Origin of the sequence: Sphingobacterium chungjuense, from assembly GCF_011316935.1 — a bacterium.
Lineage (GTDB): Bacteria > Bacteroidota > Bacteroidia > Sphingobacteriales > Sphingobacteriaceae > Sphingobacterium > Sphingobacterium chungjuense.
The window spans coordinates 115,344-169,174 of record NZ_WLYS01000007.1; the positions used below are offsets into that span (position 1 = coordinate 115,344).

The window sequence follows — 53,831 nt, forward strand, 5'->3', positions numbered from 1 at the left end:
AGATTTGTTGCAGTATACCGAAGGGAATGACGTGCAGCGCAAACAGTTTTCACAAGATATTGGCAAAGCATTCAACGAAACTGGATTCGTAACTATAGCCAATCATGGGCTAAGTCAATCACTGATCGACGAGCTTTATAAAGTTGTCAAAGATTTTTTTGACTTACCCGAAGATGTCAAAAATGCATACCAATTTCCAGAGTTAGCCGGACAGCGCGGTTACACTTCTAAAGGCAAAGAGAAAGCCAAAGACGCGAACACGCCCGACCTAAAGGAATTCTGGCAACGCGGACAAACTATTGTTGGTGAAGAATATTCTAAGGCTGATTTTCCAGATAACATTATCGTATCGGAATTGCCACGCTTTAATGAGGTCACGGCAGAAGTGTACAAACGATTAGAAGATGCCGGCAGAAATATCCTTCAAGCTATTGCTGTCTACCTTAATCTGGACGAGGATTACTTTGAGTCTTTTGTGATTAATGGCAATTCTATTCTACGTGCAATCCATTACTTCCCGATTGAGAATCCAGATGCGATCTCGCCAGATGCGGTTCGTGCAGGAGCGCATGAAGACATCAACCTGATCACTTTGTTAATTGGTGCTAGTGCTGATGGCTTGGAAGTACTCACTAAAGACAATGAGTGGTTTCCGATCAAAGCAAAAGGGGAAGATATTGTGGTCAACGTAGGTGATATGTTGCAACGATTGACTAATAATAAATTGAAATCGACAACACACCGCGTCGTAAATCCACCGCGAGAGTTAATGAAAACTTCCCGCTATTCTGTGCCCTTTTTCTTACATCCTAAATCCAGCATGAGTTTGGCGAGTTTGGATGCGACGATTTCGGAAGAATATCCAAAATTGTATGAAGATTACACCGCAGGACAATATTTGGATGAACGCCTTCGCGAAATTGGCTTAAAAATGTAAGCTTTATAGATAGGCTGTATTATAAAAGAAATGGAGTAGGTGTTGGCCTACTCCATTTCTTTTATGTCATCTTGTTGTCTCTTCGGCAGTCCGTGAAAGACCAATTCATACGAATGATCGATCCACTCCTGCAATAAATGATCATTGGCTTCTCTATTCGCAAATACCGTATTCCAATGCTTCTTATTCATATGAAAACCCGGAAACACCGTGTGTGGATAGGATTCTCGTAATTCTGTCGCTTTTGTCGGATCACATTTCACATTAAAACTTAATACGTCAATCTGATCTAAACCGACCAAAAGAAAAATCTTTGATCCAACTTTGAACACGAGCGTATCAGGACCAAAAGGCAACTCTTCTGACACACCTTGCTTTTGCAAGCAATAAAGCCTCAGACTTTCTACATTCATATAGCGTTATTATTTGATCGTTGGTAGAAAAGAGGTCTATTATAAGAAGGTATTATGCGAATAAGGCCAACAACTCACGCTGAATAGCCACACCTTTATCCTCATTGTACCATTTTTGAAGCACTTCTTTTATTTCTTCAAATGGTTTATTATCCGCCTTCATCGCATCAAAGATTGCTTGCAAAGGCTCTGGACGCGGCCCCCAAACGGCTTTATCATGGCCAACATCATTGCGGATGATTAATTTAGGGATAGATTTACCACCATTAGTTAAATAATCATCGATCAAATGCGGTTCGCTATCGCGCAGCTGTATATCGAAGTCTATGTTTGGATTGTTCTTTACCATTTGGTAGATCTGCGGAACAGAATGCGCTGCATCACCACACCATGGCTCTGTAATCACGATCCAATGCTGCTCTTCGGTAATTCTATCTACATAGCGTTTCATTGTATCGCTCGGCTCAAAGCGTTTGGTCCAGCGGCTCATGCGTGTCCAATTCATCTTTGCATATTGCAAATATTCCTCATTGTCGTAAGGAGCGTGTTTTTCAGGTTGTGCAAGTATGTCACCAAAATGTACCAGATACTCGTCGAAAGTCATAAATCAATGTATTTGCCGCTAAATTACGGAATTTTATCCAGCAGTTGCCGAGCTCTTACTGTCATAATTTTGCCACGCTATCGCCATCAAACGTCGCGAAAATGACAGGATGTCACTCAAAATTGACATCAATAAGACATATTGTACCCAATTATGACGCGAGAAATGCTTTCTAAACATTGGCACAACGGTTGATATAGGATAGGAAATTAAGCACAAGAGAAATCAAAATAAGATATGTCAAAAATAATAGGTATAGATTTAGGAACCACGAACTCATGTGTTGCCGTAATGGAAGGTAACGAGCCGGTGGTTATTGCGAACAACGAAGGAAAGCGTACTACGCCATCTGTTGTTGCATTTGTAGAGGGTGGAGAGCGCAAGGTAGGTGATCCTGCAAAACGTCAGGCTATTACCAACCCGCACAAAACCATTTATTCCATTAAACGCTTTATGGGCTCTTCTTACGGCGAAGCCGAAAAAGAAGTATCTCAAGTACCATACAATGTGGTAAAAGGCGAAAACAACACACCACGTGTAGAGATCGACGATCGTAAATACACGCCGCAAGAAATTTCTGCAATGATCTTGCAGAAAATGAAAAAAACGGCAGAAGATTACTTAGGACAAGAAGTATCTCGCGCAGTAATTACTGTACCAGCTTACTTCAACGATGCACAACGCCAAGCTACGAAAGAAGCGGGTGAAGTTGCTGGTCTTAAAGTAGAGCGTATCATCAACGAGCCAACCGCTGCCGCATTAGCGTACGGTTTGGACAAAGCCAATAAAGACATGAAAATTGTCGTATTTGACTGTGGTGGTGGTACACATGACGTGTCCGTTTTAGAGTTAGGTGATGGTGTATTTGAAGTAAAATCTACTGATGGTGACACACACTTAGGTGGTGATGACTTTGATAACGTGATCATCAATTGGTTGGCTTCTGAGTTCGCGAATGAGAACAACGGATTTGACTTGAAGAAAGATGCGATGGCTTTACAGCGCTTGAAGGAAGCGGCTGAAAAAGCAAAAGTAGAATTATCATCCACCTCTTCTACAGAAATCAACTTGCCATATATCACGGCTGACGCAACTGGGCCTAAGCACTTGGTGCGCACTTTGTCTCGCGCAAAATTTGAAAGCTTGGCAGATGATTTGATCAAACGTACGATCGAGCCTTGTAAAACAGCGTTGAAAAATGCAGGCTACAGCACGTCGGATATCGACGAAATTATCTTAGTAGGTGGTTCTACTCGTATCCCTGCTATTCAAGAAGCGGTAAAAAGTTTCTTCGGAAAAGAACCTTCTAAAGGTGTAAACCCAGATGAAGTTGTAGCATTAGGTGCAGCAATCCAAGGTGGTGTATTGACTGGTGAGGTAAAAGACGTTTTATTGTTAGATGTAACGCCGCTTTCACTGGGTATCGAAACAATGGGCGGCGTATTGACAAAGTTAATCGAAGCGAATACGACGATTCCTACTAAGAAGTCAGAAGTATTCTCTACCGCAGCAGACAATCAGCCATCTGTAGAGATTCACGTATTGCAAGGTGAGCGCCCTATGGCGGCTCAGAACCGTACATTGGGTCGTTTCCAATTGACGGACATTCCTCCTGCTCCACGTGGAGTTCCTCAGATCGAAGTGGTATTTGATATTGATGCCAATGGTATCATCAAAGTTTCGGCAAAAGATAAAGCAACTGGTAAAGAACAAAATATCCGTATCGAAGCTTCTTCTGGCTTGAGCGATGAGGAAATCCAAAAAATGAAGCAAGAAGCAGAAGCTAATGCGGAAGCGGATCAAAAACTGAAAGAAGAAGTAGATAAAATCAATGCGGCTGATGCTTTAGTTTTCTCTACCGAAAAACAGTTGACAGAGTACGGTGACAAAATCCCAGCAGAGAAAAAATCAGTGATCGAAGCTGGCTTAGAAAAATTAAAAGCAGCACATGCTGCACGTGATTTTGCAGCAATCGACGCCGCTTCTGAAGAATTGCAAACTGCATGGAATGCTGCCTCGGAAGACATGTACAAAGCATCTCAAGATGGCTCAGCACAACAACCTCAGAGTGACGCAGGTCAAGCCGGCAATAATGGCGGTGGTGACGATGTTCAGGATGTAGATTTTGAAGAAGTAAAATAAGCATACCCCTCGCCCTTTGGGCGAATTTGAAAAGCTCCGACAGAGAAATCTGCCGGAGCTTTTTTATTTAGCAACATTATTGCATTTGAAATAATGATGTTTTATATTTGCCACATTGTTGCATTAAATACAATCAACTTTGGACATTTAATTCTAAACATCATACTTATGACTACAAACAAACAAAACAGATTTTTTAGCGCTATTCTTGCTTTCGGGCTCATCGCTTCTTTTACCTCATGTAGCAGCGAAGATCCAGTAGATATCGTGCAAGAAGGTATTCAAAAAGCCGAATTGACTTTCACAGAAGTTACCGGAGAGGGTGTGTACCCACATGGCGATCATTTTCATGGTTTGGCTGGTGCGACAGATGGAACGGCGCAGGTCGTCACTTTCAACGCACAAGGAGAAGCGACAGCTAATGGTCACCTGCACCTGAATGCGGAAACAGTGTATCGTATTGATTTAAAAGCTTGGGATCACACTGGACACGAAGTAACGGCTGATTTTATCGCAACAGAGGCCGCAGCCGCAAATTACAAAGCCTTTTTAATGGGCGGTGATTATATTTTAAACTCGAACACGACGGATGAAAGTGGTGCAATCTTCCAACCAAGAGAAACCGTTTATGGTGATGGCACAGCAGTAACGGGGTTAGGTGGCAGAGGTACTACCGGTTTGTTATCATACTTTGGTATTGGACACAGCAATGTAGCGAATTCGCGCGATGTGACATTTATTCTTCGTAAACTACAGGCTGGTGTAAAAGAAAACATTACCCGTTTAGATTGGAATAGATCTGATTATGCCAGTACATTTGCCGGTGAAAACATCCTCGAATTGAGATTCGAGATTCACGCCGAGCACAATCATTAAAACGCACCATAGCTCGTTAGTTTTTTGAAAGATTTTTTTAGAAGGTGGCCAATCGTAAAAGATTGGCCACTTTTCTATGAAGAAAATGGATGTACCAACCGCATTTTTTGTAATACAAAAGTCAACTTTACGGTCGAAGGAAAGGATTTCATTTAATTTGACCATTTTTGAATAAAAATCAAATAAATTGATTTTTTCTTTAGAAATAATCATTTCGGCAATTAAATTGCAGGAAGAGGTGATGTCACATAGGGACTGCCGCAAAGCTCCACACAGCAGCAGCTATTTCGAGATTTAAGGATATAAATGCAAGATGCTTAGGATTACTCTTTTATTAACGTTGTTCTTCTTTACTAGTTACGTACACGGCCAATTTGCACAAAAAATCCGCAATGGCTGGGTGGGAAGATACGTAAACTCTATCATCAATGACACCACGGCAGCCGACAAGGCCAATTTGACCATATACCCCACATTTGCAAGTGCTCCGGAAACTGGCGTTGAATTGGGTTTTTCAACGTTGAAATTGTATTATGCTAATGGCGATACATTAAATCGTTTAAGTGAAATGCAAGCTTTTACGTTTTTCACTTTTAAAGGTCAGTATGGCTTACAGTTAGAAAATGCGCTATATGGCGACCAAGATAAATGGTTTTTCTTGGGTGAAACAAAGATTCAGCGGTTTCCGCTCTCTTATTATGGTATCGGGCCAGGTACATCTAAGGAAAACCCCGCAACCGTAGATGCTTTTCAAATATCTGCCAAGCAACGGGTGTTGCGCAAATTGGCTGATAATTTCTTTGCCGGACCAGAGGTCGATTTTCAGTTACTTTCTGGTGTCAATTTCGAGCAGCCGGAAGAAGGTCAACCATTCGATATTCCTCGAGGAGGTGAGGGCGTCAGAAACATGGGACTGGGATTTGGATTTGTATACGACAACCGCCACAATGTATTGAATGTACGACAAGGTCTATTCGGTGAAATTGCTTACCTTAAAACAATTAGAGGTTTTGTAAGCGAGCACGACTTTGGCTCCTTCAATTTGGATGTTCGTTCATTCCATAAAGTCAAAGAAAACACTGTATTTGCCTGGCAGGCATCTGGACAATATGTACATGGAGAAGTGCCTTTCAATCAATTAGCACTATTGGGAGGAGAACGTTTGATGCGCGGTTATTACCTTGGTCGATATCGAGATCGAGCTATGCTAGCTGCACAAGCAGAATATCGCATTCTACCCTTTTCTTTCAGCAAGCGATTTGGCGCGGCCATATTTGGCTCCGTAGGAAATGTCGCTCCAGATCTAGGTTCTTTCCAAATGCGCAATACGCGTGTAGCAGGCGGTGTTGGTTTGCGATTCCTACTGTTTCCAAAGAAGGATATTTATTTACGCTTTGATCTAGCATTTACCAGAGAAGGCGCGAATATATATATCTTCAACGGGGAAGCCTTTTAATATATATCTAGTAGGAATAACGCATCGAAGATGTCGTCAATCTCCGATCAGATAGCCATAAGGCTTCAGCGTTTCTACTTGGTCGAAGATCACTTTGAAAATACCAAGCAAGGGAATGAATAAAACCATACCTGCTGTTCCCCAAACCATACCACCTAACAACAACACCATGATCGTAAAAAGTGGACCTAATTGTACTTGGCCACCGGTAATCTTTGGCGTCAGCACGTAACTATCTAATTGTTGAGTAACCGTGAAGAATACCGTCACAATAATAGGTATACTGAGTGTATCTCTAGTAATGAGCGTATAAAGGACAACAATACCTCCTCCAGCAACAGACCCGATATACGGAATAACATTGATAAGTGCAGCGATGATGGAGAAGAACAACGCATTTTCAATGCCGATAATGGTTAATCCGATAAAATAGATGACCGAAAGGATTAACACAACTAAAAATATACCAGCAACATATCGGCTGGATACACGAGTGATCTTATCGACGATTTCTTGGGTATGACCGACCTCATTATGACCGGCATATTTATCTACGATCTGTAGTACGAAGCTCTTAATTCTTCTACGGTATATCAACATCAAGATCGTGTACACTGTGATGATTAGTAGATTTCCTAAAATCGTGACTACCGAGAACAATACACCACCAAGCAATTTACCAGCAGAACTAGACCAAGTAGCCACCTGCTCTTGGAGATATTCTTTTTGTTTAGAGATCGACACGTCGAAATGCTCCGAGACTAAGCTATGGCCATGCGCAAACATGGTATTGAACTTCTCGCCTATAGATTCCATTTCAGCTCCCAAGCCGACGAGTTCGTTGACAAGCACATATAGGACACCCACAATGACTAATAAAGTAACCAGCACCGAAATGACGGCAGCAATACCGCGCCCCAGATTCCAACCTTCTAGCTTTCGACATACGGGCAAGAGCAACATACCCATAAGCCCGCTAATCACAATGGGTACTAGAAAAGCTTTAGCAAAATACATGATCAGGAAAAACAAAACGATGAAAGCTAACACTTGATTAAAGCTTCCTAATACGGTCATTTTCGTAGGATTCGTCTTCATATATCTAATTGATCTATTGCTTTTGCTACCTGACGGTCTTTATCTGTTATTGTATCTCCACTATCGTGGGTAGTCAGCCAGATTTCAACTTTATTATATGTGTTTTTCCAAGTGGGGTGATGATTTGCAGACTCCGCAATTAGCGCTACGCGCGTCATAAACGCAAACGCCTCAGAGAAATTTGCAAATATAAATTTACGATACAATTGATGATCGATTTCTTGCCACATAATAGTAAAATGTTTAACCGTGCTTGATAAACAGAATGTAGTACTGTATTGTTTGTGATCTACACCGCTTTATCGTTCTGTAGGCTCGATAAGGACATCCTGAAAACGCGAAAAGGTTTGATTTGCCATAGCTGCACTATCGGCAAATGTATCCGGGTCACTGCCTATTGTATTCAGTACATCCACAAAATTTTGCCACATACTAGCTGATTCATCACCATATCCGGAGAAAAAGCTAAAGCCCTGCGTAATCCTATATTTTTTCAGCATTTGAACAATATACGGACCGCCCATGATTGAACCTTCCAGTACATATAACGCGCTCATCGCCTCGCGCACGTTGTTGATTGATGGCACTATCGCCTTGGTGTTCGCAGCTACTTCCCCACCTAATGCTTCTATATCGGCACGGATATGCGTGGAATTACGACGCTCTGAATAATCGGGCAACGCATCTTCGATGTATGGTTTTATAGCCTGTTCTATCGAAGAGAAGTAGGTATAAAATTTTTTCAAAATACGTGCGTAATCCTCTTCACTTCGAATGGTCTTCAATTGCTTGACAACGATTACTTCTAATGCTTGGTGCGCTTCTTTTGTATGCTCTTTTATATATTGATTTAACATCATATGCATTACTATTAATTCCTGGAAACTATTGCCGCCAATATACTAGTTTTTTAAAAGTAAATCTCCACTAGTATGCCGGAACGTAACGTAGAATTGTCAGTTTGGCTTACTTTTTGCATACCTGTACCATCCGGCGGTTTTTAGACATCTGATTTTTTAAGCTGAAGCAGTAAAATACCCACTCGGTGACATGTACAACAAATAATAGATTTATGAACATCAAAAATTCTATCAGTAGACAACCAAAAGCGATTCGCGATATATTGGGCAATATATCTATGCTCGCTTTAATCATCCTACTACTTTTTGTATTGGAGTACACTAATTAGTAACGGCCTTAAATTATCCGTTATTGCGCAAAAAATATCCCCGTTGCGACAACTTTAGAAAGTCTTTGCAACGGGGATGTACATTTAAGATTATACTTTGCTTATCGAACCGGAATAGTAATTTCTGCTACCACCGGAAAATGATCTGAAGGTAGCCTTGCTTCATAATCTTTAAATGACAACTCACTCGGAAAGTCCCCTTTCTTAACCTCATTATCACCCGCAGCACTACGATAAGTGTCTAATAATACAGCATATTTTTTCACTGAAATAGCTTTACTCACAAAAATGTGATCAATGCGACTATCTGTCCAGAGGTTTGGATCAAAAGCATTGAAAGTACCATTATGTGCATAGCGTAATGAAGCCTGCTCATAAGCATCGGCGACATAGCCAGATCCTTGTATAATTTGATAAATAGAATTGCGTTGATCGACATTGAAATCACCGGTCCACAACACATCATCATCGCCTACTACATTACGAATACGTTGCAACACCAACTTGCAACTTTCTTCTCGGGCTTGCAGACCTACGTGATCCAAGTGCAGATTGAAAAACCACAATCGCTTGCCGCTGGCGTTGTCTTCTAAGCGTGCCCATGTGCAGATTCGAGGCAAAGCTGCATCCCAACCTTTAGATGGTCTGTGTGGTGTTTCTGAAAGCCACATCACCCCTGAATCTAACAAAGAAAAACGATCAGATTTAAAAACAATCGGAGCAAACTCTCCAGCTAACTTGCCATCATCACGACCTACCCCGATGAAGGTATATGCAGGCAACTGCTGCTTTAGATCATCAAATTGATGGGCTAATACTTCTTGACAACCAAATATATCAAAATCGTTGTATTTAATTAACGATGCGATAACTGGCAACCTGTTTTCCCAGGCATTACCTGCGTCGCGATCGCCCTTATTATCGTAACGTATATTGTAACTCGCTACCTTTAGAGCGATGGAATCTTGCGCTTGCGTAGCCAATCCGGCTATCATTAGGCATAGCCAAATACCTACTATCTTATAGTTTGAAAACCATTGTTTACTTTTCATCCTGTTCTTTTTATTTTTTAAGTTCATTCGTGAAAGAATAAGGGGCATCTTCTGATGCTGTACCGCGTTGTTCATTCGGCGTTGGCGCCATGTCAAAGCTTAACTTGGCTCCTTTTTGCAAGGTAGGAATATCCAGATAGTTCTTGGAATATTTCTTACCATTTACTTTCAAGCTATTGACATACACATTTTCTTTCTGTTGGTTGGCGGCCGTGATCACCACCTTCTTGCCATTTTCCAGATGCAACGTCACTTTTTTGAATTGCGGCGAGCCTAATGCGTATTGATTGGTTCCTGGCGCTACCGGATAGAATCCTAAAGATGAATAAACATACCATGCCGATGTCTGCCCATTGTCTTCATCTCCACAATAGCCATCTGGCGTAGGCAAATAGAGGCGATCCATGATTTCACGAACCCAATACTGCGTTTTCCAAGGTGCTGCACTGTAATTATACAAGTATGGCATATGCTGAATCGGCTGATTACCGTGAGCATACTGACCCATATTCATAATCTGCATTTCACGCATCTCGTGAATCATGCTACGACTATTCATCCCTTCATAGCTTGGAATGACAAATACAGTATCTAGCATAGCGGTAAACGCTTTGTTCCCGCCCATCAGCTCAATCAAACCTTGTGGATCATGGAATACACAGAAACTCCAATGCCATGCGTTGCCTTCTGTATAATCTCTAGACCATCCACTCGGATCAAATGGCGATCTAAAAGTACCATCGCTGCTACGCGCGCGCATCAATTTGGTGGATGGATCGTATAGCTTTTTGTAATTCATCGCTCGTTCTTTATATACCTGCAATTCATCAGCAGATTTGCCTAAAGCCTTACCAAATTGATAGATCGACCAGTCATTGAAGGCGTATTCTAATGTCCGAGCGACGTTTTGTGTGATCTTGCTATCTATTGGGATATATCCCAAATCGTTGTAAAATGTATAACCCGCTCTACCTGTTGATGAATTGGTGGGATGCACATTATTGGCACCGTGTTTCACGGCTTCCCACAACGTATTGTAGTCATAATCTCTCAGGCCAGTCATGAAGGCATCCGCCACGACAGAGGCAGAGTTGTTGCCAATCATAGACGCCCGATGCCCTGGACTTGCCCATTCTGGCAAAAAGCCACTTTCTTTATACGCATTCACTAAGCCTTCTTGCATCTGCGTATTCATCGAAGGATAAAGCAGATTCAACAATGGAAATAAGCTTCGAAAGGTATCCCAAAAACCCGTATCCGTGAATAATGGACCTGGCAAAACTTGCCCGTTGTAAGGACTGTAATGCCATTGTTTCCCTGCTGCATCCCATTCTGAGAAATCGCGAGGAAAAAGTGTGGACCGGTAAAGGCAGGAATAAAAAGTACGTAAAAGATCCTTACGGTCGTCTTCAATTTCGACTTTTCCTAAAACCTCGTTCCAGCGATCGCGACCAGCTTGGGAAACCGTTTCAAAATCATGATCTTTTACTTCTTTCAGATTGATTTCTGCTTGATCAAAACTAATAAAGGAAGATGCTACCTTGGCAATGACTTCTTCGCCGCGTTTAGTTTTAAATCCGATGATGGCACCAGCATGATCAGTAGTTGTCGCCTTTTTGTTCGCCACGAATTGACCATTTTCTACAATCTGCGAATAGGCAAAGGGCTTCTCGAATACGATAACAAAATAGTTTTTGAAATTTTCGGCAACACCACCGCTGTTTCGGGTAGTATATCCTTTTATCATACGCTGTTCGGGCAAGATCTCTACATGAGATCCTTTGTCGAACGCATCGATCACCACATAGGCACTATCTGTCTTTGGATAGGTGATTCGAAAAATAGCGGCACGTTCTGTTGGTGTCAATTCCGTCGTGACATCGTGATCGGCTAAATATACGCTGTAATAATATGGTTTGGCTACCTCTGTCTTATGAGAGAACCAACTCGCCCGCTCATCTTGATTAAACCGAGGTTGGCCGGTAATTGGCATCAAAGAGAATTGACCATAATCGTTGTTCCAAGGACTGGGTTGATGCGTTTGCTTAAATCCACGGATTTTATCGGCCGTATAGGTATAAGTCCAACCATTACCCATTTCACCAGTTTGCGGCGTCCAAAAGTTCATTCCCCATGGTCGGGCGATGGCAGGATACGTATTTCCATTGGACAATTCGTACTTAGACATGGTGCCGATGATGGGATCAGCAAAGTCAACAGGTTCGTACGATTTTGATTTCTTGCTTTGCGCAAATCCCATAAATACAGACAAGAACGCGAAGATGCATAGCATGCCATTTCTTATCAAGGAGTTACATTTCATCATAGTAGATTTTAGGCTGTCAACTCTAATTAGCTAACACGTTTTAGCAATAATACAGAATATTAGCTAATTCTGAGAGTTCTCACTAAATTATTGACGAAGATGTAATAGGGATTTTACAGTAGTACAGAGTGCATACAAATTCTGCATACCATAGTTTGGTTATGTCAAAACAGTATTTTACAAAAAAAACGAAGTAACAACATGATGCCATTTTGAAAAAAGCATCATAAGGAATAGTTGAAAAGACTAATGCACGCGTTCAATTCGCAGCATCAGATTATCCATAAGAAAAGGAATAACTTAAAAAGTTGATTTAGAAACGACGACTGATGTGTGCCATCTGAATTGCCGTTACCGCAGCTTCATCGCCCTTATTGCCGTGTTTACCACCTGCTCTATCAATAGCCTGCTGCTCATTATCAGTAGTTAGAACCCCAAAAATAGCAGGCTTATTGTATTTTAATCCGACATTGGCAATGCCATCGGCCACAGCACTGCAAATAAAATCAAAATGTCTTGTTTCGCCTTGTATCACACAACCAAGACAGATGACTGCATCAAAACCTTCGTTGCGCAATGCGATATCTGCACCAGATATCAGCTCAAAACTGCCCGGAACTTGGACTACTTCAATATCCTGTTCGGCTACGCCGTGTGCCAGCAATTTATCAACCGCTCCAGATAGCAAAGCGCCCGTTATACTCGCATTCCATTGCGCAACCAAAATGGCAAAACGAAAACCAGCTGCATTCTGAACGTTTAAATGAGAGAAATCCGATAAATTTTTAAGACTACTTGACATAGAACAAATATACGAAAAAGGGCTACTTTTTAGTAGCCCTCCTATCTTATTTATAACGTCGAAACGTTATTTTTTTGTTTGTACACGTGCGATGTGTCCTTCGATGCCAGAAGCTTCATTGCTTTCTGGGAAGTCCTCTTGAATCCTAACGTAAGCAGATTCTGCTCCCTTAAAATCATTTTGCACTTCGTACACCAATGCAAGTTTTTTCAAGAACAAGGGTGTTGTATAAGAGTTAGTAGACTTATCGGCCGCTTTTTTGTAAAATTTAGCCGCTTTATCATAAATTTTCTCTTCAGAGTAAGCATCGCCTAATAATCCGATAATCAATGGATCTAGCACTTCACTTCCTGTCTCATTGTATCTCTCTAGATGAGTAATAGCTTCTTTGAAGTTTCTTTGCTTCAAATACAAGCCGCCAAGATACGCATTAGCCATATTAGCAGAAGCGGTATTAGAATATTCATCGGCGATCTCTTTAAGGCCAATAAGAGAACCGTCACCTGTGATCGCTTTTTGTTGTAAAGAATCGATGGTTGCATATTGCTCCGCTTTAAACATCAAACTAGCCGCTTTTTCAGCTCTTGGTTTGAGATACAAAAATTGGTAGCCAATGTAAAGTACAATTAATGCTGCGATACCCGCAACGATAAATACGAGACTCTTGGAATTGTTTTGTATAAAAGATCCCTTGTTCAATGGGCTCTTCTCTGTATTCTTAATTTCATTCGTTGACATCAGTTCATACTATTTTGGAACGCAAAAATACACTTTTCAAAATTACATGCAACAAAATTGGCTATAATTTGCAAACTTATTTAGCCCAGCACGTTGTCTTGTTGCTCCTTATCGAGCTGCTCATATACAGAGTTTTGACTGATGAACTCCGGAACCATACGTTTCATCTGACGTACGACTTCGGTTTCATTCTGTGTATGCAATTTTTCAAAAAGGGTTTGGAAAGATTTTTCGACCATATCAATATCGTTTTCACGAACTTGAGCGATCATGATCTTGCCATGGTGTGTAGGAAGCGTGTTTTCTAGGTCATTTAATAATTCTTCGTAGAGTTTCTCCCCTGGCCGTAGTCCGGTAAATTTAATATCGATCTCTTTGTAAGGTACACGCCCTGAAAGCTTAATCATTTTTTCGGCAAGATTGACGATCTTAACGGACTTACCCATATCAAAAACGAAAATTTCGCCGCCGATCCCCATATTTCCGGCCTCAATAACGAGTTGACAAGCTTCAGGAATCGTCATGAAATACCGAGTAATATCAGGGTGTGTCACTGTAACTGGGCCGCCACGCTCAATTTGATCTCTAAAACGAGGAATAACAGAACCATTGGATCCTAGCACATTACCGAATCTCGTGGTAATAAAACGCGTCCGACGATCGTCTCTAGATTGCGCTAGTTTTTTGTCCAAAGTCTGCACATAGATCTCTGCAATTCTTTTTGTGGTTCCCATGACGTTAGTCGGGTTCACCGCTTTGTCGGTAGAAACTAATACGAATTTTTGCACATCATATTCTACAGACAAGTTGGCGATATTGTAGGTACCGATCACATTGGTGCGAACTCCCTCAATAGGATGGCTTTCGACGAGCGGCACGTGTTTATAAGCGGCCGCATGGTATACCACATGTGGTCTGAAAAGCTCAAATAGCGCGCGCATCCGACTTTGATCCCGCACATCACCAATGTAGGTGTGGTAAATCTGATCTTTATACACATCTTGCAAATCTAACTGCAAATTGTGTAACGGAGACTCGGCCTGATCGCAAAGCACAATCATCTGCGGCTCGAACTTGCCCAACTGTTTAGCAATCTCACTACCAATAGATCCTGCCGCGCCCGTTACCAAGACGCGCTTACCTTTTAACTGATGTAAGATATTCTCGTTCGAGATCTGTATAGGCTTGCGCTCTAACAAATCTTCGATTTTCACTTTCTGAATCTGTTTTGCCAACAGATCGCCATTCATAATACGATCGATTGGTGGCAATGTCAACACATTGACGCTATGTTCCAGACAAACATCTACCGTCGCTTGCTTCGTTTCGACACCAATTTTATGAGAAGCAAATATGAGTTCATCAATCTGATACTTGTTAATCATCTTGCTTAGTTCACTTGAACGGTAGATCTTGATGCCATCAATAGATTTCCCCACTTTTTTGTCATCGTCATCTATGTAGGCCACTATCAATTTGTCGCCACGAGCGTCATGATCAAAGGTTCTTTTTACAGCTAACCCTAAGTCACCAGCTCCATAAATCACTACATTGTTTACCTTTCGTTTGGCCAGCTTAGTATATTGGAAAAAGATCTTGATACAAGCGCGATAGATCGTAAGTCCGGTAAACAAAAATAAGCCATAAAGAATCACTAAGGTAATGGGCAATACAGCAAATCGCTCAAATGCTATCGCCCAAAGAAACTTAGCTACTAAAATGACAATCACACTAAATAGCACGGAGGAAAGTATGCGTATGGAATCGGTCGCACTTGTGTAGCGCACAATGCCAGAATACAATTTGAAATAGTAGAAGGAAACTGCAGTAGCTCCCATCATCAGAAATGCTTCCCAGAATACGATGACATGAATCATCTTATCTACTTGGAAAGCACTATACACCAGATAACTAAGCAGAAAGGCGATAACCGCCACCGCCATATCAAAAAGAAATATAATCCACCTAGGAACGATCCTAAAATGCTTAAACGGATTGAAACTTGGCATATACCCTACTTATCTTGTCTACGAATGATTGCCAAGTTACTTATTTATTCCTATTTTTAGTGTTATTAATGAGGGAAAAAAATGAGCAGTATGGCGAAGATAGCCCATGAAGCTATTTTTCAGACGAAGGAATCTACCGCTTTGTCGGGGAAACAGAAAAATTCTTTGAAAATAGGGATTCTGAAGGAGATCACTTTTCAGGAAAATAGGATAGCACTCACACCGCTATCGGTCGGGCTATTGGTAGAACATGGTCATGAAATAATTCTAGAATCAGGCGCAGGTAATGCTTCCAACTTCTTAGATCATCATTATAGTGAACAGGGGGCACAGATAACACACGATCCGCGTACGGTGTATGAGTCTGACATTTTAATCAAGATCTCTCCCCCGACGCTTGCCGAGGTAGAAATGATGAAACCACGTCAGGTGTTATTCTCTTCGCATCAGCCTTCTTTGATGGATCTCGACGTGTTAAAAAGCTTGATGCGCAAGCAGATTACTGCTTTATCTTTCGAGTATTTGCAAGATGAAGGCTGTCACCTCTCGGTCGTAAGAGCCATGAGTGAAATTGTGGGCGCAACTTCTGTATTGATTGCCGCGGAATACCTGAGCAATGTTTTTGATGGTAAAGGTCTGATGTTAGGGGGCGTTACCGGCGTTCCGCCGACCGAAATGGTGATCATTGGCGCCGGCACAGTTGGCGAATTTGCAGCACGCACAGCCATTGCCCTTGGCGCACAAGTAAAAGTATTTGATAGTTCTGTATTTCGACTTCGTCGATTACAAAATAATGTGGGTAGTCGTGTATTCACGTCTGTTATTCAACCTGTCGTATTAAACAAAGCGGTGCAATCCTGCGATGTGGTGATCGGCGCTATGCGCGCTAAGAATGGACGCGCGCCATGCCTCATCTCGGAAGAAACTGTATCGAGAATGAAGCCTAATTCGGTAGTTATTGATATAAGTATCGATCAAGGCGGTTGTTTTGAGACATCAGAAGTTACCTCACACGATCAGCCGACCTTTCGTAAGTACGACGTGATTCACTACTGCGTACCCAACATTGCATCTCGTGTTGCAAGAACGGCTACGTATGCGTTGACCAATATTTTCACGCCAATTCTATTAGAGATCGGAGAAAGCGGCGGCATGAACAATATGATTTGGGCTAATCCGGGCATTCGTAGTGCCATTTATCTTTATCATGGCAATCTGACGAATAAAGACATCGGCAGCAAATTTAATATGCCTTCTAAAGATCTTAACTTAATCGTGGTATCTAATCTGTAAAAAAACATGAGACATATCCTTATTATCAGCATTTTATTGATCAATGGTTGGTATGCCACCGCGCAAAACTGGCATACGAAGGTTGGCCAACAAGTACCCTACTTCGAGATAGAAACCAAAGACGGCACGAAAAAATCGACAGAAACGCTCGAAGGGAAAGTGGTCTTGATCAATTTTTTTGCGACTTGGTGCCCACCGTGTAGACAAGAGCTACCAGAAGTGCAAAAGCAAATATGGGATAAGCACAAGGATCGGGAGGATTTCGAAATTGTCGTACTGGCCAGAGAAGAAGGTTGGGACAAGCTCACTCCTTTCGTAGAGCAATTCGGCTACACCTTTCCATTTTATCCAGATTTGAATAGAAAAGTCTATAGTTTATTCGCTCCGGATACGATTCCAAGAAATGTGATTATTGATCGCAATGGTAAAATCATATACCAATCAATAGGATACGAACCGGAGGAATTTGCGCAAATGGCCGACCTTATTCAGCTCCATCTAGATCAACCTTACTAGCTTTTTCGAGTAGAATCTCGCACGATCAAAATTGGATCGAGTATGATTCTTGTATCAGACAATACGAGTGGATCCGCAGATTGCAACATCGTTAGAAATAACCGAGCCGATTCCTCACCCATCTTTTCTGCTTGTTGATCTATTGTCGTAAGCGAAGGATTGATGTACGCCGAGAATGTTTGGTTGGCAAAGCCTACTACACCAATTTCTCCTGCTTGCACCTGTCGTTCATGCAATACATTCAATATACCAAGCGCCGTAAAGTCATCTCCTCCGATAATAGCATCTGGCCTAGTGGGTAAATCCAACAATTGATTCGCAGCGCGAATTCCTGCCTCGATTGAAATCTCTTCACGAACGATAAGACGAGGATCGATAGCGAATCCATGCTCGGTCAGTGCGCGCGTATAGCCAGAGAAACGATCTTCAAAAATCTTAATCGTGCTGGCTGTAGATGCGAAAGCAATACGTTGGTATCCTGATTTGATTAGGTGCGACGTAGCTAGGTAACCGGCACCTTCATCATCAATAGCGACCTTCGGTGCATGAATGCGGTCATCTATTCGGTCAAAAACCAACAAAGCCTTGTGTTCCTCATGTACTTTTTGAAGATGGCTGAAATCCGTCGTTTCGAGAGATGGTGAAATAATGATACCATCTACCTGCGCCTCCAATAATGTTGCAATACCATTTTGCTCGGATTGCAAGGATTCATTGCTTTGATACAAAATGATAGAATATCCAGCACGCTTGAAATGCAGCTCCAAAGTGGAAATAAAAGCAGAGAAAAAATGAATTTGCGCATTAGGCACAATCACGCCTATGATATAGGTTTTACCCGAACTTAGGGAAGAAGCAACCTTATTAGGCCGATAATTCATTTCTTCGGCCATCTTGCGCACCGCATCTTTCGTAGCATCACTGATCAGGTCAGAATTATTCAATGCGCGAGAAACGGTAGATATGGTCGTGTTTAGCGCTTTGGCAATATCATAAATCGTGGTTCTTTTTTTCACGTTAGGTTTTTTACAAATAATTGTAAATATAAAATAATCTAACTAGATTTATGCAAGCGCTTGCACTTAAACCTAATTGATGACAATATGCTTTTACTTGGTATAGACCTTGGTACATCCTCCATCAAAATCTCCGTCGTAGATCACGAAAGTCAAAAAACATTGGCTACGGTGAGTTATCCGGAAGAAGAAAGTCCCATCCATTCCCCAGAAGCGGGCTGGGCAGAACAGGATCCGAATATGTGGTGGGAACATATTCAGATCGGCATTCGTAAAGCGCATGCTACGGGCTCGTACAATCCTGCAGATATTAAATTTATCGGTATTGCCTATCAAATGCATGGTTTGGTTTTATTGGATGCCGATGGCCATGCCCTACGTAATTCCATTATCTGGTGCGATAGCCGTGCGGTGCCGATCGGTCAACAAGCTTTTCGCGATTTGGGCGAGCAAGAGACACTGCGTACGCATTTAAATTCTCCGGGGAATTTCACGGCGTCTAAATTTAGATGGGTAAAAGAGCACGAACCCGAAATTTATAAAAAAACGAAGCATCTCTTACTGCCGGGCGATTTTGTATCGTACCAACTCACCGGAGAATATTGCACGACGAATAGCGCCTTGTCGGAAGGTGTATTATGGGATTTTTCTAAAAACAGCGTATCAAAGACCATATTGGATCACTACGAGTTGGACGCTGCTGTGATTCCCACTATTCATCCCGTTTTTGCAGATCACGGCCGCATCCTTCCTACTGTAGCGGATGAACTTGGGTTGGCGCACGATGTGCACGTCACCTACAAAGCTGGTGATCAGCCCAATAATGCGCTTTCGCTGAATGTGATGCAAGCCGGAGAAGTAGCTGCTACGGCTGGTACATCAGGGGTTATCTATGGTGTAAGCGATCAATTGGTTTACGACCAGCAATCTCGTGTAAACACGTTTGCCCATGTAAACCATGGCGAAGCGACGACGCGCACTGGCGTGTTGCTTTGCATCAACGGAACAGGAATTTTGTATAACTGGATCCGCAAAATCGCGGGGCATGGACTCTCCTACGACAAAATTAACGAGATCGCTGCCACCGCTCCAATCGGAGCTCAAGGTTTAAGCATATTCCCTTTCGGTAATGGTGCCGAACGCATGCTCAATGATCGTATGATACAAGCTTCGATTATGGATATCGACTTCAATCGGCACGATAGCGCTTCCCTTTTTCGCGCAGCGCAAGAAGGAATAGCATTTGCCTTTCGGTATGGCTTAGATATTATGCGAGAGAATGGTATGATGCCAAAGGTAATCCGTGCAGGGCACGCCAATTTATTCAAAAGTGACGTGTTTAGATCATCTTTTGTGGCCACGACCAATACGCCTTTAGAATTATATCAAAACGATGGCAGCGTAGGTGCAGCATTAGGAGCAGGCATTGGTGCTCACGTATATCGCGATGCGAGAGAAGCGCTTAAAGGTCTGCAAGTGATTGCCGACTTTGCTCCTGAAAAAGGTCTGACAGACCGGTACGAGGAATTGTACCAAAACTGGAAAAAACAATTAACTCAAAAATTAAATACAAATACCATATGAACGTGTTAACAGGCGAAAAAGAATTTTTTAAAGACATTAAGCAAATCCAATTTGAGGGTTTGGAGAGCGACAATCCCCTCGCTTTCCGCTGGTACAATCCAGATCAGATCGTTGCGGGAAAAACGATGGCTGAACATTTTAAGTTTGCCTGCGCTTACTGGCATTCTTTTAATGGCGATGGTGGAGATCCATTTGGTGGCGCCACGCATATCTTCCCTTGGGATAAGCAAAGCGATCCAGTAGCTCGCGCTAAAGACAAGATGGACGCCGCATTTGAATTCATCACCAAATTACAAATCCCCTACTATTGTTTTCATGATGTAGATTTAGTCGACTTCACCAACGATGTCGTAGAGAATGAAAATCGTTTGCAGCAAATCGTTGCATACGCCAAGCAGAAGCAGCAAGATAGCGGTGTAAAACTACTATGGGGTACAGCAAACTTGTTTAGCAATCCGCGTTACATGAATGGTGCTGCAACCAACCCAGACTTCCATGTATTGGCGCACGGTGCAGCGCAAGTAAAAGCAGCTCTAGACGCCACGATTGCTTTAGGCGGCGAAAACTATGTTTTCTGGGGCGGTAGAGAAGGCTACATGTCATTGCTTAATACGAATATGAAGCGTGAGCAGGAGCACTTGGCCAAATTCCTTCATTTATCCAAAGATTATGCGCGCAAAAACGGTTTCAAAGGGACTTTTTTCATCGAGCCAAAGCCATGTGAGCCTTCAAAACACCAATATGATTATGATGCAGCAACGGTGACAGGTTTCTTACGCCAATATGATCTGTTGGATGACTTCAAACTCAACTTGGAAGTGAATCATGCTACGCTAGCTGGACATACGTTTCAGCATGAGCTTCAAGTGGCTGTTGATGCCGGGTTGCTAGGATCTATGGATGCGAACCGCGGCGATTACCAAAATGGTTGGGATACGGATCAGTTTCCAAATGATATCAATGAATTGACAGAATGCATGTTAATTATTTTAGAAGCTGGTGGATTCCAAGGTGGGGGTGTCAACTTTGATGCTAAAATTCGTCGTAACTCTACAGATTTAGCAGACCTAGTACATGCACACGTAGGTGGTATAGATCTGTTTGCGAGAGCATTGGTAACGGCTGATCGTATTTTGACTAACTCAGATTATCAAAAGATTCGTAAAAATCGCTATAGTTCGTTCGACGATGGTGAAGGCGCCTCTTTCGAGAAAGGTGGCCATACGTTGGAAACGTTGCGCGACTTTGCGGCAGCAAATGGCGAACCACAAGTGAGAAGTGGCCAACAGGAATTCTTAGAAAACCTGATTAACCGCTACATTTAAAAATGTGCTATACAAAAAGATCGGCTTTCATCGAGATGAAGGCCGATCTTTTTGTATAATGAGAATTATTTACTTACGCTTAGTTAGCACTTGTATCACCAGCAGCTGGTGCAGCAGTAGGTGCAGGTGCTTCGTTTGTCGGAATATTCAATCCAGGATTATTTTGCATTGGTGCTTCCAATTGATCGTTCAATCTATCGGATGAACCTGTAGATCCGCTTGGGCCAACCATGTTAAGACCTAAACAAAAAACCATCAATGCAATAGCCAATGCCCAAGTTCCTTTTTCTAAGAAATCTCCGGTACGTTGCACGCCCATAAGGTTAGAACCGCCTGCGAAACCAGAAGATAAACCTCCACCTTTAGGATTTTGTATTAACACGATCAAACCAAGTAACACACTGGCTAATACAATTAAAATAATGATTAGGGTAACCATACTATATAAATATTAAAATTTTTGTTCTAATTCTTCAATTCGGCTCGCAAAGTACGCTTTTTTTTCTGGATTAATCGAAATTAATTTCCTAAAAACATCAGCAGCTTTGGGATACAATCCTTGTTCAATATAAATATTGGCCAATGTCTCCGTAACCAATGAGAAATGGTCTTCCGCGCTCTTTCTAGCTTTGTTTTCATTGTTGACCACATCGGGTGTTGGTGGCTGTATTTGAGGTTCTTCTCTAATAAAGCGTTCGATGACCGCATCGGTTTTCTTCGGCATGGATACTTCCACTGTTTTCTGGCGAATAGCCGCACTCAGCTTATCTTCCGGATCTTGCAAATGGAAGATATTTTCTCTGATCTGATGATCTAAAATCGTCTCATCAAATTTTGACGGGACAAACTGACCATCAGCACGTGCGGTAAGCGATTGTAAATTGACGAAAGGCTGATAGGTATCTGCGTGTTTGAGACGTGTTTTGTACAGCCACCAGCGAAAACTATAGGGCATTAGCTCATCGTCGTATACGCTTAGGTCTTCTTCACTATCGGCATCTTTTGCACTTGGTTCTACAGGAGCTACGGCAGCTATGTCGGTACTTGGATCGGCTACTTCCGTTGATTTCTCTAGCGCAAAATAGTCGGCAGATTGTGCTTGCTCGAAGATCAATTCCGCAAGTTCGTCGCCCGTATTTTCGGTTTCGACCTCCTCTTGCTCTGTCGTAGTTGCCACAATTTCCTCTTCGATCGCAGCTGGCTCAATCTCTTCCTCTTTTACCCAATTTTCATCCGCCATATTATCGGCACGTTGCTCAACCAAATCGTACAACCAATACCGATTATCGGTGTGAAGTAATGCCTTCTGTACGGTCGCTTGCACACTTGGATCGGCAGCAGTTGCCCGACGACATTGATAGGCAAATACAAGCGCCTGAGCGAAAGGATATTCGGAAAACAGCAATTGAAAATCCACATCGGATACGGCATTCGGATCTCGCAATGCTTCGGCAAATAATTGTTTGATATTTGATGTAGATGCTTGGTTCATGACGGGTCTTGACTTACCAGTTATTGAATGTCCGGTTGTAAATATCCTCTGTTAACATTAGGATAATTTCTCTAGTTAACTGTAACTCTGTGTTGGTATTGACAACTCCTCGAAATTCTCTGAACTGCGTAAAGTTTTCTTCATAATCGCTTTCTCCGGATTCATCTTTGCGATTCGTGTATTTCACTTTTACCGTAATAGACAATCGGTTTAATGCGGCAAGATTCGTATTAGCTTCTACACCGGCGGAAGATATGGTATAGTTCGTGATCACACCCTCAAAAATAGCGTCTCCATTCTGGTCTACTTGATTCAGTCTAGATTGTGTCCTGATCCGTTCTTTTAATCCCTCTGTAAAGTCTTGACTTAAAGAAGTAATCACCATAGGAGCAATATTCTCAAAGAATTCGACCGTATAGGTATTCATATTTTCAGGGATACTGCCGCCACTCAAGCTATACTTTACCCCGCAACTCTGTGTGGTAAAAATTAACATCACAGCAGTGATAATGACAGTAAGTATGGATTTATGATGATTCATAAACGAAGTCTTAATCTAGGTTCAAATCTTTAATCTTACGGTAAAGGGTGCGCTCGGAAATACCTAATTCTTGTGCAGCTGCTTTGCGCTTACCTTTGTGCTTTTTCAATGCGCGCTTAATTAGGTCCGATTCTTTGTCTACCAATGACAAGGACTCTTCTATTTCTTCTACATCTTGCGCATTATAGCGGTATTCGCCGTTAGCCGGTTTCGGTCTATTCGGGTTGTGAATGGTTAATGTCGCCGGTGAAGGTAAGCCATATTCATCACTCATCCGCGCAGCTACATTTCCACTGTTATTATCAATGTCTTTATACAGCTGATTGATTACTGGAGAGTTTTGTTCGTACGTTCCCGCATTGATGCCATTTTGCAGCAGCTCGACCACTAATTTCTTCAGGTCAACCATATCGCGCTTCATATCAAACAGGACTTTGTACAGCAAATCTCGCTCTGAAAAATCATCCTTATTCTGTTCGTTTACGAAAACTGGCAGATTAGATTGCTTCGCATCAGCCGGAATATAATTGCTCAAGATGGCCGCATTGATATTACGCTCTCTTTCCAAAACGGCTACTTGCTCTGCGATATTTTTTAGCTGGCGAACATTTCCCGGCCAATTGTAACTGACTAATAAGTCTTGCGCATCGGGCAACAACTGAATGCTCGGTGTACGGTATTTATCCACAAAATCAACCACAAACTTCCGAAACAATAAATAGATATCTTCGGGACGCTCTCTTAAGGCTGGAATTTTCAAGGGTACGGTATTCAACCGATAATATAGATCTTCCCGGAATTTGCCTTTCTGTACCGCGGTGTACATATCTACATTGGTAGCAGCGACCACGCGAACGTTTGTTTTCTGCACTTTGGAAGATCCTACACGAATGTATTCGCCAGATTCCAATACGCGTAATAGACGCGCTTGCGTGCCTAATGGTAACTCGCCAACTTCATCTAAAAAGATGGTGCCGCCATCGACGACTTCAAAATATCCTTTGCGCGCTTCGGTCGCGCCCGTGAAAGAGCCTTTCTCGTGGCCAAACAGCTCCGAGTCAATCGTTCCCTCTGGGATAGCGCCACAGTTAACAGCGATAAATGGCCCATGCTTGCGTGCGCTCAGTTGGTGAATAATGTGGGAAAAAACTTCCTTTCCCGAACCGCTTTCGCCTTGGATCAATACGGAGATATCCGTCGGTGCGACCTGACGGGCGATATCGAGTGCTCGATTTAATAAAGGCGAATTGCCAATAATTCCAAATCTACTTTTTAAATCCTGATGATCCACCATGGGTACATTTTAGCTTTTAGCGCCTTTTTTAATTGATTATTTTTCCAATTAAAGTTGCTGAAGTACAACTTTCTCCCAATACATCCACATAATCGCCGGCTTTGTACCGAGCATCTAACGGGAATACCAACATCGCATTCTGATCATTGCGACCGCAATAATGTTGATCCGAACGTTTGGATAATCCTTCGATCAATACGCGGTGCACTTTGCCTACGTAATCTTGTATGCGCTCGTGTCCATGTGTGCGTTGCAAAGCCACAATCTCGGTCAAACGACGTTTCTTTACCTCTTCCTGCACGTCATCTTCGAACCGCTTGGCTGCCAATGTTCCCGGTCTTTCTGAATAGGCAAACATGTAGGCGAAATCGTATTTTACGTACTCCATCATGGAGATGGTATCTTGATGCTCTTCTTCTGTCTCGGTACAAAATCCTGTAATCACGTCGGTAGATATCGCACAACCCGGAATAATACGGCGAATCGCATCGACGCGATCGATGTACCATTCGCGATCATAAGTACGGTTCATGATATCTAAAATCCGTGAATTGCCTGATTGAACTGGCAAATGGATATAGTTACAAATATTCTCGTACCGAGCAATGGTATGCAATACCTCGTCGGTAATATCTTTTGGATGTGAGGTGGAGAATCGAACGCGCAACAATGGATTGACATCGGCCACCATTGCTAATAGCGTGGCGAAGTTCACCGTTTCTGCCGCCTCTGCGCCATCTTCATTTTTCTGAGCGTGCTTGTACGAGTCCACATTCTGACCCAACAACGTCACTTCTCTATATCCAGCCTCAAAAAGATTCTTCGCTTCTTGTACGATGGACTGCGGATCGCGACTACGCTCTCGACCACGCGTGAAAGGAACAACGCAGAATGAGCACATATTATCACAGCCACGCATGATGGATATGAATGCGGCTACGCCGTTGGAATTCAATCGCACCGGGCTAATGTCTGCATATGTTTCTTCGCGAGACAATAGCACGTTGACAGCTTTCGCACCATCATCAACCTGCTCAATCAGATTCGGAAGATCACGGTAAGCATCTGGCCCAACGACCACATCCACCAACTTTTCTTCTTCCAAAAACTTGGCTTTAAGACGCTCTGCCATACAGCCCAATACGCCTACGATCATCCCCGGATTACGCGCTTTGGCAGATTCAAATTCCTTCAATCTATTCCGAACGCGTTGTTCGGCATTTTCGCGTATAGAGCAGGTATTAATAAACACCACATCTGCATCTTTAAAGTCTTTCGTGGTCTCAAAACCACGGTCAATCAGTATAGATGCTACAATCTCACTGTCCGAAAAATTCATCTGACAACCGTAACTCTCGATATATAGTTTTCGCCCGTTGCTAGCTCCAGTAGGCACCATATCAAGTGCCTCGCCTTGACGAGTTTCATCGTGTGTTTTGGTTGTGTGTAATAAGTCTAACATGTCCATTTCTCAAAGAGACAAAGTTAAGAATTAAATCTTAGAATGCGTGACAAGATGTCATCTGCATTGGCCTATTGCATATCGGTCTAATGTTTGATAATTTAGCATAAAAAAGCAATTATGAAAAAAACACTATCAGCATGTATCGTGGCATTGGCGATCTTATCTGGAGCATCATCGGCTCAGGCACAGGCGAAGTTGCCACCTGCAAGTAGCACGCAACAAGTATCGCAAGGATTAGGTATTAGCAAGATCTCGCTTACTTATCAGCGCCCTAATAGCAATGGACGAACAGTATTTGGCGGATTAGTTCCGTATGGCGAAGTATGGCGCACCGGAGCGAACAACGCTACCGCGATTACTTTCGATAGCGAAGTAACGATTCAAGGTAAAACGGTACCTGCCGGAACGTATGGTTTATTTACCATTCCTAATAAAGGAGATTGGACAATCATCTTAAATAAAACCGCGGAACAGTGGGGCGCCTACACGTATAAACAAGAGGATGATTTGCTTCGTTTTACCGCAAAACCAGTTAAGCTGAACAAAAAGGTAGAGACTTTTACCATCAACTTTGAGAATGTTACTACAAAAAGTTTAGATGTGGTTTTGAGTTGGGAGAACGTAGCAGTTCCATTTACTGTATCTGTTGATCAGACTAAAGAGATCATGGCTTCCTTGGATAATGCAATGAAAGGCGAGAAAAAACCTTATTTCCAAGCAGCGCAATATTATTTCCAAAATAACCTTGACATCGCTAAAGCGGTAACGTGGATTGAGGAAGCAGACAAAGGAAATACCAAAGCGCCACATATTAAATATTGGAAAGCTCAAATTCTGACAAAAGCCGGTGACAAAGCAGGTGCTGCTAAAGCTGCGCAAGAAGGAATTGATATAGCTACACAAGCAAACAATTCAGAATACATCAAATTGAATACACAAGCGCTTAAAGCTGCGAAGTAAGCAACACGATATTCAGGCCGTCTGTATAAGCTTCTTCACGGGAGCAGGCGTACAGACGGCTTTTTATTGGATGAAGTAATTATAATTCTTCTTTAAGAATAGCTTCCAGCTCCTCGGCAGAAAGATTCATATTTACATTACCATCCTTGGCGAATGAAATCTCTCCGGTCTCTTCAGATACAATAACGGAAACGGCTTCCGAAACTTCTGTAACCCCGATCGCGGCACGATGCCGCAAACCAAACTGCGGCGGCAGATCTTCACTATCCGACAGAGGCAATACCGAACTAGCGGTCATAATCCGAAAATCAACAATGACCACAGCGCCATCATGCAGTGGCGAGTTCTTAAAAAATATGGACTCCAACAGTCTTTTTGAAATCGGAGCGTCGATATATTCACCACTCGATTGATAATATTCTTCATCGAAATGACGAGAGAATACCAACAAAGCACCGGTCTGTGACTTAGCTAGGCTTCGGCAGGCATCTACTATAGGCTTGATCAGTTCTGATCGATCTCCTTCTACGGCTTTGCGTGCCCCAAAGAATGACCAGATAAACTTCTTGCGACGCATGGATATGTTTTTACCGATATGCAGCAAAAAACGTCGAATTTCCTGTTGGAACACGACGATCAACGCAATGGATCCTACCGAGATAAAGCCGCCAAAGATCTCCGTCAATAGACGCATCTCCAATTGTTTCACGACCAGATAAATACCATAAAACAGACCGACCCCAATCAAGATGTTGACGGCAATGGTACCTTTTATCAAACTATATACATAGTAAATGATAATGGCTACCAACAAAATGTCGATAAAATCGAACCAGCGGAAACCACTCAGAAGATTAAAATCCAGTCCTTGCATATACTCTGCAATTTAATGAATATTCTGCAACCTGTACTATGACTGTTATATAATTTAAGCCAATTGCAGCCATTTTATATTGATTATATTTGTGATATAACAAGCTACCGTACATGACTAGATTATCTGTAAATATCAATAAGATCGCCACCTTGCGCAACGCACGTGGCGGCAATATTCCCAACGTACTGACCACTGCGATCGCTTGTGAACGCTTTGGCGCGCAAGGAATCACGGTGCATCCAAGACCAGATGAACGCCATATCCGATATCAGGATGTGTATGATCTAAAAAAAGAAATCCAAACTGAATTTAATATCGAAGGCAACTGTCAAGAAGATAAGTTTGTGGAGCTGGTGCTAGCGAACAAACCTTCGCAAGTAACTTTGGTACCGGATGCCAATGAGCAAATCACGTCTAACCACGGCTGGGATACCATAAAACATAAACTTTACTTACGCGATATGGTAAGCCGCTTCCAACAGGAAGGCATTCGCGTTTCGCTTTTTGTGGATCCTGTGGAGGACATGGTGGAAGCAGCCGCAGAAACTGGCGCAGATCGCGTGGAATTGTACACCGAAGCCTATGCGGCGGAGTTTGGCTACGATAAAGAAAAAGCCATTGAACCTTACTTTAAAGCTGCATTAAAGGCACGTGAAGTGGGCTTAGGGCTAAATGCCGGACATGATCTAGACTTGCATAATCTGGCGTTTTTCAATGAGCGAATTCCAGGTTTATTAGAAGTGAGTATTGGCCATGCTTTGGTAGCGGATGCGTTGTTTCTCGGATTGGAAGAAACGATCAAAAGATACTTGGCGGCGCTCAAAGCGTAAAAACTCCCTACTTATTAAAATCGAAAGGCGCACCAATAAATTGGTGCGCCTTTCGATTTCATATTGTTTACTGCGGGCTGAAGCGCCCAGTAAACGCCTTAATTGATGCCTCTAAAAATTCTATTCCAACGAATCTTCGATAAGAAAGTTCCGTCTTCATCATAACTCATGAAAGTCAATACGGCTTTACCTACAATATGGTCTTCGGGAACAAAGCCCCAGCCACGTGAATCTAAAGAATTGTGTCTATTATCGCCCATCATCCAGTAATAATCCATATTAAAGGTGTAGCTATCTGCTAATTTGCCATTGAGATAAAGTCCATCGGCACGCTCTTCTAACGTATTGCCTTCGTATACCGTGATAGCACGGATATATAATGGTAAAGTTTTGCTATCCAACTTGACAGTCCAACCTTTTTTAGGAATAGTGAATGGACCAAAGTTGTCATAATTCCAGACCGTACCATCCTTGTAGAATGGAAATGCTTGTGCCATTTCCGAATTATCATCTGGTCCGTATACCTGCTCAATCACTTCTTTTACATTATTCCATTTTCGCACTTCTTCTGCCTCTTCGCGTGTGATGTGCAATACATATACACCTCTCGACGGATCGTTTAGATATGTGCTTAATTCGTAGCGTTTCTCCACCAGTCGATTCAAATCTAAGCCATATGGCTGTTCGGTGATTACGATATAGCTTGGTTGAAGATTATGACTTTCGAACGCTTCTTCTCCATTAACAAATAGCTGTGCGCTTTTCATGGTGATCACGTCGCCCGGCATACCTACACAGCGCTTCACGTAATTCTCGCGTTTATCGACCGGTCTTTCGAATGGCGCGTCAGCATCCATCGGATAATTGAAGACGACCACATCATTTCTTTTGATTTCTTGAAATCCTGGCAAGCGTTTGTACGGGATTTTGATCCATTCCGAATAGGCTTTGCCGCCCGTGATCGGCATCGTATGATGGGCGAATGGGAAAGCCAAAGGAGTCATCGGAACCCGTGCCCCATAATTCAACTTACTGACAAATAAGAAATCACCAATTAATAAAGTGCGCTCCATCGAACCGGTCGGGATCACATAGGGTTCAATTAAAAAACTACGGATCAGTGATGCGGCCACCGTTGCAAATATAATGGCATCAGTCCATTCGCGCACCGCAGATTTCTTATACGGATATTTCTTTTTAAACTCTTCGGTATTGGATGGGCCTAAGTATTTTACCGTCGCATCCCGACCCCACATCGGCAATACAATAAAGGGAACCAGTACCGCAGCAGCAGTTTCCCAAAACCGACGTTTGCCAAAGCTTTTCAACAGATCAAAATACAATCCGAAGAATACAAACACATTGACAATCGGTACTAATAACCAAAGCACCCACCAACGAGGTCGCGCTACTAAATCGGCAAATATTACCTCACGATAGAAAGGAATAAAGGCTTCCCAACCTTGCTTTCCGGCTTTTCTGAATAATAGAAAAAGGCCGTACCATGATACGATGAGAAATAAGGCAAATAAAATATAATAGATCATGTATACTACTTATTAAAATCAAACATTTCTGTCACTTGGTAGAATCCCTTCCGACCAACTAACCACTCTGCTGCGACCACAGCTCCTAAGGCAAAACCATCTCGGCTGTGCGCCGTGTGCTTAAATTCAATCTGATCGACCTCTGAACTGTATAACACGGTGTGCGTACCCGGCACTTCTTCCAGTCGCAAACTCTCAATGAGTAATTCGTTCTTTGCCGGAATGATTTCCTCACCCGAGCCTTCTAAGCGATTCACCCAATTATCTTTATCAGTATAAGCCTCCAAAATACCTTCTGCAATCGTAATCGCCGTACCACTTGGTGCATCCAATTTATGAATGTGATGGATTTCCTCTACTTGTGTATCATATTGCTTGTAAGGACTTATCGCCCTGGCCAACAACTTATTTACGTGAAAAAAGACATTGACACCGATACTAAAATTAGACCCATATAGCATGGATTGATTAGCATCTACACATGTTGCCTTGACTTCTTCCAAATGATCGTACCAACCTGTAGTACCTACCACGATCGGAAGATCGTGCTCAAAGCAAAGACTGATATTATCTAACGCCGCATCTGGCGTACTAAAATCGATCGCAATATCTGCCGTTTTTAGATCTACGGAAGTGATATCTTCTCGGTTATTGGCATCGATAGTCCATGCAATCTCATGTCCTCTTTTGATGGCATACCGCTCAATAAGCTGCCCCATCTTGCCGTATCCTAATAATCCAATTTTCATTTTTATACTGTAATTGGTTGATATTTTAATGTAAGTTCACTGTTAGTTTGAAGCCCGGAGTAAACAAAGAAGCTGCTCCAAAGCGTGCATTCGTTGCCATGCCACTGGGATAGGTAGGTATCACCGTTGGTGTTACTCTAAAAGACAAATCATCGCTGATATTCCAGCGATTACTCAACATGGAGTTTACATAAGCTTCTACCACATTGAGACCGTACCAGCCCAAAGTAGCCAATATCACAATATCGCGATTACGCCGCATATTATCTCGTTGACGTATGAGCGATGGCTCAGAACCTGTTGGTCTATTTCCTAAAGGTCCATCCGATGGTTCCCCATTGTTATTAAAACGAAACTGCAATTCGGTCTGGTATTCGCGATAAAAGTAATTCCAATAATCAAAGGTAAGATATCCAGCTACTAATCCGCCGTATATCACAGGTACTTTTACCCACCACAAGCCGCCGTTGGTGTATTGACCCCAACCCGGCAAGATCGCAGATCGTCGCCACGCGACACGAGATACGCGTTCGATTTCTAAGCGAGCCGAATCCTTTAAAATACCTTTAAAATAGTATTTTTCGCGTTCTTTTTCCTCTCGTGTACGAGCTCGGCGTTCAGCGCGCGTTTCTTTTTTCTCGACATTTGCTCGTACAGAATCCGCTAATATACTATTGGCCATGCTATCTGCCGTACGGATAATACTGTCGCGATCTTGTGCCTGCAAGGTTCCCCAGCATAAAAATGTAAACAATAAAACGCCGAGATACCGCATACAATTACCAGTCAAGCAACTCCAATATACGGCCAAGATCGTCTTCGGAATCAAATGGAATTTCGATAGCACCTTTTCCTTTACTATTTTTCATATTAAGCTTGACGCTCGCAGCAAATCGAGAGGCCAAATCGTCTTGTATCTTCTGATATTGAAAGTTCAAAGTCTTCTTCGCTCCTTCTGCTTTCGCATTGGTTTCTGTTTCAGCTTGCCCCTGCTGTATCGCACGCACTAGTTCTTCCGCTTTACGGACAGACAAGCTCTGCTCTATAATCTGTTGAAATACAAAAAGTTGTTTTTCTTCGCCGCCAATATTGATTAAAGCGCGAGCATGCCCCATAGACAGTTGCCCATCGCGTATGGCAGCTTGTATCACTGGAGGTAATTTCAAAAGACGAAGGTAGTTGGTCACTGTACTTCTATTTTTAGAAACACGCTCGCCAAGCTCCTCTTGTTTCAAATTACACTCTTCAATCATACGCTGAAAGCTCAACGCCACTTCCATGGCATTTAGGTTTTCGCGCTGAATATTTTCGATCAACGCCATTTCCAGCATCTGCTGATCGTTGGCCGTACGCACATATGCTGGGATTGCCGTGATTCCTGCCAATTTGGAGGCGCGTAATCGGCGCTCACCGCTGATGAGTTGGTACGAATCTTTGCTCATCTGCCGAACGGTGATCGGCTGAATAAGACCTTGCAATTTGATGGAGTCGGAAAGCTCTTGCAAAGCCACTTCATCAAACTCCGTACGCGGCTGAAATGGATTTATCTCTACGTGAGCGACTTCTATAAAATTGATCCCACCAACGGGCTTCACTTCCGACTGTCGGTCTCTGTTCTCGGTATTTACCTTAGTCGCAGATTGTCCTCTGTTGATATCCTCATCTTGAAGCAATGCACCTAAACCCTTACCCAATCCTATTTTTCGCTGTTGTGCTGCCATATCTCTTCTATACTGTCGCTGACTCTTTGTTTTCTACCGACAAAAGACCATTCTTTTGTAAGATTTCGCGCGCCAGATTTAAATAATTGATCGCGCCTTTGCATGATGCATCGTGCATAATAACCGATATTCCATAACTCGGAGCTTCACTTAGGCGCGTATTGCGTTGAATGATGGTATCAAACACCAGATCGGTAAAGTGCGTACGCACTTCTTCAACGACCTGATTAGACAATCGAAGTCGTACATCGTACATGGTAAGTAGGATACCTTCGATTTCGAGTTCGGTATTTAATCTATTTTGAACGATTTTAATGGTATTAAGCAATTTGCCCAGTCCTTCCAAGGCAAAATATTCACACTGCACCGGGATGATAACCGAATCAGATGCCGTCAGTGCATTGATGGTAATCAATCCTAAAGATGGAGAACAATCGATAATGATAAAATCATAATCGTCCTTGATCGTGTCGAGAACATTTTTCATGCGGTACTCGCGTTCGTTGAGATTAATCATCTCAATTTCTGCACCGACCAAGTCGATATGTGCTGGCAGAAGATCCAAATGCGGCGTTTCCGTTTGTCTAATCGCATCGTGCGGAGCTAAATCATTGACCAAACACTCGTATACACTTGTCTTTATCTCCCGCGGATCGAAACCGATACCGGATGTGGAGTTTGCCTGCGGGTCTGCATCGATGAGTAAGGTTTTATATTCCAATACTGCCAGACTAGCGGCAAGATTAATAGCGGTAGTTGTTTTCCCAACGCCGCCTTTTTGATTTGCAATGGCAATGATTTTTCCCATATTGATGATAACCTATAACTGAGTATGAACCGATTAATTCTGCAGCTACATGCTAGCAAGATAACATTCTAAAGATTTTGATCCTACTTAAAACATGTTAAATTTGCTACTTTTAAGAGCCGCGAAAGCTTCAAATCTCAGGACGCTAAGTTAGCAAAAAATTAGCTGTAGTCCGACATTTGATTCATGCATTTTGCCAGCAATAAGACCAGACATACATATGGATTTAATCATCGTGGGAACGAATCGTCCAAAGAATAATTCATCCCGTGTAGCACAATACTATCAGCAGGAATTAAGCAAAAAGGGACAGCAGTGGGATATTCTATCGTTAGACAGCCTGCCCAACGATCTCATCGTATCTGATTTGTATGGACGGCGCAGTGATGCATTTGCCCCCATTCAGAAAACTGTCTCTGAGGCAAAGCGTTTTATATTTATCGTGCCAGAGTACAATGGTAGCTATCCCGGCATTCTGAAAGTTTTTATGGATGCTTGCGCTTACCCCGCCTCTTTTCATCATAAAAAAGCGGCTCTTGTTGGCATATCTACAGGAAAGTATGGCAATGTGCGTGGCGTGGATCACTTCACCGGTGTATGTCATTACATGCGCATGCATGTGATGCCGCTAAAAATCCACATTGCGCACATACAAAATGAACTCAATGAACAAGGTAATTTCTCTGATCCGCTAACAGAAAAGTACGTTCAAGAACAATTGGCCGATATCGAACGCCTATAAATCTCCTTTAATAATACTGGTGAGCAGGTCTTCGATCGAATGCTTGAATTTGTATTCATCAAATACTTGCTGATTGAGAAGATGACTATTTTCTTCGTATAAGAAGATGCTCCAAGCATTGTTTTTGTATTCGAGCGCCGATAAATTCTCAATCCAGTCGCCTGAATTCATGTATACACAGGAGCCTTTTTTAGTTTCTACACGCTGAATGGTTGGGTGGTGAATATGTCCGCAAATCACGTAGTCATACTGATTTTCGATAGCCAGCTCAGAGGCTGTTTTCTCAAAATCGGAGATAAATTTGACCGCTTTCTTTACGGAGTTCTTAATGCGTTTGGAAAGCGAATATTTCTCGCGCCCCATTCGGACTAAAACGGCATTGATCAAGGTATTGAGTTGAATCAAACGATCATAACCCCAACCACCTAACTTTGCGATCCATTTGGAGTGTTGAATGGAAGCATCAAACACATCACCATGAAAGATCCAGGTTTTTTCGCCGTTTATATCCAGCAGCAACTTGTTGGCAAACTGAATTTTACCAAAGTGCATTGGTCCAAATTTACGGAGCATCTCATCATGATTACCGGTAATGTACACCACCTGGCAGCCTGAATAGGCCATATCTAGCAAACATTTTAATACTCGGAAATGTGATTCGGGAAAATAACTCTTCTTAAATTGCCAGATATCAATGATATCTCCGTTGAGAACCAGATAATTGGGCTTAATCGAGTGCAGGTATTGAAGCAGTTCGTCTGCTCTACAACCATGCGTACCTAAGTGAATATCGGATATGACGGCAATATCTACGGCTCTTCTCATGTAGTGTTTTTACAAAGTAACAACTACACTATTAAGCCATCATTTTCAAAGAGTTAAGCTTTTATAAAGAATCAATGAGACTGCGCTCCCATTTTTCGGGCGCGTCATCACGCTGGAGGTAGAGCATGGCCGTAGCGCGCGCATCCGACAGTGGATCATGATGTTTTAATGGAATATCCATAATCTTGCAGCATACATTTAATTTGGTGCGTGCAAATCCCAACGATTGGTATAGCACGCTGGTACACAACCATTGATCACTAATATCCAGTTCTTCGTAGCGCAATCCATAATGTTTCATTGTTTGCTTTAAGACCGAGCGATCAAATTTTTCGTTGTGTGCGACCATTTCACGGCCTTGCAGTAGCGGAGCCAAATCTTTGTACAACTCTTCGAAAGTAGGCGCTTCGGCGGTGTCTTTGGGCTTAATACCGTGCACACGGGTAGTTTGCCACATGTATTTATTATTTGGTGGTTTCACCAAGCTAAAAAACTCTTCGGAAATCACGCCATCATCGACTCGCACTACGCCTACCGCACAAATGCTATTGTAATCTGCCGTAGCCAATTCGAAATCGATTGCTGTAAAACTTAACATATGAAATTGTTCTGCTGCAAAGATAGGCCTTTTTATACGAAACACGGGATTTTAGGCTAGCTAACAGAGGCCTCTTTTTCTTTTTCCGCTATTATTAAAATCTCTCTTACTGTATTATTTATTATCTTAGCGCCGAAAATGCACTCTAGTGCAGCATGCTACTCATGAAAATAAATCGTTCATTACTCGCCTATTTCCAATTGGCACTTTTAAGTGCCATTCTGACGAGCAATGCGCTATTTATGCACAGCCACGTGTCGCACGGCCACTTGGTAATGCACGTGCACCCTTTCGCTCTCGACGAACGCGGTGATGTAGCTACGCACGAGCACGATGATGACGAGATGGTGTTTTATGATTTCTTGGCTCACCAAGGAATTGTGCAGATGGAACCATTCTCTAACGCCATCGAAGTACTCGCCATCGCTTATCGCTCTTATCAAGCGCCGATACGTAATGAGGAGATCGTGCGCTACCGATATCATGACGCGCCCAGCCTTCGTGGGCCGCCCATTTTTTCCTAATCTATCTTTTTAACAATTCTCAGAACGGAGCACTTGGTGCGCACAAACAGTGTGTACCTGATCTACCTGTGTTTACATTCTGCACGCAACAACGACTATGCGTTAGCGCATAGCTGACACTTTTTATTCTTATTCAAAAAGCAACCTATCTATAGATGGAAAAATATTTCTACACCTTCTTATTGACTTTACTATCCTTTACCATATATGCGCAGACAACAAGTACTATAACAGGTACGGTGAGCACAAAAGGAGGCGCAACCACCGCAACCGTTCGTATAGAAGGCACAACATTAGCAACCACAACAGATGAAGACGGACATTTTACGTTGGCAAATGTTCCGACAGGAAATCGTCGCATCCTAGTTGATGCCATTGGCTATGTACCCTTTCGCCAAGCGGTATCGGTACTTGCGAGCAATACGCCAGCACTTCAGATCGCACTCGAAGCGGATCGGCTAAATCTCAACGAAGTGGTGGTCAGCGCCACGCGATACGATGTAAATCGGAAACAATCGCCCGTCATTGTGAATGTGATTGGCTCGAAACTGATGAATGCCACGCAAAGTGTGGCCATGTCCGAAACGTTGAACTATCAACCAGGTGTACGCTTGGAGGTGAATTGCCAAAATTGTGGCTTTACGCAGGTGCGAATGAATGGCTTGGATGGCAGTTATTCTCAAATATTGATGAATAGTCGTCCGATTTTCAGTGCCCTGAATGGTGTATATGGTTTGGATCAGATCCCGACCAGTATGGTAGAGCGCATCGAAGTCGTTCGCGGCGGCGGATCGGCACTGTATGGCTCTAATGCCATTGCTGGAACCATCAATGTGATTACCAAAGATCCTATTGTCAATTCTTGGGAAATAAATAACAATACCAGCCTTATCGGCGGCAAGAGCTTGGACAATAATTTTAGCTTCAACTCTTCGGTGGTAAGCGAAGATCTTTCGCATGGCGCAACATTCTACGGTGCCAAAAGAAGCCGGGAAGCATATGATGCAGACGGCGACGGATTCTCGGAAATCACGAAATTGGAAAGCACTGCATTCGGCACGAAAGCATTTTATAAGTTTTCGGAACTGAATAAGCTGACCATGGATTTTAGTGCCATCAAAGAATTTCGTCGTGGTGGTGATCGATTAAATATAGCGCCACATTTCACGGATATTACCGAACAATTGAATCATAATACGATCATGGGCGGATTGACATTCGATCAATACACGAAAGATCAGCGCACCAAATTCAGCGTTTATGGATCTGCGCAGCGCACCATTCGCGATAGCTACTACGGCGGATTGGGTGGCGAACGCACGGCTACTGATAGTTTATTGGCAGCAAATGCATATGGCACGACCAAAGATTTTGCCTTTGTTGGTGGTGGACAATTGGCGCATACTTTAAAAAATGAAGACGTATTCACCACCGGTATCGAATACAATCATAGCAATGTAGACGACGAAATCCCGGGATACAGCAGAGCGATTGAGCAACATGTAAACAGCACCGGGATCTATGCACAATACGAATGGAAACCAACCGATCGGTTCAAGGCTTTGCTGGGCGGACGATTTGACCATGTCAACGTCTCTGGAACATACTTCTTAGGAGATATTTCCCGTGCTTCTGATGCTTCCGTGTCGGCATTTAGTCCGCGTGTGACTTTGTTGTATGATATCAACGAAGTTTTTCAACTTCGCGGTGGTTATGCCCGTGGTTTCAGAGCTCCGCAGGCTTTTGATGAAGATATGCACGTATCTTCAGTTGGTGGTGATCAGCAATTTATCTTGTTGGGCGAAGACCTGAAAACCGAATTTTCGAACTCGTACACAGCATCTATCAACTTCACGAAAGCGATCGGATCTACTCAAGCCAACATTTTGTTAGAAGGTTTCTACACCGACATCAGGAATCCATTCACCTATGTATCGCAAGGTGTGATCGGCGACAACTTGCGTCTCGAACAAATGGTGAACGGCGAAGGTCTGTATGTCACTGGTGGCAATATTGAAATAGGGCTTGCGCCATCCGATCGATTGACGTTTCAATTCGGAGGAACGATCCAAACGAATCGCTACCGCGAAGAGCAGGAATTATTTGAAGGTGAAGATGTGGCGGATGGCGATCCCGCCGTGTTCACACGCAATCTAGTGCGTACACCCAACAGCTATGGTTACTTCAATACCAACTGGCGCGTTGTAGAAGATTTTGGCATAGATATTACGGGTGTGTATACTGGATCGATGATCGTGCCGCATGTGGTTCGCGAATCTGGATTTATGGACTTGGTACAATCTCGCGAGTTTTTAGAGATGAATGTACGCTTGTCGCGCATGATTCATATCAAATCGAGTTTCTCCCTGGAGTTAAGCGCGGGAGTACAAAACATCTTTAATAGCTACCAAAATGACTTTGATAAAGGTGCTCGCCGCGATTCGGATTACATTTACGGACCTGCCAGACCACGCACTTACTTTTTCGGGGTGAAGATTGGCAATTTCACGCATTAAGCAATAAAAAAAGATGGTACGATTCTTTTGTTGGATCTTCCTACTATTTTGTTCAATCTTCCCTGCGTCGTACACGATGGCGCAGGAAGGGTTGAATATCAATTGGCTGTCTTTTGAGGCACTGTCAGACTCCTTGGCTACTAAGCCCAAAAAGACCTTGATCTTCTTTCATGCTGACTGGTGTACGTATTGCAAAAAGATGGAGCGTGAGGTATTTACGAATCCCGCTGTCATTGCGGAGATCAATGCCCATTATTATGCGGTACAGCTCGATGTAGAAACAGTGGATAGCATTCGCTTCGATGGTCAATTATTCACCAACAAATCACCCAAGAAAAGAAGAGGCAGATACCACGATCTGCCTATGCTCTTGGGCGCTAGAAACGGACAATTGGTATTACCAACTACGCTCATCTTAGATGAAAAATTCTTCGTAACGCAACGACAATTTGAATACCTACACAGTAAAAAACTACTCGAACTGATACAACCGTAAAAGCATATCTCCTTCGGAGTCCATTCGCCACCTGCACATATAAAATTAAAAGCGTATTTTTGTGCCCAAATGGGAAAGAGAATACCTCAGGACAAGAAATTTGTCTCTGATATAGAGATAATTGACATCGCCGAAGAAGGAAGAGGCGTCGCAAAACAAGACGAACTGGTAATGTTCATCGAGAAGGCAATACCGGGAGATATAGTTGACGTAGAGCTGCTTCGCAAGAAAAAGAATTTGGTAGAAGGGAAAGTGACTGCCGTGAAGACACCGTCTCCACATCGGGTAGAGCCTTTTTGCAAGCACTTTGGCGTATGCGGCGGTTGCAAATGGCAACACATGAACTACGAAGCGCAATTGCACTTCAAAGAGAAATATGTGAACAATGTATTGACACGTATTGGCAAAGTCGATACTTCCGCGATGGAGACGATATTGGGATCACAGGAAACTTCGTATTACCGCAACAAATTGGAATATACTTTTTCCAATAAGCGCTGGCTGACCAACAAAGATGAGCAGACAGAAGATCAGGATATGAACGCTTTGGGCTTTCACGTACCCGGTCGTTTCGATAAAATCTTGGATATAGATCACTGCTATTTGCAGGCTGATCCATCTAACGATATCCGAAATAGCATTCGCGCTTACGCTGCCGATCACGGAATCTCGTTTTACGATTTACGCGCACATCAGGGCGCGCTCCGCAATGTCATTATCCGCACCGCTTCTACAGGTGAGGTAATGGTGATTGTGGTATTTGCGTATCCCACGCAAGAGCAGATCGATCAGTTAATGGAGTTCATATCGGTCAAATTCCCCACTTTAGCTTCGCTATTGTATATCGTAAACCAAAAAGGCAACGATACGATCTTTGACCAAGATATTATGTTGTATCGTGGCCGTGATTTCATCTACGAGGAAATGGAAGGTTTGAAGTTTAAAGTAGGCCCAAAATCATTCTACCAAACGAATTCTGCTCAAGCTTACGAACTATATAAGATTACACGTGATTTTGCCGGGCTTACTGGCGAAGAGACGGTGTATGATTTGTACACGGGTGCTGGCACCATTGCCAACTTTGTGGCACGCAATGCCAAACAGGTGATTGGCATAGAATATGTACCTTCTGCTATTGAGGATGCGAAGATCAACTCTGAGCTCAACGACATCAGCAATACGAAGTTCTATGCCGGTGATATGAAAGATGTATTGACTATCCCATTTGTCACCGCACATGGTAAGCCCGATATCATCATCACCGATCCACCAAGAGCAGGGATGCACGCCGATGTGATTAAATGTTTGTTGGACGTGGAAGCACCAAAAATCGTGTATGTAAGCTGTAATGCGGCAACACAGGCTCGGGATATTGAGTTATTGTCTGGAAAATATCAGGTAGATCGCATCAAACCGGTGGATATGTTTCCGCACACGCAACACGTAGAGAACGTAGTTCTTTTGACCAGAAAGTAGGAAAATGAATATAGAAGAATTGTTAGCAGAGCCCTCGGGTAACGGCGCTGAAAAAGGAAAGGGCAACAGCCCGTTAGAAAGTCTTAAAATAGATCTAGATTTCTATAGCGATGCAATCAAAGAGGTATCGGCCGACCTGATCGCCGCAGAATATTCTGCCCATCCTATCTTCGTTGCGCACCAACATAGTGTGAAAATTGGTGAGGTGATCTTAGATAAAGGTGAATTGAACACATCGTGGACGATCAATGTAAGTACATTAGAGGAGTTTGTGGAGAATGGTATTATTAAAGAAGATCGCAAAGACTATTTCGTCAAGCAGTTTAAACCTGCCGATCAGTTCATGTGCCTATTCGTAGTCGTTCCAGAGGGTGCTAATTTTGTGTTTTACCCATTCAAATAAAAGGTTTAGCGTTATTTAACATCCTGAATAGCGATCTTTGGTTAATTTAGATTATTACATGACCCGATTACTACTATATATCCTTCTCGCCTCTTGCACGCTTTTCGCAGTGAGTTTACGCACGTCTGCCCAAACTGTTGGTGACGAACGTAAGAATATATCGGGTATGGTATTAGAGCGGGGCACAAATAATACGCGCATTGCTGATGCGAATGTGACCAACCTAAATTCGCAACAGAAAGTTCGGACATCCATGCAGGGCATCTTCACGTTGCCTGTCGCTCTAGGTGATAGCTTATCGATAGAGAAAGTTGGTTACGGCACGATAAAAACACAGATAAACCGCATTGAGGATATTATTTTGGAGATGCAATCTGGTTTACAGATCGAAACGGTAGTCGTTTCGCGTGGTACACGCGAAGCCGAGATGCGTGGTATCATGAAAGATTATGAACGCAAAGGCGTTTACCGCGGCGGACAAAACTCCGTGGGTACCTATCTGGCTAGTCCCGCGACAGCGTTGTACAATCTTTTTGGCAAAGAACCCAAAAATGCTAGGCGCTTTCAGGAGTTTATGGATCAAGAGCTAGAGGAGACAAAGATCGATCGTATTTTCAACAAAACGATCGTGACAGAGTTAACCGGCTTGGAAGGAGAAGAATTGCAATCGTTTATGGATTGGTATCGTCCATCGTTATCGACCGCAGAGAAATGGGGCAGATACGATTTGATGGTCTATATCAATAAATCTTTTGATGCATGGGACGCCAATGGTCGCCCGAAATCTCAAAAATTGCCTAAGTTGGAAATCCCGCCACAAGAGAAGTAAGCCACTAATTGGCTACAACAAAATTTATTTTGCACACCATAGCTTTATTTTGGCATTTGCTTTGTTTATATATTGTAAAGAAGCATTCATTTATCTTTTAACTTATGACAATTAACAAAAAAATATCCATTTATGGTTTGTCGCTAGCGACATCTGCTATGCTGTTTGCTAGCTGTTCTACCATACAAAATGCAAGTAACACCACTAAAGGTGCTGCCATTGGCACGACAGCTGGCGGTGTATTAGGCGCAGTGATCGGAGGAAAAGCAGGTAACACTGCCGTGGGCGCAATCGCTGGTGCAGTGATTGGTGGAGCTGCTGGTGGATTGATCGGTCGTAAGATGGATAATCAGGCGAAAGAAATTGAAAACGCGGTAGCGGGTGCGGAAGTGATCAAAGCGGAAGAAGGTATTATCGTGAAATTTGATAGCGGTATTCTTTTCGACTTCAACAGTACACAGCTAAAAGGTGACGCTAAAACAAATATTGCCAAATTGGTAGAGACACTGAACAAAGAGCCTGATACGGAAATCTTGGTTATCGGACATACGGATAATGTTGGTTCTGTAAGTGCGAATCAGAAAGTGTCTGAAGGTCGTGCAAAGTCGGTTCGCGATTTTGCAGTATCACAAGGATTGACAGGTGGTAGAGTGAAAACAGAAGGTAAAAACTTCTCAGAGCCTATCGCTACCAATGATACCGATGCCGGACGCGCTGAAAATCGCCGTGTAGAGATCGTTATCGTAGCGAGTGAGAAAATGCAACAAGACGCGAAACGCGAAGCTGGAACTAACTAAAAGTAGTATATAGGTAATGAAGAAGCTTCGAGATATTATATCTCGAAGCTTTTTTTGTTGTTGATTTATGCTTAGTTAAAATCTACCAGTCGCGAAAAGAGCAAATATGCCTTGCCATTCAAAATCATTGGGTGGGTGAATGAAATTCTTCAGCAGAACACGATAATTGTTAATAAAAAAAGCTCCTAGTAATAATACTAGGAGCTTTCTCTGATTTACAGCAGATTGTGCTTATTGGAACTTCTTAGCATTTACTTTACGCTCGTTCTCCGTCAAATAAATCTTACGAAGACGCATGCTCTGAGGCGTTACTTCAATGTATTCATCTGCTTGGATATATTCCATACATTCTTCCAAAGAGAATTTGATGGCTGGCGCAATACGCGTATTGTCATCTGATCCAGATGCACGCATGTTGGTCAACTGTTTACCTTTGGTTACGTTGATCGTTAAATCATTATCACGGATGTGCTCCCCTAAGATTTGACCTTCGTAAATATCCACTCCTGGATCTACGAAGAAACGGCCACGATCTTGCAATTTATCGATAGAATATGCTGTTGTAGAACCTGTATCCAAAGAGATCAACACTCCTGCCATACGCTTAGGAATAGTACCTTTCCAAGGCTCGTAACCTTTCAAACGGTGCGCCATAACGGCTTCACCAGCCGTAGCGGTCAACACGTTGTTACGCAAACCGATGATTCCGCGAGAAGGAATAGAGAATTCCAAATGTTGCATATCACCTTTAGCTTCCATAATCAACAGCTCACCTTTACGCTGTGTAACCAGCTCGATTACTTTACCAGAAACTTCTGCAGGCACGTCTACTACCAATTCTTCAATTGGCTCACATTTTACGCCATCAATTTCTTTTACGATTACTTGTGGCTGTCCTACTTGCAATTCATATCCTTCGCGACGCATGGTCTCGATCAATACGGATAAATGGAGGATACCGCGACCATATACTAACCAAGCATCTGGAGATTCGGTTGGTACTACGCGTAGCGCCAAGTTTTTCTCCAATTCTTTTTGCAAACGATCGTAGATATTACGTGAGGTTACTAATTTACCCTCTTTACCGAAGAATGGTGAGTTGTTGATGGTGAACAACATGTTCATCGTCGGTTCATCAATGCTCATTACTTCTAATTGCTCTGGATTTTCGAAATCGGCGATCGTATCACCAATATCAAATCCTTCAATACCTACTACAGCACAGATATCACCAGCATGTACTTCAGAAACTTTAATACGACCAAGTCCTTCAAAAACTTGAAGTTCTTTGACACGAGATTTTACAATCTTGCCATCGCGTTTTACCAAAGAAACCGGTTGGTTTTCTTTGATAGTGCCACGAGCTACACGACCGATCGCGATACGACCTACGAATGTAGAGTAATCTAAAGAGGTTACTTGCATCTGTAAGGTACCTTCTGATACTTTTGGAGCAGGGATATGATCCAAGATGGCTTCTAATAAATCGGTGAAGTCCGTTGTTGGTTGTTTCCAATCGGTAGACATCCAACCTTGTTTAGAAGAACCATAAAGCACTGGGAAGTCTAATTGATCTTCTGTAGCGCCTAAGTTGAAGAACAAGTCGAATACACTTTCGTATACTTCATCTGGACGACAGTTTTCTTTGTCGACTTTGTTGACTACAACAATAGGTTTAATACCTAAAGCTAAAGCTTTACCCGTTACGAAACGCGTTTGAGGCATCGGGCCTTCGAAGGCATCTACCAAAAGAACAACCCCATCGGCCATTTTCAAGACACGCTCTACCTCACCACCAAAATCGGCGTGACCAGGTGTATCAATGATATTAATTTTTACATCCTTATAGGTAACAGATACGTTTTTGGAAACGATAGTGATACCACGTTCACGCTCCAAATCGTTGTTATCTAGGATAAGTTCTCCTGCGTTTTCATTTTCTCTGAATTGATTCGTGAAATAAAGAATCTTGTCAACCAATGTTGTTTTACCGTGGTCAACGTGAGCGATAATCGCTATGTTTCTGATGTTCTGCATGCTACAGCTTGTCGTGTAAAATTCTAAGGTGCAAAAGTATAAAAATAAAAACAACTAATCACTAAATTTTAAATGATATATTTGGAATACGTGAATAATAAAGATTTCTTAATATGAAATGGCTTTTAACAATAGTAACAACCCTCTTTATGGCGCACCATATGTCGGCACAAAATAAGACCGACTGGGCGAATTTTGGCAAATATGAAGCGGCCAACGCGCAGGAAAAAAGTGGACAGGTGGTATTTATGGGAAACTCCATTACCGAAGGTTGGAAAAATCAACGTCCAGAGTTCTTCAGTAAAAATAGTTATATCGGCAGAGGAATTGGTGGGCAGACTAGTGCGCAAATGCTGGTTCGTTTCCGTAAAGATGTAATCGATCTACAGCCGAAAGCGGTCGTAATTCTGGCTGGCACCAATGATATTGCGCAAAATCAAGGCTATATTTCACAAGAAAACATCTTGGGCAATATCCAATCGATGGTAGAGCTGGCGCAGCATCACCATATCAAAGTGTATCTGTGTTCGGTGCTACCTGCTTACGAATTTGGCTGGCGGAAGGAGATTCAAGATGTGGCCAATCAGATTGTGCAATTGAACACACTTATTCGCTCGTATGCCGAAAGCAAGGGTATTCCATATGTGGATTATCATTCGGCACTCAAGGATGAGCGAAACGGATTGTCGGTAGAGCATGCGAAAGATGGTGTACACCCAACCGCTGCGGCTTATGAAATCATGGAAGCCACATTACAGAAGCAACTGAAATAATGTGTAAGTAGGATTTAATCCAAGCTTATAAAAGCAGAACACCCGAACCAAATTGGCTCGGGTGTTCTGCTTTTATTATACGGATCACTGATCTTAAGATTAAGATATTACCTTCAGCTCTTTACCGACTTTGGTAAATGCCGCAATGGCTTTGTCTAGATGTGCGCGGTCATGGCCAGCCGATATCTGCACGCGAATACGTGCTTTATCTTTAGGCACGACTGGATAGTAGAAGCCAATGACATAGATTCCTTCTTCCAGCATTTTGGCGGCAAACTCTTGCGCTAACTTCGCATCGTATAACATTACCGGAACAATAGGATGCACGCCTGGTTTGATATCGAATCCAGCGGTAGTCATTTGCTCTCTAAAATAAGTCGTGTTTTCTTCTAGTTTATCGCGCAGCGTGGTCGTTTCGCTCAACATATCTAACACGGCAATAGAAGCTCCTACAATCGCTGGCGCTAATGTGTTAGAAAAAAGATACGGTCTAGAGCGCTGACGCAACATATCTATAATCTCTTTGCGACCAGAGGTAAATCCACCAGAAGCGCCACCTAACGCTTTGCCAAGTGTACCGGTAATGATATCAATTCGCCCCATCACATCACATAATTCGTGTGTGCCGCGTCCTGTTTTACCAATAAAACCCGAACAGTGTGATTCGTCTATCATGACCAGCGCATCATACTTATCAGCTAGATCACAGATTTTATCTAAAGGCGCTACCGATCCATCCATTGAGAAAGCACCATCGGTCACGATGATACGATGACGTGCCCCTGATGCAGCTTGCAGTTGCGCTTCCAAATCTTGCATATCGCAATTTTTGTAGCGGAAACGCTGCGCTTTACACAAGCGAACACCATCTATAATCGAAGCATGGTTGAGCTCGTCGGAGATGATCGCATCTTCTGCACCAAACAATGGCTCAAAAACACCTCCATTAGCATCGAAAGCAGCAGCATACAAGATCGTATCCTCTGTGCCGAGAAATTGCGACAATTTATCTTCCAATTGCTTGTGCGTATCCTGCGTACCACAGATAAAACGCACGGATGACATACCATATCCATGCGAATCAATCGCAGCTTTTGCAGCGGCGATCACATCGGGATGCGAGGATAATCCTAAGTAATTGTTTGCACAGAAGTTGATAACTTCCTGTCCTGTATTTATTTTAATATCTGCTCCCTGAGGCGTGGTAATGATGCGTTCTTTTTTGTAAAGTCCGGCTTCCTGAATTTCCGCTAACTCTTTTTGTAGCGCGGCTTGCAAGTTGTGGTACATATATCTAAAATGCTTTTTTTGTTGCGTATCTATTCAAAGATACAATATTTTCGTGGCTCGTTTGGCTTACGCCATGAAGCTTTGCGAGTACAACAAAAAAGGACAGCTATTGCTGTCCTACGTATAAGTAATACTGTTAGATTTCTTATTTAATGCGGGTGAATACTTCTGTACGCCCCAACAAACTGACGCCTACGAAACCGCGCACTTCCAACTTATCTCCTTTTGGAGTCATCTTGCAGCTGTAGGTTTTACCGGATTTGGGATCATAGATTTCGCCACCTTCGTAGGTATTTCCTTTTTTGGTGAAGTTTTTCAAAATCTCCAGACCTTCTATTTTACGATCGCGAAGACTTTTGTCTGGGTTCTTCTCATCTTTTTTTGAAGAATCTTTAATCCAGTATAATTTGCCAAAATACTTATCACCGCGTTTAAAAATTTCTACTCGGCCTTCCTTACTGGAATTTTCCCACTTACCCACAATCGGATCAGAAGACTGCGCAAATAGTGAAAATGCGATCATTACTGCGCTTAAAACTAAAATAATTCTCTTCATAGCTTTTATTGTTTACAATTGTTATGCTTAAATATACGAATTTTTTACTATGCAAGCATAATACAATCTTGAGTTATCTAGTGTAATACTGCTAATACTAGAACAGAAAATGACTCTTAAGGTTCTTTCGAGAAATATAAATTGGCATTTGTTTTGTCTTGGATTTATTAAATCACAACTTAATTATATAACACTATGCATTTTATACTTTCACTTCTTCTTACGGGGCTTATCATTGCGGGAGCATCCTATATTATTCCAGGCGTAACGGTCGCCGGTTTTGGCTGGGCTATCGTGGCGGGTTTGGTCATTGGCTTGGTGAACGGGATTGTTGGCGGGATCTTGCGATTATTCACTTTTCCATTGAACTGGTTGACCTTTGGCTTAGTTTCTTTTATCATTACGGTATTGATGATTATGCTAAGCAGCAGCATTATGGGCACCAAATTTCAAGTAGACGGTTTTTGGTCGGCTTTCTTTTTTGCCATCGCAGTAGCTGTAATGGAAATGATCTTGGGTGCATTAGTAGCACCGAAAAGCCGCTAAGACTCATTTACAGTCATATAAAAATGAACAGCAGCAAGAAATCTTGCTGCTGTTCTCTTATTAAGACCTTGCGGAGGTCTTATTTTTTGGTATAAATGTAAAACGCGACTAGTAAGCTCCGATAAAGAAACTTCCTGCTTGACCTTTCAATCTAATACCTTTGGTAATGCTGTTCGTTTTCCAGTTAATGATATATAGGTTACCATCTTTACCACTAGGTGTTAGTGGCACGTAAGCCAAGTCACCATCTACACCAATGTTTTGGAATTGACCAAAAGTAGAAGACAGGCCAGCATCTGAAGAAACTTCTGTAGACAATTGCGTCGCAGTTCTTGCATTCAGATCCACTAAAGCCAGATATCCACCCGCAACACCAGTTTCGGTAAACAACACCAACCCTTTGCCCTCGCCGAAATATCTCCAAGCTCTGATGGCTAGGTTATTAGATTTGTTTAAAGCTGTTTTAAGATCAAAGTTGTAGCTATTATCATAATCACTGGTTGATTTGTTAATACGCAAAATCTGAGAACCAGAAGTAGCAGTCGCTTGGTATACATTGCCATCTGTACCAACGTACTGAGTCATGGTACGGTAGCTATGATTAGCAGATTTACTTTGTGTTGACCAGATCAATTTAGGATTTGCTAATGATGGGTAGTCCAATACCAATGTTACCGTACCTTTGATATTCGATGCATCATCTGCCCATTCCCATGATACGACACCAGTAGCACTCACAGATCTCTGCGGCCCTTTAGATGGGTCTACTTTACTTATATTACATCCGATATATACTTTATTCCCATTAATCACAGGCACGTCAACACGTCCTACAGTATAACCTGCTGCTTTTTCTGCATCGGTGAATGGGAAAACAAACTCAGTCGTGTTTGGCACACTTGGATTATTTAAGTCAATGATCGCTACATCAACGGTACCACGCACATAGTCATACGTTTGTGTACCAGCAGCAGCTTTAGCTGCGTCAATCGGCGCTGAAGCTCCTTCAATCTTTACACCAACGCCTACACCCTCAGCAGCTTTCACCCATCGTGGTGATGCACTTAAGATACTAGCCACATTTAGTTCTTCATTCGTATCTTCGAATTTGTTTGTTCCAGCGACACGGTATTTGTTAAATATACCACCATTTGTCCCTGTATATTGGATGTTATACAAGAAATTTCCATTAACAGAACCTTGTACGCGAGCTGTGCGCTGTGAACGTAGTGCATATCCAACTCCATTTGCAAAAATATTAAGTTCTTTCGAAGCATCACTTGCTTCTGCCAAGGTAAGTGCGTGTGCCAATGTACCACCATCACCGGCTCTGTTTGTTTCCGGATCTGGAAAAGCAGCTGTCAAGGTTATAAATTGTCTTGCCTCTGTATCTGGGCCAGATCCTGCATTGGGGTTTTCACCACCAGGTCCATCATTTTTAGTACATGATGCCATCGTACCCAATGCGATTAACGCACCAAAAAAGGTTGTTTTAAATAGTGTTTTGTTCATGATTTATATAGATGAGTTAAATGTTTAATTTTATTTAGTAAAGTTGTTTAGCATATAGTTGAGCTTCAGATAGTAGCCGCGGCCAGGTTTCTGCACGCCAAAGTTGTCGTAGACCTCTCCATTAGTGATATTCTTGACATCTAGGCTGACGATAAGCTTTCCAGTCGGAGTGCGGTAACTCGCGCCCAAATCATGATAAAATTGTGTTGGCGTCCGAAACCAATCTTCTGAATCAAACCATACGGTGGTAAATGGTGCTACATAACCCGTATTGTAGAACAAATTGACGGTCGACTTTTTCTGGATCAGGTTGTCAAGCCTATATTGAACACTCCCATTCACCATAAAGTAAGGCTCATTAGGTAACTGGCGGTTGAAGAAACGATTTGGATTTCCATTTTCGTCAAACTCCGTTTTCATCAAAGTGTTGAATCGCGACAAATTCACTAATAAGTTGAGTTTATTAGCATACACATAAGTCACCTCCGCCTCAAATCCTCGCGATTGCGTGCGGCCAATATTGATGAATCTTGTAGTTTGGATATTAGCATCGCTTTCTCGACCTACGATTACAGAATCTACCGCTTCTGCCGCAATCTTATCATAACCATTGCGCCAAAATGCACTCGCATATAAAGACAGTCTATTCTTTTCATCAGATAAGGCTTCGTAACGGAATCCTGCATTGTAATTGACATTACGCTCTGGCTTTAACTCTAGATTCTCGACAATATTCGTTTCTGGACTACCAAAAATTTGTTCGTCGCGAGGTGAGATAAAGCTGTTCTCCATAGAAGCGATCACGTATAATTTCGGGATCACATTATAGGATGCTGTAAGACCATATCCGGGATTTCTATTGGTAAGCGTGGTAGTGGTACCAGCATTATCGTAATGATTTTGGTTGATGGTGTACTTCGCCAATACATTTGTTTTTAATTTATTATTCAGCGTTTGTGCTTCGTAGTTGAATCCAAAAATATTGGTCGTCGTATTTCGTTGATTCTGCGAATTCATTGGAGCGGACGGATTCAGCAAATCCTCATCTTGACGTCGTGTAGAGTTCAGATTATGATTTACGGAGAGACGATGTCCTTGCGCAACCATATACGAAAGATTGGTGCGTGAGTTGATAATATCACGATCAATATTGGTAATGACTGCAGCTCCCTGTTGGCCTCGGCCAACTGGTCGTACCAAAGGAATAGTCACTCCATTACGTATAATCGTCATCGGATTACCATCCCAATTATACATTGTTCTGGCCGTATCTTGCAAATAGGTGCTTCTTTTGCTGTAGACTGCATTTACGTTTAAGGCTAAGCCATCCAACAAGAAATTACTTTTAATATAATTTAAGCTAAATACATGTGCTTGGTATTCGTTGAATCTCCCTACATATGGTTGTGCCATAGTAATTCCGTGTGGAATATCCTGATAGGTATCGGAGATGTTATATCCTACGAAAAATTGATCCGCCCATTTCACATCGGTGAAGCCAAATTCAAAACGTCCAGAAATCGATTTGTAGGTGTTATTGAACCTCTTGAATCGATTATAACGTGTAAGACGTTGCTGCGCGTCGGTCATCATGGCAAATTTGCCCCACATCTCGTAGCTGTTGTCTGTATAGATATAAGCTCCAGAGAGCCGAGTAGTAAAACCCGATTTTTGATTCCGATATAGAGCGGCTACGTCAGATTGAAATGTATTGAATGACCCGTAAGATACTGCTGCCGTAATGTTATTAGCAGATGCATCTTTACGCATAATAACATTAATAGCACCCCCAACGTAATCGCCGGTAAGATGCGATGGCAATACACCTTTGTATACCTCGATACGCTCAATCATGGCAGGTGGTATATTATTTAGGTTGAATGATTGACCAAATGTCGAAATAGGTGTACCATCCAAAAAGATACCCACCGCACTTCCTGACATCCCATTAAGGTTATATTCGATTTGAGACCCGATACCGCCGTTTTGACGTACTCTGACACCAACTGCACGGTCAAGCAATTCGTTGGTCGTTAGGTTTCTTAAGGAAGCTTCTTTGGTTTCGATAACCGCTACCGCAAAACCACTTGTTTCCATATCTTTTTTTACAGTCTTGCGTTCCACCGCTACTTCTTCAATACTGGTCTCTGCTTTGCCCGTTACGATCATGTTTACAACCTTCGATGGTCTATCAATTTTTACTTCTTGGCGATGTGTGTTGATGTCTATCGCGGTAACGACTAAATAAATGCGACCATATGGAACGTTTTTAATTTCGTACCTACCTTGCTGATCTGTTACAGCTCCCAATTGGGTACCTTCGACACTGATGGTGATGTGACTGGCAGCTTGACCATTCTTTTGGGTAAGTCGCCCTGTTAGAGAACTGAATTCTTGAGCTTTGACGCTAAAAAGCGCACACATTGAAATAATTGTAAAAAAGTACTTTAGCATATTAAAAATAACTTCATATTTAGACAAAGTCTAAATAAACTTGGCGAGACAAAAATACATTTTAGAAGGACTTAATTTCGACGCTAAACGAAATTTAGATGACGGGAATGGAAATTTAAAAAATTCGTAATCAGATACAAATCAACTCATTAAAAAAACGTATAATATTTTACTTTTTAGGAAACAAGACACTCTCCAATTAATTAATTGTGTCCTAAAGTGCGACAGGTATATATATGAATCACTATTAACCAAAATAGTTGGAGTTTCGCTCGAATAGAGACGGTGCTATTGCAGAGACTAATCCAGTATGCCTTGATACGTAAGCAATTTCTCAAATACCAGAAAACACTATAATATAGATAGTGCGTGAAATTCTACAAAAACATCTTCACACGTTCAAAAAATGCCAGATATTGATTTCACGTAATTTGGCGTAATACTATAACAAGACTTTGCTATATTTGCAAAATATTTAGACAAAGTCTAAATTAATATTAGCGATTTAGATATACAGGTGTTCATGTTAGAAATAAATGTACGGTGATGCGAAATGTGCAAATGCATTCTAATGCTAAAGTATTCTTACATCTAGGCCAAGCTTGGAAACAATCAACCGATTCTTTCATTCAGTTGGGCAGACCTGCACTTCTTATCATTACTTGCCCGAAAAATGCGGATAGCTACTTTTACATTCTAAACGGACAGAAATACCAGATTGAATCAGGACATACCGAATCCCGGTATTTAGAAAGCCATGCTTGTTTGGAGATTTTGGATGATAATCAAGCCTTAGCTCTTATTCTGATTGTGTGCGTCGATGCTGCAACAGCATTAGGACTGACCCAGATGATGCCTTCAGTACCCACGGATAGACTTACCAGTACAACTACTATTCCTACTCAGTATATCATCAATAATTTTTTTGGTACGATTCGTTCACCTAAAGTGATGCATCGATTACTATTTAATGCGCAGATCTTTGAGATCCTATATCATCAAGTAAATGATCAGAATCGAGAAGAGAATCATCACCTCTCAAGCCATTATGACAAAGTCAAAATGGCTAAAACTATCATTCATGAAGATCTAAGTAAAAAAATTACCATTCCCGAATTAGCAAAAATTGTAGGGACAAATGAGCAATACTTAAAAAAGTATTTTAAGATCCATTACGGAAAAACCATTGCTGGCTATACAACGGAAGTAAAAATGGAATATGCAAGAACTTTGTTGACTGGGGGCAAGCATTTGATCGTAGATGTCTCCAGAATGACGGGATACAAACACGCTACTCATTTTACGACGACCTTCAAGAAATTCTACGGTTTTAAGCCGATCCAACTCAAATAGTATTGGGGTTATATTGGTTTTCTGATACTTCCCCTGCCAAATAGTTCAAAATCAGCTGGGTCATTGGTTGGTCATTACTTCACGGCTGCTTCACCATTACTTGGCCTTTGATTCACCTTTAGTGTATTGAGAATCCACCTTATTCGGGTATTGCTACCTACAAAGGTTATACTACAGGTAATAGCTTGGTAAAGCTATACAGGCGCTATCCAGAATACAGCGCGCAGCTAGATGTACTTACTAAAGCGGAAGGCCTTTGCGCGATAAAAAAGTATATAACACAAAAAAGCCCTTGCAATTTTGTTGCAAGGGCTTTAGTATAAAATTAGGCACCGACCTACTCTCCCACCTGTTACGGCAATACCATCGGCTCTGGCGGGCTTAACTACTCTGTTCGGAATGGGAAGAGGTGGACACCGCCGATATAGGCACCTGAATATCTTG

The 53,831-nt window shown here is 42.3% G+C and carries 50 protein-coding genes and 1 rRNA gene (1 of these 51 only partly in view); 21 read left to right on the forward strand and 30 right to left on the reverse strand.

Annotation, left to right across the window (positions count from 1 at the left end):
- On the forward strand, nt 1-937 hold the 3' portion of the coding sequence (locus tag GKO22_RS15030) for an isopenicillin N synthase family dioxygenase (RefSeq protein ID WP_166336458.1). It extends 26 nt beyond the left edge of the window; 937 of the gene's 963 nt are visible here — the last part of the coding sequence; its start codon lies beyond the left edge, outside the window; it ends in the stop codon at nt 935-937.
- Nucleotides 938-984: 47 nt separating this feature from the next.
- On the opposite strand, the gene GKO22_RS15035 is transcribed toward GKO22_RS15030, so the two are convergent.
- Both GKO22_RS15035 and GKO22_RS15040 read right to left on the reverse strand, forming a co-directional pair.
- Entirely contained in the window at nt 985-1,350 is a 366-nt protein-coding gene (locus GKO22_RS15035; RefSeq protein ID WP_166336460.1) for an MmcQ/YjbR family DNA-binding protein, read from the reverse strand.
- Nucleotides 1,351-1,402: 52 nt separating this feature from the next.
- Nucleotides 1,403-1,954 (reverse strand): thioredoxin family protein, encoded by a 552-nt coding sequence (locus GKO22_RS15040; protein ID WP_166336462.1) that lies wholly within the window; start codon nt 1,952-1,954, stop codon nt 1,403-1,405.
- 237 nt (nt 1,955-2,191) lie between these two features.
- On the opposite strand from GKO22_RS15040, the gene dnaK reads away from it, so the two are divergent.
- The 3 genes from dnaK (at nt 2,192) to GKO22_RS15055 (ending at nt 6,428) form a co-directional block, all read left to right on the forward strand.
- Nucleotides 2,192-4,096, forward strand: a complete 1,905-nt coding sequence (gene dnaK / locus GKO22_RS15045) for a molecular chaperone DnaK (RefSeq protein WP_166336464.1) — start codon at nt 2,192-2,194, stop codon at nt 4,094-4,096.
- 168 nt (nt 4,097-4,264) lie between these two features.
- Entirely contained in the window at nt 4,265-4,972 is a 708-nt protein-coding gene (locus GKO22_RS15050) for a hypothetical protein (protein WP_166336466.1), read from the forward strand.
- A gap of 313 nt (nt 4,973-5,285) precedes the next feature.
- Nucleotides 5,286-6,428, forward strand: coding sequence for a BamA/TamA family outer membrane protein (locus GKO22_RS15055; RefSeq protein WP_166336468.1), 1,143 nt, complete (start codon nt 5,286-5,288; stop codon nt 6,426-6,428).
- Between the two features lie 36 nt (nt 6,429-6,464).
- Here the strand turns inward: GKO22_RS15055 and GKO22_RS15060 are convergent, their stop codons facing one another.
- From GKO22_RS15060 to GKO22_RS15095, 8 genes are all read right to left on the reverse strand, one after another.
- On the reverse strand, nt 6,465-7,526 hold the full coding sequence (locus GKO22_RS15060; RefSeq protein WP_166336470.1) for an AI-2E family transporter: 1,062 nt from the start codon (nt 7,524-7,526) through the stop codon (nt 6,465-6,467).
- Nucleotides 7,523-7,756 (reverse strand): 4a-hydroxytetrahydrobiopterin dehydratase, encoded by a 234-nt coding sequence (locus GKO22_RS15065; protein ID WP_166336472.1) that lies wholly within the window; start codon nt 7,754-7,756, stop codon nt 7,523-7,525. Before GKO22_RS15065 ends, GKO22_RS15060 begins: the two co-directional genes overlap by 4 nt.
- A gap of 69 nt (nt 7,757-7,825) precedes the next feature.
- Nucleotides 7,826-8,386: a biliverdin-producing heme oxygenase gene (locus GKO22_RS15070; RefSeq protein ID WP_240920328.1), complete on the reverse strand. Its 561-nt coding sequence runs from the start codon at nt 8,384-8,386 to the stop codon at nt 7,826-7,828.
- A 430-nt stretch (nt 8,387-8,816) separates the two neighbouring features.
- On the reverse strand, nt 8,817-9,767 hold the full coding sequence (locus GKO22_RS15075) for an endonuclease/exonuclease/phosphatase family protein (protein WP_166336474.1): 951 nt from the start codon (nt 9,765-9,767) through the stop codon (nt 8,817-8,819).
- 10 nt (nt 9,768-9,777) lie between these two features.
- On the reverse strand, nt 9,778-12,090 hold the full coding sequence (locus GKO22_RS15080) for a GH92 family glycosyl hydrolase (protein WP_394352165.1): 2,313 nt from the start codon (nt 12,088-12,090) through the stop codon (nt 9,778-9,780).
- A 316-nt stretch (nt 12,091-12,406) separates the two neighbouring features.
- Nucleotides 12,407-12,895 carry a 6,7-dimethyl-8-ribityllumazine synthase gene (gene ribH / locus GKO22_RS15085; RefSeq protein WP_166336476.1) on the reverse strand — a complete coding sequence of 163 codons (489 nt, stop codon included), beginning with the start codon at nt 12,893-12,895 and terminating at the stop codon, nt 12,407-12,409.
- A gap of 66 nt (nt 12,896-12,961) precedes the next feature.
- On the reverse strand, nt 12,962-13,633 hold the full coding sequence (locus tag GKO22_RS15090; protein WP_166336479.1) for a tetratricopeptide repeat protein: 672 nt from the start codon (nt 13,631-13,633) through the stop codon (nt 12,962-12,964).
- Nucleotides 13,634-13,713: 80 nt separating this feature from the next.
- Nucleotides 13,714-15,576, reverse strand: a complete 1,863-nt coding sequence (locus GKO22_RS15095) for a polysaccharide biosynthesis protein (RefSeq protein WP_240920329.1) — start codon at nt 15,574-15,576, stop codon at nt 13,714-13,716.
- A 147-nt stretch (nt 15,577-15,723) separates the two neighbouring features.
- Here GKO22_RS15095 and GKO22_RS15100 point away from each other — a divergent pair, with 147 nt between their 5' ends.
- Together GKO22_RS15100 and GKO22_RS15105 are read left to right on the forward strand one after the other, a co-directional pair.
- On the forward strand, nt 15,724-16,935 hold the full coding sequence (locus GKO22_RS15100) for an alanine dehydrogenase (RefSeq protein WP_166336483.1): 1,212 nt from the start codon (nt 15,724-15,726) through the stop codon (nt 16,933-16,935).
- 6 nt (nt 16,936-16,941) lie between these two features.
- Nucleotides 16,942-17,451, forward strand: coding sequence for a TlpA family protein disulfide reductase (locus GKO22_RS15105; protein ID WP_166336485.1), 510 nt, complete (start codon nt 16,942-16,944; stop codon nt 17,449-17,451).
- Here GKO22_RS15105 and GKO22_RS15110 read toward each other — a convergent pair.
- Complete coding sequence (locus GKO22_RS15110; protein WP_166336487.1) at nt 17,448-18,467, reverse strand: LacI family DNA-binding transcriptional regulator; 1,020 nt, start codon at nt 18,465-18,467, stop codon at nt 17,448-17,450. The genes GKO22_RS15105 and GKO22_RS15110 overlap by 4 nt on opposite strands.
- An 87-nt stretch (nt 18,468-18,554) precedes the next feature.
- Here GKO22_RS15110 and GKO22_RS15115 point away from each other — a divergent pair, with 87 nt between their 5' ends.
- Together GKO22_RS15115 and xylA are read left to right on the forward strand one after the other, a co-directional pair.
- Nucleotides 18,555-20,051 carry a xylulokinase gene (locus GKO22_RS15115; RefSeq protein WP_166336489.1) on the forward strand — a complete coding sequence of 499 codons (1,497 nt, stop codon included), beginning with the start codon at nt 18,555-18,557 and terminating at the stop codon, nt 20,049-20,051.
- Entirely contained in the window at nt 20,048-21,376 is a 1,329-nt protein-coding gene (xylA, locus tag GKO22_RS15120) for a xylose isomerase (protein ID WP_166336491.1), read from the forward strand. The genes GKO22_RS15115 and xylA overlap by 4 nt, the downstream gene beginning before the upstream one ends.
- Nucleotides 21,377-21,455: 79 nt before the next feature.
- Here xylA and secG read toward each other — a convergent pair whose 3' ends face one another.
- From secG to miaB, 5 genes are read right to left on the reverse strand one after another with little or no spacing between them, the layout of a single operon-like run.
- Nucleotides 21,456-21,815 (reverse strand): preprotein translocase subunit SecG, encoded by a 360-nt coding sequence (secG, locus tag GKO22_RS15125; protein ID WP_116776942.1) that lies wholly within the window; start codon nt 21,813-21,815, stop codon nt 21,456-21,458.
- A 12-nt stretch (nt 21,816-21,827) separates the two neighbouring features.
- The gene (locus GKO22_RS15130; protein ID WP_166336493.1) at nt 21,828-22,868 is read right to left on the reverse strand and encodes a hypothetical protein; all 1,041 of its coding nucleotides are present in this window, start codon (nt 22,866-22,868) and stop codon (nt 21,828-21,830) included.
- A gap of 13 nt (nt 22,869-22,881) precedes the next feature.
- Nucleotides 22,882-23,409 carry an LptE family protein gene (locus tag GKO22_RS15135; RefSeq protein ID WP_166336495.1) on the reverse strand — a complete coding sequence of 176 codons (528 nt, stop codon included), beginning with the start codon at nt 23,407-23,409 and terminating at the stop codon, nt 22,882-22,884.
- Between the two features lie 10 nt (nt 23,410-23,419).
- Entirely contained in the window at nt 23,420-24,700 is a 1,281-nt protein-coding gene (locus tag GKO22_RS15140) for a sigma-54 interaction domain-containing protein (RefSeq protein WP_116776976.1), read from the reverse strand.
- 31 nt (nt 24,701-24,731) lie between these two features.
- Nucleotides 24,732-26,165 carry a tRNA (N6-isopentenyl adenosine(37)-C2)-methylthiotransferase MiaB gene (miaB, locus tag GKO22_RS15145; RefSeq protein ID WP_166336497.1) on the reverse strand — a complete coding sequence of 478 codons (1,434 nt, stop codon included), beginning with the start codon at nt 26,163-26,165 and terminating at the stop codon, nt 24,732-24,734.
- 120 nt (nt 26,166-26,285) lie between these two features.
- Between miaB and GKO22_RS15150 the strand changes: the two genes are divergently transcribed.
- Nucleotides 26,286-27,128 (forward strand): DUF2911 domain-containing protein, encoded by an 843-nt coding sequence (locus GKO22_RS15150; RefSeq protein WP_166336499.1) that lies wholly within the window; start codon nt 26,286-26,288, stop codon nt 27,126-27,128.
- Nucleotides 27,129-27,207: 79 nt separating this feature from the next.
- On the opposite strand, the gene cdaA is transcribed toward GKO22_RS15150, so the two are convergent.
- Nucleotides 27,208-28,002 (reverse strand): diadenylate cyclase CdaA, encoded by a 795-nt coding sequence (cdaA, locus tag GKO22_RS15155; protein ID WP_165799113.1) that lies wholly within the window; start codon nt 28,000-28,002, stop codon nt 27,208-27,210.
- Nucleotides 28,003-28,115: 113 nt separating this feature from the next.
- On the opposite strand from cdaA, the gene GKO22_RS15160 reads away from it, so the two are divergent.
- Nucleotides 28,116-28,835 (forward strand): pyridoxine 5'-phosphate synthase, encoded by a 720-nt coding sequence (locus GKO22_RS15160; protein WP_166336501.1) that lies wholly within the window; start codon nt 28,116-28,118, stop codon nt 28,833-28,835.
- A 98-nt stretch (nt 28,836-28,933) separates the two neighbouring features.
- Here GKO22_RS15160 and lepB read toward each other — a convergent pair whose 3' ends face one another.
- The 5 genes from lepB to GKO22_RS15185 are packed head-to-tail and all read right to left on the reverse strand — an operon-like array spanning nt 28,934 to nt 33,660.
- The gene (lepB, locus tag GKO22_RS15165) at nt 28,934-30,382 is read right to left on the reverse strand and encodes a signal peptidase I (protein ID WP_166336503.1); all 1,449 of its coding nucleotides are present in this window, start codon (nt 30,380-30,382) and stop codon (nt 28,934-28,936) included.
- A 5-nt stretch (nt 30,383-30,387) separates the two neighbouring features.
- Nucleotides 30,388-31,131 (reverse strand): 4-hydroxy-tetrahydrodipicolinate reductase, encoded by a 744-nt coding sequence (gene dapB, locus GKO22_RS15170; RefSeq protein ID WP_166336505.1) that lies wholly within the window; start codon nt 31,129-31,131, stop codon nt 30,388-30,390.
- Nucleotides 31,132-31,156: 25 nt separating this feature from the next.
- Nucleotides 31,157-31,960, reverse strand: a complete 804-nt coding sequence (locus GKO22_RS15175) for a DUF5683 domain-containing protein (RefSeq protein ID WP_166336266.1) — start codon at nt 31,958-31,960, stop codon at nt 31,157-31,159.
- Nucleotides 31,911-32,852, reverse strand: coding sequence for a ParB/RepB/Spo0J family partition protein (locus GKO22_RS15180; RefSeq protein WP_166336507.1), 942 nt, complete (start codon nt 32,850-32,852; stop codon nt 31,911-31,913). Before GKO22_RS15180 ends, GKO22_RS15175 begins: the two co-directional genes overlap by 50 nt.
- Before the next feature lie 7 nt (nt 32,853-32,859).
- Nucleotides 32,860-33,660, reverse strand: coding sequence for a ParA family protein (locus GKO22_RS15185; RefSeq protein ID WP_166336510.1), 801 nt, complete (start codon nt 33,658-33,660; stop codon nt 32,860-32,862).
- Nucleotides 33,661-33,880: 220 nt separating this feature from the next.
- On the opposite strand from GKO22_RS15185, the gene GKO22_RS15190 reads away from it, so the two are divergent.
- Complete coding sequence (locus tag GKO22_RS15190; protein ID WP_166336512.1) at nt 33,881-34,402, forward strand: NADPH-dependent FMN reductase; 522 nt, start codon at nt 33,881-33,883, stop codon at nt 34,400-34,402.
- Here GKO22_RS15190 and GKO22_RS15195 read toward each other — a convergent pair.
- Nucleotides 34,397-35,227 (reverse strand): UDP-2,3-diacylglucosamine diphosphatase, encoded by an 831-nt coding sequence (locus GKO22_RS15195; RefSeq protein ID WP_166336514.1) that lies wholly within the window; start codon nt 35,225-35,227, stop codon nt 34,397-34,399. The two genes, GKO22_RS15190 and GKO22_RS15195, sit on opposite strands and share 6 nt — an antisense overlap.
- A gap of 61 nt (nt 35,228-35,288) precedes the next feature.
- Complete coding sequence (locus tag GKO22_RS15200) at nt 35,289-35,825, reverse strand: exonuclease domain-containing protein (RefSeq protein ID WP_166336516.1); 537 nt, start codon at nt 35,823-35,825, stop codon at nt 35,289-35,291.
- A 164-nt stretch (nt 35,826-35,989) separates the two neighbouring features.
- Between GKO22_RS15200 and GKO22_RS15205 the strand changes: the two genes are divergently transcribed.
- The 7 genes from GKO22_RS15205 (at nt 35,990) to GKO22_RS15235 (ending at nt 42,866) form a co-directional block, all read left to right on the forward strand.
- Nucleotides 35,990-36,349, forward strand: a complete 360-nt coding sequence (locus GKO22_RS15205; protein WP_166336518.1) for a hypothetical protein — start codon at nt 35,990-35,992, stop codon at nt 36,347-36,349.
- A 155-nt stretch (nt 36,350-36,504) separates the two neighbouring features.
- Nucleotides 36,505-38,865: a TonB-dependent receptor gene (locus GKO22_RS15210; RefSeq protein ID WP_166336520.1), complete on the forward strand. Its 2,361-nt coding sequence runs from the start codon at nt 36,505-36,507 to the stop codon at nt 38,863-38,865.
- A 13-nt stretch (nt 38,866-38,878) separates the two neighbouring features.
- A complete protein-coding gene (locus GKO22_RS15215; protein ID WP_166336522.1) occupies nt 38,879-39,361 on the forward strand; it encodes a thioredoxin family protein in 483 nt (160 codons plus the stop codon).
- Between the two features lie 69 nt (nt 39,362-39,430).
- Nucleotides 39,431-40,837, forward strand: a complete 1,407-nt coding sequence (gene rlmD / locus GKO22_RS15220; protein WP_166336524.1) for a 23S rRNA (uracil(1939)-C(5))-methyltransferase RlmD — start codon at nt 39,431-39,433, stop codon at nt 40,835-40,837.
- Between the two features lie 4 nt (nt 40,838-40,841).
- On the forward strand, nt 40,842-41,240 hold the full coding sequence (locus GKO22_RS15225; RefSeq protein WP_166336526.1) for a hypothetical protein: 399 nt from the start codon (nt 40,842-40,844) through the stop codon (nt 41,238-41,240).
- 58 nt (nt 41,241-41,298) lie between these two features.
- Nucleotides 41,299-42,069 carry a carboxypeptidase-like regulatory domain-containing protein gene (locus GKO22_RS15230; RefSeq protein ID WP_166336528.1) on the forward strand — a complete coding sequence of 257 codons (771 nt, stop codon included), beginning with the start codon at nt 41,299-41,301 and terminating at the stop codon, nt 42,067-42,069.
- Between the two features lie 104 nt (nt 42,070-42,173).
- Complete coding sequence (locus GKO22_RS15235) at nt 42,174-42,866, forward strand: OmpA family protein (protein ID WP_166336530.1); 693 nt, start codon at nt 42,174-42,176, stop codon at nt 42,864-42,866.
- A 231-nt stretch (nt 42,867-43,097) separates the two neighbouring features.
- On the opposite strand, the gene typA is transcribed toward GKO22_RS15235, so the two are convergent.
- Nucleotides 43,098-44,903: a translational GTPase TypA gene (gene typA / locus GKO22_RS15240; RefSeq protein ID WP_166336532.1), complete on the reverse strand. Its 1,806-nt coding sequence runs from the start codon at nt 44,901-44,903 to the stop codon at nt 43,098-43,100.
- Nucleotides 44,904-45,016: 113 nt separating this feature from the next.
- On the opposite strand from typA, the gene GKO22_RS15245 reads away from it, so the two are divergent.
- Nucleotides 45,017-45,676, forward strand: coding sequence for an SGNH/GDSL hydrolase family protein (locus GKO22_RS15245; RefSeq protein ID WP_166336534.1), 660 nt, complete (start codon nt 45,017-45,019; stop codon nt 45,674-45,676).
- Nucleotides 45,677-45,775: 99 nt separating this feature from the next.
- Here the strand turns inward: GKO22_RS15245 and kbl are convergent, their stop codons facing one another.
- Nucleotides 45,776-46,966: a glycine C-acetyltransferase gene (gene kbl, locus GKO22_RS15250; protein WP_166336535.1), complete on the reverse strand. Its 1,191-nt coding sequence runs from the start codon at nt 46,964-46,966 to the stop codon at nt 45,776-45,778.
- A 145-nt stretch (nt 46,967-47,111) separates the two neighbouring features.
- Nucleotides 47,112-47,522: a DUF2147 domain-containing protein gene (locus GKO22_RS15255; protein WP_116776965.1), complete on the reverse strand. Its 411-nt coding sequence runs from the start codon at nt 47,520-47,522 to the stop codon at nt 47,112-47,114.
- Between the two features lie 195 nt (nt 47,523-47,717).
- Between GKO22_RS15255 and GKO22_RS15260 the strand changes: the two genes are divergently transcribed.
- Nucleotides 47,718-48,068: a phage holin family protein gene (locus GKO22_RS15260; RefSeq protein ID WP_166336537.1), complete on the forward strand. Its 351-nt coding sequence runs from the start codon at nt 47,718-47,720 to the stop codon at nt 48,066-48,068.
- 108 nt (nt 48,069-48,176) lie between these two features.
- On the opposite strand, the gene GKO22_RS15265 is transcribed toward GKO22_RS15260, so the two are convergent.
- The gene (locus GKO22_RS15265) at nt 48,177-49,580 is read right to left on the reverse strand and encodes a hypothetical protein (RefSeq protein ID WP_166336539.1); all 1,404 of its coding nucleotides are present in this window, start codon (nt 49,578-49,580) and stop codon (nt 48,177-48,179) included.
- Nucleotides 49,581-49,610: 30 nt separating this feature from the next.
- Nucleotides 49,611-52,004 carry a TonB-dependent receptor gene (locus GKO22_RS15270; protein WP_240920330.1) on the reverse strand — a complete coding sequence of 798 codons (2,394 nt, stop codon included), beginning with the start codon at nt 52,002-52,004 and terminating at the stop codon, nt 49,611-49,613.
- A 591-nt stretch (nt 52,005-52,595) separates the two neighbouring features.
- Between GKO22_RS15270 and GKO22_RS15275 the strand changes: the two genes are divergently transcribed.
- Nucleotides 52,596-53,387, forward strand: a complete 792-nt coding sequence (locus tag GKO22_RS15275) for a helix-turn-helix transcriptional regulator (protein WP_206367917.1) — start codon at nt 52,596-52,598, stop codon at nt 53,385-53,387.
- Between the two features lie 324 nt (nt 53,388-53,711).
- Here the strand turns inward: GKO22_RS15275 and rrf are convergent.
- Nucleotides 53,712-53,823: ribosomal RNA gene (gene rrf / locus GKO22_RS15280) — 5S ribosomal RNA — on the reverse strand.
- Nucleotides 53,824-53,831: the final 8 nt, after the last annotated feature.

What these genes read in the sequence shown, in the direction of transcription:
- GKO22_RS15035 (WP_166336460.1), bottom strand. Translation starts at nt 1,350, where the DNA reads ATGAATGTAGAAAGTCTGAGGCTTTATTGCTTGCAAAAGCAAGGTGTG.
- GKO22_RS15040 (WP_166336462.1), bottom strand. Translation starts at nt 1,954, where the DNA reads ATGACTTTCGACGAGTATCTGGTACATTTTGGTGACATACTTGCACAA.
- dnaK (WP_166336464.1), top strand. Translation starts at nt 2,192, where the DNA reads ATGTCAAAAATAATAGGTATAGATTTAGGAACCACGAACTCATGTGTT.
- GKO22_RS15050 (WP_166336466.1), top strand. Translation starts at nt 4,265, where the DNA reads ATGACTACAAACAAACAAAACAGATTTTTTAGCGCTATTCTTGCTTTC.
- GKO22_RS15055 (WP_166336468.1), top strand. Translation starts at nt 5,286, where the DNA reads ATGCTTAGGATTACTCTTTTATTAACGTTGTTCTTCTTTACTAGTTAC.
- GKO22_RS15060 (WP_166336470.1), bottom strand. Translation starts at nt 7,526, where the DNA reads ATGAAGACGAATCCTACGAAAATGACCGTATTAGGAAGCTTTAATCAA.
- GKO22_RS15065 (WP_166336472.1), bottom strand. Translation starts at nt 7,756, where the DNA reads ATGTGGCAAGAAATCGATCATCAATTGTATCGTAAATTTATATTTGCA.
- GKO22_RS15070 (WP_240920328.1), bottom strand. Translation starts at nt 8,386, where the DNA reads ATGATGTTAAATCAATATATAAAAGAGCATACAAAAGAAGCGCACCAA.
- GKO22_RS15075 (WP_166336474.1), bottom strand. Translation starts at nt 9,767, where the DNA reads ATGAAAAGTAAACAATGGTTTTCAAACTATAAGATAGTAGGTATTTGG.
- GKO22_RS15080 (WP_394352165.1), bottom strand. Translation starts at nt 12,090, where the DNA reads ATGAAATGTAACTCCTTGATAAGAAATGGCATGCTATGCATCTTCGCG.
- ribH (WP_166336476.1), bottom strand. Translation starts at nt 12,895, where the DNA reads ATGTCAAGTAGTCTTAAAAATTTATCGGATTTCTCTCATTTAAACGTT.
- GKO22_RS15090 (WP_166336479.1), bottom strand. Translation starts at nt 13,633, where the DNA reads ATGTCAACGAATGAAATTAAGAATACAGAGAAGAGCCCATTGAACAAG.
- GKO22_RS15095 (WP_240920329.1), bottom strand. Translation starts at nt 15,576, where the DNA reads ATGGCGGTGGCGGTTATCGCCTTTCTGCTTAGTTATCTGGTGTATAGT.
- GKO22_RS15100 (WP_166336483.1), top strand. Translation starts at nt 15,724, where the DNA reads ATGAGCAGTATGGCGAAGATAGCCCATGAAGCTATTTTTCAGACGAAG.
- GKO22_RS15105 (WP_166336485.1), top strand. Translation starts at nt 16,942, where the DNA reads ATGAGACATATCCTTATTATCAGCATTTTATTGATCAATGGTTGGTAT.
- GKO22_RS15115 (WP_166336489.1), top strand. Translation starts at nt 18,555, where the DNA reads ATGCTTTTACTTGGTATAGACCTTGGTACATCCTCCATCAAAATCTCC.
- xylA (WP_166336491.1), top strand. Translation starts at nt 20,048, where the DNA reads ATGAACGTGTTAACAGGCGAAAAAGAATTTTTTAAAGACATTAAGCAA.
- secG (WP_116776942.1), bottom strand. Translation starts at nt 21,815, where the DNA reads ATGGTTACCCTAATCATTATTTTAATTGTATTAGCCAGTGTGTTACTT.
- GKO22_RS15130 (WP_166336493.1), bottom strand. Translation starts at nt 22,868, where the DNA reads ATGAACCAAGCATCTACATCAAATATCAAACAATTATTTGCCGAAGCA.
- GKO22_RS15135 (WP_166336495.1), bottom strand. Translation starts at nt 23,409, where the DNA reads ATGAATCATCATAAATCCATACTTACTGTCATTATCACTGCTGTGATG.
- miaB (WP_166336497.1), bottom strand. Translation starts at nt 26,165, where the DNA reads ATGTTAGACTTATTACACACAACCAAAACACACGATGAAACTCGTCAA.
- GKO22_RS15150 (WP_166336499.1), top strand. Translation starts at nt 26,286, where the DNA reads ATGAAAAAAACACTATCAGCATGTATCGTGGCATTGGCGATCTTATCT.
- cdaA (WP_165799113.1), bottom strand. Translation starts at nt 28,002, where the DNA reads ATGCAAGGACTGGATTTTAATCTTCTGAGTGGTTTCCGCTGGTTCGAT.
- GKO22_RS15160 (WP_166336501.1), top strand. Translation starts at nt 28,116, where the DNA reads ATGACTAGATTATCTGTAAATATCAATAAGATCGCCACCTTGCGCAAC.
- lepB (WP_166336503.1), bottom strand. Translation starts at nt 30,382, where the DNA reads ATGATCTATTATATTTTATTTGCCTTATTTCTCATCGTATCATGGTAC.
- dapB (WP_166336505.1), bottom strand. Translation starts at nt 31,131, where the DNA reads ATGAAAATTGGATTATTAGGATACGGCAAGATGGGGCAGCTTATTGAG.
- GKO22_RS15180 (WP_166336507.1), bottom strand. Translation starts at nt 32,852, where the DNA reads ATGGCAGCACAACAGCGAAAAATAGGATTGGGTAAGGGTTTAGGTGCA.
- GKO22_RS15185 (WP_166336510.1), bottom strand. Translation starts at nt 33,660, where the DNA reads ATGGGAAAAATCATTGCCATTGCAAATCAAAAAGGCGGCGTTGGGAAA.
- GKO22_RS15190 (WP_166336512.1), top strand. Translation starts at nt 33,881, where the DNA reads ATGGATTTAATCATCGTGGGAACGAATCGTCCAAAGAATAATTCATCC.
- GKO22_RS15195 (WP_166336514.1), bottom strand. Translation starts at nt 35,227, where the DNA reads ATGAGAAGAGCCGTAGATATTGCCGTCATATCCGATATTCACTTAGGT.
- GKO22_RS15200 (WP_166336516.1), bottom strand. Translation starts at nt 35,825, where the DNA reads ATGTTAAGTTTTACAGCAATCGATTTCGAATTGGCTACGGCAGATTAC.
- GKO22_RS15205 (WP_166336518.1), top strand. Translation starts at nt 35,990, where the DNA reads ATGAAAATAAATCGTTCATTACTCGCCTATTTCCAATTGGCACTTTTA.
- GKO22_RS15210 (WP_166336520.1), top strand. Translation starts at nt 36,505, where the DNA reads ATGGAAAAATATTTCTACACCTTCTTATTGACTTTACTATCCTTTACC.
- GKO22_RS15215 (WP_166336522.1), top strand. Translation starts at nt 38,879, where the DNA reads ATGGTACGATTCTTTTGTTGGATCTTCCTACTATTTTGTTCAATCTTC.
- rlmD (WP_166336524.1), top strand. Translation starts at nt 39,431, where the DNA reads ATGGGAAAGAGAATACCTCAGGACAAGAAATTTGTCTCTGATATAGAG.
- GKO22_RS15225 (WP_166336526.1), top strand. Translation starts at nt 40,842, where the DNA reads ATGAATATAGAAGAATTGTTAGCAGAGCCCTCGGGTAACGGCGCTGAA.
- GKO22_RS15230 (WP_166336528.1), top strand. Translation starts at nt 41,299, where the DNA reads ATGACCCGATTACTACTATATATCCTTCTCGCCTCTTGCACGCTTTTC.
- GKO22_RS15235 (WP_166336530.1), top strand. Translation starts at nt 42,174, where the DNA reads ATGACAATTAACAAAAAAATATCCATTTATGGTTTGTCGCTAGCGACA.
- typA (WP_166336532.1), bottom strand. Translation starts at nt 44,903, where the DNA reads ATGCAGAACATCAGAAACATAGCGATTATCGCTCACGTTGACCACGGT.
- GKO22_RS15245 (WP_166336534.1), top strand. Translation starts at nt 45,017, where the DNA reads ATGAAATGGCTTTTAACAATAGTAACAACCCTCTTTATGGCGCACCAT.
- kbl (WP_166336535.1), bottom strand. Translation starts at nt 46,966, where the DNA reads ATGTACCACAACTTGCAAGCCGCGCTACAAAAAGAGTTAGCGGAAATT.
- GKO22_RS15255 (WP_116776965.1), bottom strand. Translation starts at nt 47,522, where the DNA reads ATGAAGAGAATTATTTTAGTTTTAAGCGCAGTAATGATCGCATTTTCA.
- GKO22_RS15260 (WP_166336537.1), top strand. Translation starts at nt 47,718, where the DNA reads ATGCATTTTATACTTTCACTTCTTCTTACGGGGCTTATCATTGCGGGA.
- GKO22_RS15265 (WP_166336539.1), bottom strand. Translation starts at nt 49,580, where the DNA reads ATGAACAAAACACTATTTAAAACAACCTTTTTTGGTGCGTTAATCGCA.
- GKO22_RS15270 (WP_240920330.1), bottom strand. Translation starts at nt 52,004, where the DNA reads ATGTGTGCGCTTTTTAGCGTCAAAGCTCAAGAATTCAGTTCTCTAACA.
- GKO22_RS15275 (WP_206367917.1), top strand. Translation starts at nt 52,596, where the DNA reads ATGCATTCTAATGCTAAAGTATTCTTACATCTAGGCCAAGCTTGGAAA.